The sequence below is a fragment of the Streptomyces aquilus genome (genome assembly GCF_003955715.1).
GTDB lineage: Bacteria > Actinomycetota > Actinomycetes > Streptomycetales > Streptomycetaceae > Streptomyces > Streptomyces aquilus.
In genome coordinates this window covers 2,677,729-2,734,188 of the sequence record NZ_CP034463.1, presented here as the reverse complement: position 1 = coordinate 2,734,188, position 56,460 = coordinate 2,677,729, and the positions used below count along the sequence as shown (strand labels likewise).

Below are 56,460 nucleotides of genomic sequence, written 5' to 3'. Positions count from 1 at the left end.
GTACAGCGGGGACGGGGTGGTGACCAGGTCTGTTACGAGGGGGATGCTGACCGGATCTGCCCGTTCGGGCAAGGTGCGCCCATGAGCTCGGGGAGTGCGGTGGTGCGGCGGCTGCGGGTGTGTTGTGGCTGGTCGCGCAGTTGCCCGCGCCCCTGGGCGTGGCGCTGCGCGCCACGATCCACGGCGCGGGCCGCGCCCGTATGAGCCCGCGACCGGCCCGTTCCGCGCCCGTCAGTACGGCCAGATCGGCGGGTCGCTCACGAAGTGGCCGCCCAGGTGGGCGTGGGCGATGTTGTCCGGGTCGAGGTCGCCCTGTTCGGCGATCAGTTTCTCGGCGTACGGCTCGGAGTCGTCCTGGGGGTCGTAGCCGAGGGCGCGGGCCGTGGTCAGGTCCCACCACAGGCGGGTGTTGGCAGAGGAGCCGTAGACGACGGTGTGCTTGACGTCCTCGGCGGTCAGGGCCGCGTGCAGGAGGCGGGCGCCGTCGGCGGGGCTCATCCAGACCGAGAGCATGCGCACGCTGGTGGGTTCGGCGAAGCAGGAGCCGATGCGGACCGAGACCGTCTCCAGGCCGTACTTGTCCCAGTACAGCTGCGCGAGGTCCTCGCCGAACGACTTGGACAGGCCGTAGAAGGTGTCCGGGCGGCGCGGGGTGTCGACGGGGATGAGCGGGTCGTCGCCCTGGGGGCGGGGGGTGAAGCCGACGGCGTGGTTGGAGGAGGCGAAGACGATCCGCGGGACGCCCTCCTCGCGAGCGGCCTCGTACAGGTTGTACGTGCCCTCGATGTTCGCCTTGAGGATCTTGTCGAAGGACGCTTCCAGCGAGATGCCCGCGAGGTGGATGATCGCGTCGACGCCCCGGACGGCCTCGCGGAGCGCGTCCTTGTCGGCGAGGTCCGCGACGATCGCGTCCGGTTCGCCCTCGATCGGCAGCAGGTCGAGCAGGCGCAGCTCGTAGCCGTAGGAAGGGAGCAGGTCTCGCATCAGGGTGCCGAGGCCGCCGGCGGCGCCGGTGAGCAGAACGGTGCGGGGCGCTGGCATGCTCGGCTCTCCTTGGACTGGACCCATATTCACATTCGTGGACAAGCTAAGGATCACCGGCTCGTCGCGTCAAGGGTGGTGCGGCGTGTGTTCATAAATGTAAACTTCGATCAACATCCCGCACGTTGATTTTTCCTTGCCCCGACGCCGCCGTTTCTCGTCCCAGGGAGTGCCCGTGACGCCTGCCGACCTCGCCGCTCGCCTCGGCATCCCCAGCGGGCCGCTGTTCTTCCCCGTCACCGCCTACGGCCCCGACGGCGCCGTCGACCTCGACACCTACCGCACGCATGTGCGCCGGGGCGTCGAGGCGGGGGCCGCCGCCGTGTTCGCCTGCTGCGGCACCGGGGAGTTCCACGCGCTCACGCCCGAGGAGTTCGAGGCGTGCGTACGGGCCGCGGTCGAGGCCACCGGGGGACGGGTGCCGGTCGTCGCGGGCGCCGGGTACGGCACCGCGCTCGCCGTGCGGTACGCGAGGCTCGCCGAGGCGGCCGGCGCGGACGGGCTGCTCGCCCTGCCGCCGTACCTGGTGATCGCCGGGCAGGAAGGACTGCTGCGGCACTACCGGGAGATCGCCGCCGCCACCGCGCTGCCCGTCATCGTCTACCAGCGCGACAACGCCGTCTTCACCCCGGAGAACGTCGTCGAACTGGCCCGTACCCGAGGGATCGTCGGGCTCAAGGACGGCCTCGGCGACCTCGACCTGATGCAGCGGATCGTGAGCGCCGTACGAAGTGAAGTCCCGGGCGACTTCCTCTACTTCAACGGACTGCCCACCGCCGAGCAGACCCAACTCGCCTACCGCGCCGTCGGGGTGCCGCTCTACTCCTCCGCCGTGTTCTGCTTCGCGCCCGAGATCGCCCTCGCCTTCCACGAGGCGCTGGAGAGCGGGGACCGGGCGACGGTGGACCGCCTCCTCGACGGCTTCTACCGTCCCTTCGTCGAACTGCGCGCCCAGGGCCGCGGCTACGCCGTCGCCCTCGTCAAGGCGGGGGTACGGCTGCGCGGGCTCGACGTGGGGGAGGTCAGGCCGCCGCTGCACGAGCCGGGAGAGGACCATGTGAAGCGGCTCGCGCAGATCATCGAACGCGGCTACGCGCTGCTGGAGGAGGGCAAGTGAAGGCGTCGGCATTCGTCTACCCCTGGGACGTCAACGGAGACCCCCGGGCCGCCGCGACCATCGCGGCCACCGGAGTCCAGCAGGTGACGCTCGCCTCCGCCTACCACTCCACGCGCGCGCTGACCCCCCGCCACCCGCGCCATCGCATCGTCACCGCCGAGCACGCGGCCGTGCTCTACCCCACCGACGACCGTTGGCAGGGACGGGAGTTGCGGCCCTACCCGGCCGGCGACTGGGCGCCCGGCGACGCGTTCGGCGAGGCGGCCGCGGCGCTCACCGACGCCGGCCTGGAGGTGCACACCTGGGTGGTCCTCGCGCACAACTCCCGGCTGGGCGCCGAGCATCCGGACACCTCCGTCGTCAACGCCTACGGCGACCGCTACCCCTGGGCCCCGTGCATCGCCCAGCCCGCCACGCGCGCGTACCTCGTCGACCTGGCCGCCGAGGCGGCGGTACGGCCGGGCGCCCACGGCACCGAGCTGGAGTCCCTCGGCTGGTACGGCCTCCAGCATCTGCACGCCCACGACAAGACCGGCGGCGTCGGCCTCGGCGACGCGGGCCTGTACCTGATGGCGCTCTGCTTCTGCCCCGCCTGCCGGGAGGGCTACGGCGCCCGGGGCGTCGACGCCGGCGAACTGGCGGCCGGCGTCCGCGCCGCCCTGGAGCCGGTGTGGCGCGGGGCGCCCTCCGACGGGGGCTGGGCCGGAGTCGAGAAGCTCCTGGGCGCTTCGATCGCGGCCGCCACGCGCGCGTGGCGCGACGACACCGCCCGCACGCTCCAGGAGGCGGCGGTGACGGCGGTGCGCGATGCCGCCCCCGCGGGCTTCCGGATTCTGCTGCACGCCGACCCGGTCTCGTACCACGTGGGCGCCAACGCCGGCGTGGACCCGGCGCACATCCTGTCCGTCGCGGACGGGGTGGTCGTGCCCTGCGCGGGCGGGCCGGGCCTGCTGGCCCCGTTTGCCGAGGTGTCCGGCGGGTCGGTCATCGCCGCCAACTTCACCGTCGTCTCCGGCATGGGCGGCAGCCCCGGCACCCTCGCCTCGGACGCGGCACGCGCGCGTGCGCTCGGGGCGACGGAACTGCGGCTGTATCACGCCGGATTGGCGTCGGACGCGGACCTGGAAGCGGTTGGGTCGGCGCTCGCCGGGCTGTGAAGCAGCGGCACGGCGGTCGCCAGCCACACCGCGCCCAGGATCGGCAACAGGGGGCGCAGGCCGACCAGTTCGACCAGTGCCGCGCCCGCGGCCAGCCCGAGGACGTTCGGTGCGAACACCAAGGTGTTGGCCGTGGCGACGGCACGGCCGAGCAGCGCGTCCGGGGTCTCCCGCTGTACGGCCGTGAGCACGGTGATCAGCACGCACGGCAGGCCCAGGCCGCTCGCCGCGCTGCACACCAGCGCCAGCCAGTCGGCCGGTATCGCGCGCAGGCCCGCCGCGACGGCCGTCAGGGCGATGCCGTACGCCGCGAAGCGGCGCTCGCCGAGGTGCCGCAGCGCGGGGCCGGAGAGCAGGCCGACCGTTATGGAACCGGCGCCCTGGACGGCGTACAGGACACCGGTGTACGCGGGGGAGTGACCGAGGCTGTCGACGACGGCGTAGATCATCGCGCCGTTGAGGCCGGCGAAGAGCATGGTGGTGCCGCCGGCCAGGACGAGGGGGCGGAGTCGGGGGTGCCGCCACAGGTGGCGGGCGCCCTCGGCGGTCTGTGTGCGCCAGGTGGGGGTGGGGGGTTTGGGGTTGGGGGCGCGGTGGGATTCGGGGCCGGGTTCGTGGACGCGAAGGCGGGCGTACAGGGCGGCCGCGGCCAGGAACGTGACGGCGTCGAGGAGGGCGACGGCGGGTCCGCCGTACGCCGCGTAGAGGCCCGCCCCCGCCAGGGGGGCGAGGAGTTTCATGCCCTCCGTCGCCGACATGCGCAGGCCGTTGAAGTCGCCGAGGAGGGTGTGGTCCACGGCTGAGGCGACCAGGGCGGACTCGGCGGCGTCGTGGACGACGCCGGTCGCGCCGTACACGAAGAGCACCGTGAACAGGAGCCACAGGTCGCCGGAGGCGTCCACGGTGGTGAGGGTGAGCAGGAGGGTGGCCAGGAGCAGGTTCGCTCCGACGAGGAGCGGTTTGCGGCGGGTGCGGTCGGCGAGTGTGCCGAGGGCGGGGCCGGCCAGGGTGGGGGCCCACATCGCGAGCATGCACAGGGCGGCGAGGCCGTTCGAGCCGGTGAGGTCTTTGACCCAGACGCCGGAGGCCAGCCACAGCGCGGAGGTGCCGAAGCCGGAGACGACGACCGCGGTGAGGTAGAGGCGGGCGTTGGGGTCGTGGAGGAGGCGGTGGGGACGGGTTGGCCGGGGTGTCATGCCTGTTGATCGTGGCGCTAAGGAGGGGGTGGGCGGATGGGGAAGGTGCCCTAGAAAAGCGCCGGGGAGGGGGTGGGTCCGGCGGGCGGCGATGAGTTTCGGGGGTGGGGGCGGTCTTCCTCTCAGACGACGTTCTGAGGAGAAGCGAATGACCGACGTGCCCCTGGATCTCGGACCGCAGACCCGTGTCGTGGCGCGCCTCGCGGAGGCGGTGACCGACGAGCAGCTGGCGGGCGGGACGCCGTGCCCCGAGTACGCGGTACGTAACGTCCTGGGCCACCTGCTGCATCTGTCCGTCGCGTTCCGTGATGCCGCGCGCAAGGATCTCGGCGCCACGACCGACACGCCGCCGACCGCCGCGGTCCCTGACATCGGGCCCGGCTGGCGGGAGGAGCTTCCGAAGGTGCTGGCCGAGCTCGCGGAGGCGTGGCGCGATCCGGCCGCGTGGACCGGGATGACCCGGGCCGGCGGGGTCGATCTGCCGGGGGAGGTCGGGGGAGCCGTCGCGGTCGATGAGCTGGTGATCCACGGCTGGGATCTCGCCGTCGCGACCGGGCAGCGGTACGAGCCCGATCCTGCCGCGCTTCAGGCGACGTACGGCTTTCTGCTGGCCGCCGCCGAGGACCCCAGCCGGGGCGGGGGCATCTTCGGACCGGTGGTGCCGGTCGCGGACGACGCGACGGTACTGGAGCGGGCGGTGGGGCTGAGTGGGCGGACGCCGGGGTGGTCGCCGTCCTGAGAGCGCGTTGTGTGCGGTTCGGTGCGTGGGGGCCGGGGCCGCGCCGGGGGTGTCCGTTCTCGGAACGGCGCGGAATCGGTCCTCCACAAGGGGCGGCCGCGTTGACGCGCCAACCGATGCGGGCGGACACCCCCCGACACGTCCCCTTCCCGCCGTCGCCGGGTGCCGCGCCGCGAGGGTGAGACCCACGTTGTCCGACCGGCAACCTCAACTTCCTTTGTCAGAAGCATTGACGAACTCGTTGCCCACTTCTACCTTCAACGCGTCGTACTTCGTACGTCATATATGAGACGCGATACGCGATACGCGAGATCTGATACGTGACTTCCGAGAGGCGCGCATGACCTCTGTGCCCACGCCGATCCCGTCCCGCACGCAGTTCGTGCTGGACGCGATCAAACACCGCATCCTCACCGGGCAGTTGACGCCCGGGCAGGCGCTGGTCGAGACCGACCTCGCCGCGCAGTTCGGGGTCTCCAAGACCCCGGTGCGCGAGGCGCTCAAGACCCTCGCCGGTACCGGGCTCGTCGTGATGAGCCAGTACAAGGGCGTCACGGTGCGCATGGTGGACGCGGACATGGCGCGCGAGGTCTACGACGTCCGGCTGCTCCTCGAACCCGAGGCGCTGAAGCGGGCCGTCAGGCGAGGCGCTTCCCTGGACGAGGCCCGGGACGCGCTGACCCGTGCGGACCGGGCCACCGACGCCGCCGAACGGTCGCTGGCCAACCGGGAGTTCCACCGCGCCCTGTATCTGCCGTGCGGCAACCCGCTGCTGGGCCGCATGCTCGACGAGGTCCGTGATCAGGCGGCCCTCGTCTCCGCCGTCGCCTGGGCGGCCTCGCCCTCCTGGGAGCGGGAGGCCGGTGAGCACCGCGAGATCCTGCGGCTCGCCCTCGACGGTGACGCCGACGGCGCCGCCCGCGCCCTCCACGCGCACATCGCCTCGTTCGTGCAACGGGCCTTCCCGGACGCCGGGTCCGAGGCTCAGGGAGAGGACGGTCAGGCATGACAGCGACGTTCGAGACCCAGCGGGCCGCCCTGGCCGACGTGGTCGCGATCCCGGTGACCCCCTTCGCCGAGGACGGCTCCGTCGACCAGGACGCCCACCGGGCCCTGCTGCGTCGTCTGCTCGACGGGGGGATCAGGACGCTCACCCCCAACGGGAACACCGGCGAGTTCTATGCCTTGGCCCCGGAGGAGCGGCAGCTCGTCACCGAGATGACGATCGACGAGGCCGGTGAGCGTGCCGTGATCCTCGTCGGTGTCGGGCATGACATTCCGACCGCTGTCGCCTCCGCTCGTCATGCCCGGGAGCTGGGCGCCGCCATGGTGATGGTCCACCAGCCCGTCCATCCGTACGTCTCCCAGGGCGGCTGGGTCGACTACCACCGCGCCATCGCCGAGGCCGTGCCCGAGCTGGGCGTCGTGCCGTACATCCGTAATGCCCAGCTCAGTGGGGTGCGGTTGGCCGAGCTGGCCGATTCCTGCCCGAACGTCATCGGGGTGAAGTACGCCGTTCCGGACGCGTCCAGGTTCGCCGGCTTCGCCCGGGACGCGGGGCTCGATCGATTCGTGTGGGTCGCGGGGCTCGCCGAGCCGTATGCCCCCTCCTACTTTTCGGCGGGTGCCACCGGGTTCACCTCGGGGCTGGTGAACGTCGCCCCGGCCGTCTCGCTGAACATGATCGAAGCGCTTCGATCCGGTGACTATCCGGGGGCGATGAAGGTCTGGGAGCAGATCCGGCGCTTCGAGGAACTCCGCGCCGCAAACGGCTCCGCCAACAACGTCACCGTCGTCAAGGAGGCTCTCGCCTCTCTGGGGTTGTGCCGCCGCGATGTCCGGCCGCCGAGCAGGCTGCTGCCCGAGGACGAACGGGACGAGGTCGCCGCCATCGCCGCCGGGTGGTCGATATGACCGACGGCAGAGAGCGGTTGAGCGCGGAGGAACTCCGCAGCCATCAGTGGTACGGCACCGAGGGGCAGTTGCGCACCTGGTCGCACAACGCCCGGATGCGGCAGCTCGGTTACGAGGCGGAGGAGTACCGGGGACGTCCGGTCATCGCCGTTCTCAACACCTGGTCCGACATCAACCCCTGTCATGTGCATCTGCGCGAGCGTGCCGAGGCGGTCAAGCGGGGGGTGTGGCAGGCCGGGGGCTTCCCGCTCGAATTCCCGGTCGCGACCCTGTCGGAGACCTATCAGAAGCCGACCCCGATGCTCTATCGCAACCTGCTCGCGATGGAGACCGAGGAGCTGCTGCGGTCCTATCCGATCGACTCGGCCGTGCTGCTGGGTGGTTGCGACAAGTCGACGCCGGCGCTGCTCATGGGTGCCGCCTCGGCTGACGTACCGTCCGTTTTCGTTCCCGCTGGGCCCATGCTTCCCGGGCACTGGCGCGGGGAGACGCTCGGGTCCGGCACCGACATGTGGAAGTACTGGGACGAGCACCGCGCCGGCAATCTGACCGACTGTGAACTCCGGGAACTCCAGGGCGGGTTGGCGCGGTCTCCCGGTCACTGCATGACCATGGGGACGGCGTCCACCATGACCGCGGCCGCCGAGGCGCTGGGGATGACCCTGCCCGGCGCCTCCTCGATCCCGGCCGTCGACTCCGGGCACGAGCGGATGGCCGCCGCCTCCGGGCGCCGGGCCGTCGAACTCGCCTGGACCGCGCTGAAGCCGTCCGAGATCCTCAGCCGTGCGGCCTTCGAGGACGCCGTCACCACCGTGCTCGGGCTGGGCGGCTCCACCAACGCCGTGATCCACCTCATCGCCATGGCGGGCCGGGCCGGGATCAAGCTCACCCTCGACGACTTCGACCGCATCGCCCGTACCGTCCCGGTGCTGGCCAACGTGCGGCCCGGTGGCCGGACGTACCTCATGGAGGACTTCCACTTCGCCGGCGGCCTGCCCGGCTTCCTGTCACGGATCACCGACCTGCTCCACCTGGACCGGCCGACCGTCAACGGCACGCTGGGGGAGCAGTTGGAGGGGGCGGTCGTCCACAACGACGATGTCATCCGCACCCGGGAGAACTCGGTCGCGAGCGAGGGCGGGGTCGCCGTCCTGCGCGGCAACCTCTGCCCGGACGGCGCCGTCATCAAGCACATCTCCGCCGAGCCGCACCTGCTCAAGCACACCGGTCCCGCGGTCGTCTTCGACGACTACAGGACCATGCAGCGGACGATCAACGACCCGTCGCTCGGCATCACCGCCGACAGTGTGCTCGTGCTGCGCAACTCCGGGCCCAAGGGCGGGCCCGGCATGCCCGAGTACGGCATGCTGCCCATCCCCGACCACCTGCTCAAGCAGGGCGTGCGGGACATGGTCCGGATCTCCGACGCCCGCATGAGCGGCACGAGTTACGGCGCCTGCGCGCTGCACGTCGCGCCCGAGTCGTACGTCGGCGGACCGCTCGCCCTCGTGCGCGGCGGCGACCTGATCACCCTGGACGTCGAGGCGCGCTCCCTCCATCTCCACGTGGAGGAGGGGGAGTTGGCGCGTCGGCGGGCTGAGTGGACGCCTCCGCCCGTGCGTTACGAGCGTGGCTACGGCGCCCTCTACAACGAGCAGATCACGCAGGCCGACACCGGCTGCGACTTCGAGTTCCTCGCCCGGAAGGGCACCGTGCAGGACCCCTACGCGAGCTGATCCCGAGCACCACGGGCCTTCCTCTACAAGGCCTTCGCATCACTCTGCACCTGGAGAAAGCGCTTCCCGCACCGCGTACCGAACCGATCGGAGAACAGTCATGGCCCAAGCCGCAGCCGTGGCGAAACCGCCCGCGCCACCCCGGCGGCGCCGTGCCTCCGCCACCCCGCGCAGGCTCCCCTACCTGCTGATCGCACCGGCCGCCCTGCTCATGCTGGGCTTCATCGCCTACCCGGTGATCAGCGTCTTCTACTACAGCCTGCAGAACTACAACCCGACCAAGCCGTGGCGCAACGGCTACGCGGGCTTCGACAACTTCACGAAGATCTTCACCGACGACCCGGCCTTCTGGGACACCCTGACCTTCAGCGCCAAGTGGGTCTTCGTCGAGGTCGGCCTCCAGCTGCTGTTCGGGCTCGCGCTGGCGCTCATCGTCAACCAGACCTTCGTCGGGCGGGCGCTCGGCCGTGCGATGGTCTTCTCGCCGTGGGCCGTCTCCGGCGTGCTGACCTCCGCGATCTGGGTGCTCCTCTACAACTCCCAGACCGGTATCACCCGTTACCTCGCCGACCTGGGCATCGGGTCGTACGGCACCAGCTGGCTGTCGGACACCTCGACCGTGTTCCCGGCGGCGATCGTCGCCGACCTGTGGCGCGGGGTCCCCTTCTTCGCGATCCTCATCCTCGCCGACCTCCAGTCCGTCTCGAAGGACCTGTACGAGGCCGCCGAGGTCGACGGGGCGAGCCGGCTCAAGCAGTTCTGGCACATCACGCTGCCGCACCTGAAGGACGCGATCGTGCTGTCCACGCTGCTGCGCGCGGTCTGGGAGTTCAACAACGTCGACCTGCTCTACACCCTCACGGGCGGCGGCCCCGCCGGCGAGACGACGACCCTCCCGCTCTACATCGCCAACACCAGCGTCGACGCCCACAACTTCGGCTACGCGTCCGCCCTGACCACCGTGGCGTTCGTGATTCTTCTCTTCTGCTCGATGGTCTATCTGCGCCTGAGCAAGTTCGGAGGCGAGGACAAGTGAGCATCAAGGAAGCCACCCCGGTCGTGTCCGAGGCCCGCACGTCCCCGCCGTCGCCCCGCCCCAAGGCCGGCCAGCGCGCCTGGGACGACGTGCCCCGCTGGCAGATCTACCTCCCGCTGTCGATCTACCTGCTCTTCACCCTGATCCCGTTCTACTGGATCCTGCTCTTCGCGCTCCGCCCGACCGGGTCCACCTCGCTCGTGCCCTGGCCCATGACCTTCGCCCACTTCGAGAAGGTGTGGACGGAGCGTGAGTTCGGCACCTACTTCCAGAACAGCGTCCTCGTCGGCGTCGCCACCCTGGTCATGACGACCCTGGTCGCGCTGGCCGGCGGCTACGCCCTCGCGCGGTTCGACTTCAGGATCAAGCGGGCGTTCATGCTGGGACTGCTGTGCTCCCAGTTCGTGCCGGGCGCGCTGCTGCTGGTGCCGCTGTTCGAGATCTTCGCCAAGATCCAGATGATCAACTCGCTGGGCAGCGTGATCATCGCCGAGACGGTCTTCCAGCTGCCGCTGTCGATCATCCTGATCAGCAACTTCATCAAGAACGTGCCCCCTTCCCTGGAAGAGGCGGCCTGGGTGGACGGCTGCAACCGCCTCACCGCGTTCCGGATCGTCGTGCTGCCGCTGCTGCGGCCCGGTCTGATCGCCGTCGGCTCCTTCGCCTTCGTGCACTCCTGGAACCACTTCCTGTTCGCCCTGATGTTCCTCAACAACCCCGAGAAGCAGACCATCCCGGTCGGCCTCAACACCCTGATGGGCGCGGACAGCGTCGATCTCGGCGCGCTCGCCGCGGGCGGCATCATCGCGGCCGTACCCGTGGTCCTCGTCTTCGCCTTCATCCAGAAGTGGCTGATCACCGGCTTCAGCGCGGGGGCGGTGAAGGGCTGATGAGGACTCGTCGGATCGCGGGCCGCACCCTGGGCGGCGAGCGCGACCTCACGGCCGAGGTCGGCCGGACACCTACCCTGCACACAAAGATCGACAGCGCCGACGCGGCCCACCGGCAGGTGGCGCGCGGCGCGGGCGCAGGGAGGCTCCCATGAGCACCGTAGACATCGTCCTGGCGGGCGCGCGCGGCCACGGCCGCTGGCACCTGGAGAACATCCGCCGGCTCCAGGACAAGGGGATCGTGCGGCTCGCGGGCATCTGCGAGCTGACCCCGCTCGACGCCGCGGAGATCCCGGAGGGGCTCGGCACGCCCGAGCAGTCCGGCGACTTCGGCGCCCTGCTCGACTCCACCGGCGCCCGGATCGCGGTGATCTGCACGCCGATCCCGACCCACACGGACCTGGCGCTGGAAGCGGCCCGGCGCGGTGTGCACCTCCTGCTGGAGAAGCCGCCGGCGCCGTCGTACGCGGAGTTCCGGCGGATGGCCGACGGGGTCGCCGCGGCCGGGGTCGTCTGCCAGATCGGCTTCCAGTCGCTGGGCTCGCACGCCGTGCCCGCGATCCGGCAGCTCATCGCCGAGGGGGCGATCGGGGAGATCTCCGGGATCGGGGGCGCGGGCGCCTGGGCCCGACCGGAGTCCTACTACCGGCGAGCCCCCTGGGCCGGCAAGCGGCGCCTGAACGGCGTCGACGTCATCGACGGCGCGCTCACCAACCCCCTCGCGCACGCCGTCGCCACCGGGCTCGCCCTGAACGGCTCCACGCGCGCCGAGGACGTCACCGACATCCGGACCGAGCTGCTGCGCGCCAACGACATCGAGTCCGACGACACCTCGTGCGTCCGCGTCACCACGGCACAGGGCCGCCCGGTCACCGTCGCGGCGACGCTGTGCGCCGAGCACCCGGACGACCCGTACGTCCTCGTGCACGGCGGCCGCGGCCGGATCACGTTCTGGTACAAGCAGGACCGCGTCCTGCTCCAGCGCGCGGGCCACGGCCCCGAGGAGTACGAGTACGGCAGCACCGACCTGCTGGAGAACCTCGTCGACCACCTCACCGACGGCACGGACCTGCTCGTCCCCCCGGACGAGACCGGTGCCTTCATGAAGGTCGTCGAGGCCATCCGCACCGCCCCCGACCCGGCCCCGCTGCCCCGCGGCGCCTGGCACCTCGTGGCCGACCGCCGGGTCGTCCCCGGCGTCGACGGCCTGGTCGCGGCCTCCGCCGACACCCTCGCCCTGTTCTCCGAGCTGGGCGCCCCCTGGGCGCCACCGAGAGAGGTGAGCACCTGATGACGGCCAACGACACCCCCGTCCTGCGCGTCGCGGGCCGCCCGGTCGGCCGCTATGTCACCCGGCCCGAGCTGGCCTCCCGGCTCTCCCCGCGCCCCTACCTCCACCCGGTCACCACCCTGGCCGGCACGGCTGTCACCGAGCTCAGCCCCGCCGACCATCCGCACCACCTCGGCGTCGGTGTCGCCGTTCCCGACGTCGAGGGGCACAACTTCTGGGGCGGCCGCACCTACGTCCGCGACCAGGGCCCCACCGAACTCGACAACCACGGCGCCCAGCGGCACACCGCGTTCCAGCTGCGCGACCCGGACGGCTTCGTGGAGGAGCTGCGCTGGGTCGCCGCGGGCGGCGAGCTGCTGCGCGAGCGCCGGACCGTGGCGGCCATCGAACTCGCCGACACCGCCTGGGCGTTGGACTTCACCTTCTCGCTCACCAACGTCACCGACCGCCCGCTCTCGATCGGCAGCCCGGCCACCAACGGCCGCCCCGGAGCCGCGTACGGCGGCTTCTTCTGGCGGGCCCGCAAGGAGGAGCGGGCGCCCGACGTCTTCACCGCCGACACCGAGGGGGAGCCCGAGGCGCACGGCCGGCGCGCCCCCTGGCTCGCCCTCGCCGGCTCCACCTGGACGCTGGTCTTCGCCGGGGCCACCGAGCGGACCCGCCGCGACCCGTGGTTCGTGCGCACCGCCGAATACCCGGGCGTGGGCTCGTCGTTGGCGCACACCGAGCGGGTGCCGATCGCCACCGGTGACACTCTCGTACGCCGGGTCGTCACCGTCGTCGCCGACGGCCGCCTCGACCGGCACGGCGCCGCCGCGCTCGTCCGCAAGGCGGTGAGCCGGTGACCGCGACCTACACCAACCCCGTCCTCGACGCCGACTGGTCCGACCCGGACGTCATCCGCGTCGGCGACGACTTCTACCTCACCGCCTCCAGCTTCGGCCGCGCCCCCGGTCTGCCGCTGCTGCACTCCCGTGACCTCGTCAACTGGACCCTGGTCGGCCACGCCCTCGAACGCCTGGAACCGGCGGCCGAGTTCAGGACACCACGGCACGACTGCGGCGTCTGGGCACCGTCCTTGAGGTATCACGACGAACGCTTCTGGATCTTCTGGGGCGACCCCGACCAGGGCATCTTCCAGATCAACGCCCCCGAGATCAGGGGCCCTTGGACCCGCCCGCACCTCCTGAAGGAGGGCAAGGGGCTCATCGACGCCTGCCCGCTGTGGGACGAGGACACCGGCGAGGCCTACCTCGTGCACGGCTGGGCCAAGTCCCGCTCCGGCGTCAAGAACCGCCTCACCGGCCACCGCATGCGCCCCGACGGCACCGAACTCCTCGACGAGGGCAAGGCGATCGTCGACGGCGACCGGATACCCGGCTGGTTCACCCTGGAGGGCCCCAAGCTCTACCAGCACGACGGCTGGTTCTGGATCCTCGCCCCCGCCGGGGGAGTGGAGACCGGCTGGCAGGGCGCCTTCCGCTCGCGCGGCTTCTTCGGGCCGTACGAGGAGCGCATCGTCCTGGAGCAGAAGGACACCGACGTCAACGGCCCGCACCAGGGCGGCTGGGTGCGCACGCCGTCCGGTGAGGACTGGTTCCTGCACTTCCAGCAGCGCGGCGCCTACGGCAGGGTGGTCCACCTCCAGCCGATGCGCTGGGACGCGGACTGCTGGCCGGTCCTCGGCGACGAGGGCGCCCCCGTGGCCGTACACCGCAGGCCCAAGCTGCCGCCGCAGCCGACCGCCGCGCCCGCCACCGACGACGACTTCCCCGGCGGACGCTTCGGCCGCCAGTGGAGCTGGACCGCCAACCCCGAGGCCGGCTGGGCCACCCAGCACTCCGCCGACGGCCTCCGACTGACCTGCGTCCGCTCGGCCGACGCGCACGACCTGCGCAGAGTGCCGAACGTCCTCACCCAGCGACTGCCCGGCCCGCCGTCCGCCGTCGAGGTCGAACTCCGCCTCGACAGCGAGGAGCCGGGGGCGCGGGCCGGGCTGGCGGTGCTCGGGGACGCGTTCGGCTGGATCGGCCTGGAGCGCGGCTCCGACGGCACGGTCCAGGTCGTGCACCGGTTCGCCGAGGGCGTCGCCGAGCACGAACGCGACGCCGCCCACCCGCGAGTCGCCCCCGAGGGGCGGGTACGGCTGCGGATCGAGATCGGCGCGGGCGCCCGCTGCCGCTTCTCCTACGACACCGGCGCCGGCCCGCACCCCTCGGGCCCCGTCTTCGCCGCCACCCCCTGGCGCTGGGTGGGCGCCCTGCTCGGCCTCGTCGCGCTCGCCCCCACCGGAAGCGGTCACGCGGGCTCGGCGACGTTCACGCGGTTCAGGATCACCCCTCTGTAACTCACCTCGTACGCACGCCTTTTGGGAGCCGGGCCGTACGTCCGCCACTGGCCCCCACAACCCCTGGCGCCACCACCGCACCGCTCCACCACCGCACCGCTCCACCCGGTCGAAGAAGTGTTTGATCCAGAAGAAGAGAGCCGACCCATGAAGATCAACATCCGCAGAAGCAGGCGCGCCGCCATGGCCGTCGCCCTGGGTTCCGTCCTCGCCCTGACCGCCACCGCCTGCGGTGACGACGGCAGCGGCACCGGCGGCGACAAGGGCGACGAGGGCAGCGGCAAGGGCAAGATCGTCTTCTGGGACAACAACGGCGGTGTCCGCACCGACGCCTGGAAGGCGATCATCGCCGACTTCGAGAAGGCCAACCCGGACATCGACGTCGAGTACGTCGGCATCCCCTCCGCGGACTACCAGTCCAAGGTCGAGACCGCCATCCAGGGCGGCGGTCTGCCGGACGTCGGCGGTGTCGGCGCGGCGATGATCGCCAGCTTCTCCGCGCAGAAGGTGCTGGAACCGGTCGACGACCGGCTCGCCAAGTCCTCCCTCAACGGCAAGCTCAACGAGGACATGCTCACGTCGCTGAAGGCGGCCGGCGGCGTCGACGACACGCTCTACTCGGTGCCGACCTCCGCCAACAACGGTGTCCTCTACTACCGCACCGACCTGTTCAAGAAGGCGGGCCTCGACGAGCCGACGACCTGGGACAAGTTCTACACGGCCGCGGAGAAGCTCACCGACGCCAAGAAGAACGAGTTCGGTTACACCATCCGCGGCGGCGCCGGCTCCATCGCCCAGGCGCTGGACGCGATGTACGGGCAGAGCGGCATCACGTCCTTCTGGGACGGTGACAAGACCACCGTCAACGACCCGAAGAACGTCGAGGCGCTGGAGAAGTACGCCGCGCTCTACAAGAAGGACACTCCGTCCGCCGACCTCAACAACGACTTCACCAAGATGGTCGCCCAGTGGGATTCCGGCACGATCGGAATGCTCAACCACAACCTGGGTTCGTACCAGGACCATGTGAAGTCGCTCGGCGTCGGGAAGTTCCGCGGCATTCCGCAGCCGATCGGTCCCTCCGGCAAGCGCGTGCAGGTGTCCAACCCCGTGGACGGCATCGGCCTGTTCAAGAGCTCCAAGAACAAGGAAGCGGCCTGGAAGTTCATCGAGTTCGCGGTCTCGCGCGCGGCGAACTCGAAGTTCAACGAGTCCGCGGGGCAGGTGCCGGCGAACAACGAGGCCGCCAAGGACGCGTGGATCTCGAAGGCGGAGCCCACGAAACTGGCCGCCGCCGCGCTGACCGACGGGTCGACCACCATTGTTCAGCTGCCGTACTACCTGCCCGACTGGGGAACCATCTCCAAGGCCGACAACGAGCCGAACTTCCAGAAGGTGCTGCTCGGGAAGATGAGCGCGAAGGACTTCCTGGACACGCTGGCCGATCAGCTGAACGACGCCCAGGCGGAGTGGAATTCGCAGAAGGGTTAAGAGTTCGGGGCCGTTTCGGTTCGTGGGGAGTTGCGGGTCCGCCGTCGCTGGTCGCGCCCACGCGGCGGAGCCGCATATTGATACAGCCCCGCGCCCCCAGGGTAAGAAGGGCATCGCATGTCAATCTCGCGCCGTCAGGTCACGGCAGCTGCTCTCGCCGCCGTACCTGTGGCTTTCGCGGCCACCGGTACCGCCCAGGCCGCCTCCCGTGATCGCACGCTCCACATCGCCGGTGATTCCACCGCCGCCCAGAAATACGCCGACGCCGCTCCCGAGACCGGGTGGGGCATGGCACTTCCGTTCTTTCTGCACAAGGACCGGCCCGTCGCCAATCACGCGGTGAACGGGCGGAGTTCGAAGAGTTTCGTGGACGAAGGGCGACTGGACGTCATTCTCGGCGCCCTTCAGCCCGGGGACTTCCTCCTCGTCCAGTTCGGGCACAACGACGAGAAGTCCGCCGACCCGACCCGGTACACCGAGCCCTGGACGACGTACCAGGACTACCTGCGGCTGTACATCGACGGCGCCCGTGCCCATGGTGCCCGGCCCGTCCTCGCCACCTCCGTCGAGCGCCGCAAGTTCGACGCGGCCGGCAACGCCCTGCCGACCCACGGCGACTACCCGGCGGCGATGCGGGCGCTGGCCGAGGAGGAGGGCGTGGCGCTGCTCGACATCCAGGCGCTGTCCCTCGCCCTGTGGCAGCGGCTCGGGGTCGAGGAGACCAAGACGTACTTCAACTGGACCGCGACCGAGCAGGACAACACGCATTTCAACCCGCCGGGCGCGATCGCCGTGGCGCGGCTCGTCGCCGAGGAGCTGCTGCGGACGCGGGTGCTGCGCCCGCGGGACGTGTGCCGGATCGACGACGAGATCCCCACGTCCTGGATCAGCTGGCCCGAAGCGGCCGTGTAACCCCATCCCCCGTACCGGAAGAGAGAGCCGCACCATGAACACACAGAAATGGCATGGGCATGTCACAGTGATCTCGGTGGCGCGCGCTGCCGCCGCCGTGGTCGGCTGCACCGCCCTCGTCCTCGCCGTGACCGGCCCCGGCGCCCAGGCGCAGGGAAGGGACCTCGCCCGGCAGACCCTGCCGGCCAACGACGGCTGGGCGTCGTACGGCACCGGGACCACCGGCGGCGCCAAGGCCGACGCCGACCACGTCCACACCGTCTCCACCTGGGCCGAGTTCAAGGCCGCCCTCGCCGCCGACGGTGACGCGCCGAAGATCATCAAGGTGAAGGGGACCATCGACGCCGTCTCCGAGGGCTGTGACGCCTTCGCCGCCGACGGGTACGACTTCGACGCCTATCTGGAGAAGTACTCGCCGGAGAACTGGGGACTGGACACCGACCTGTCGGCCGAACCCGCCGACAGTCCCGAGGGGCTGCGGGCGGCCTCCGCCGCGAACCAGAACAAGGTCATCAAGGCCGCCGTCCCCGCCAACACCACCATCGTCGGCATCGGCGGGAACGCCGGCTTCAAGGGCGCCAGCCTCCAGATCACCGGCGTCGACAACGTCATCGTCCGCAACCTGACCTTCGAGAGCCCGATCGACTGCTTCCCGCAGTGGGACCCGACCGACGGCGACAAGGGCAACTGGAACTCCGAGTACGACACCGCCGTCGTCTACGGCTCCACCCACGTGTGGATCGACCACAACACCTTCACCGACGGCTCCCACCCCGACAGCGCCGCGCCCACCTACTTCGGCATGCTCTACCAGCAGCACGACGGTGAGCTGGACATCGTCAAGGGCGCCGACTACGTCACCGCCTCCTGGAACGTCTTCGCCGACCACGACAAGACGATCCTCATCGGCAACAGCGACAACGCCGCCACCACGGCGATCGACCGGGGCCACCTGAAGGTGACGTTCCACCACAACCTGTTCTCGAACCTGGTCGAGCGCGCGCCGCGCGTCCGCTTCGGGCAGGTCGACTCGTACAACAACCACTTCGTGGCGGACGACGACTACGCCTACAGCTTCGGCATCGGCAAGGAGTCCCAACTCGTCGCCGAGCACAACGCGTTCACGCTGCCGGAGGGGATCAGCGCGGCCAAGGTGCTCAAGCGGTGGAACGCGGCGCCGCTGACCGCCGCCGACAACACCGTGAACGGCCAGGTCACCGACCTGATCGCCGTGCACAACGCGGAGATCCCGGCCGAGACCCTGGAGTCCGGCGCCGGCTGGACGCCCACCCTGCGCACCAAGGTCGACCCGGTCAAGGCGGTCCCGGCGATCGTCGACCACCGCGCGGGCGCCGGCAACGCCTGCTGACGCCTGCCCGGCGTACGGGCGTCGGCACCACCCGCTGACGCCCGCCGCCCGATGAACGGCCGGGGCGGACCGCGTCGTGCTCACATCCCGAGCGCGTCCGCCCCGGCACCCCCCACGCGAGGAAACCCCCTGCCGAGCCGCACTCCCAAGGAGCCCCCGCATGTCCTCGCCCCACGCCCAACTCCCCCTGCCCAGAAGGGGATTCCTGCTAGCGAGCACCGGCGCGGCCGCCGCCCTCGCCCTCGCCCCCACCCCCGCCCTGGCGAGCCCCCGCCCCTTCGGCCGCTTCGGCTCCCCGGCCAGGCGCCTGACCCCGCACACGCTCTACGTCGACACCCACGGCCGCGGCGACCACACCACCGTCCAGGCCGCTGTCGACGCCGCCACCGGCAGCGGCTGGACCCTGGTCATCGCGCCGGGCACCTACCGGGAGACCGTCAGCCTCGACGCCACCCGCACCGAGGCCACCTGGATCGGCGCCTCGGAGGACCCCCGGGACGTCGTCATCGTCTACGACAACGCGGCCGGCACCCCGAAGCCCGACGGCTCGGGAACGTACGGCACCACCGGCTCGGCCACCACCACCCTCAGGGCCGACGGCTTCACCGCCCGCTGGATCACCTTCGCCAACGACTGGCTGCGCGCCGACCACCCGGACATCAGCGGTACCCAGGCCGTCGCCCTCAAGGTCATGGGCGACCGCTCCGCCTTCCACCACTGCCGTTTCCTCGGCCACCAGGACACCCTGTACGCCGACTCCCTCGCCCTGACCGTCTTCGCCCGCCAGTACTTCTCCCACTGCTACGCCGAGGGCGACGTCGACTTCGTCTTCGGCCGGGCCACCGCGGTCTACGAGCGCTGCCACTTCCGCACCCTGGACCGCACCGACCTGGCCGCCGCCCCGTACGGCTTCGTCTTCGCGCCCTCCACGGCCGGCGCGAACCCCCGCGGCTACCTGGTCACGGGGAGCCGTGTCAGCAGCGAGGCCCCGGACGCGTACTACAAGCTGGCCCGCCCCTGGGTGCCGAGCTCCGACACCACCGCCCGGCCCAGCCTCACCGTCCGGAACACCCACCTCGGCGCCGGCATCGACGCGGCCGCGCCCTACACCAACATGTCCAACGCCTACCCGTGGCAGAACCAGCGCTTCGCCGAGTACCGCAACATCGGCCCCGGCGCCGAGATCACCGTCCCCGAGAACCGGCCCCAACTCACCGACGAGCAGGCCGAGTCGGCGACCCGCGAGGCCTGTCTCGGCGACTGGCGGCCCTGGAAGGAGGTCTGCTGACATGCGCCGACGCACCCTGCTGACGGGCCTGACGGCGGGCGCCCTGGCGGTCGGCTCGACGGACGCCCTCGCGACCGGCCGACGTGTCCTGCACGTCCGGCCCGGTGACTCCGTGCAGGCCGCCGTGGACGCGGTGACCGGCCCCGGCTGGACGATCGTCGTGCACCCGGGCACGTACCGCGAGGTCGTCAACGTACCCGCCGACAAGGCCGAGTTGACGATCCGCGGTGCCTCCCGCGACCCGCGCGACGCCGTCATCGTGTACGACAACGCCAACGGCACGAAGAAGCCCGACGGGACCACCTACGGCACCGCGGGCTCCGCCACCTTCACCTCGGCGGCCCCCGGCCTCACCGTCCGCGACCTCACCCTCGCCAACGACTGGCTGCGCGCCGACCACCCCGAGATCACCGGCACCCAGGCGGTCGCGGCTTACACCTACGGCGACCGCACCCACTTCGACAACGTCCGGCTCCTCGCCCACCAGGACACCCTGTTCGTCGAGACGACCGCGCTGACCTCCTTCGACCGGCAGTACTTCCACCACTGCCACATCGCGGGCGACGTCGACTTCGTCTTCGGCCGGGCCACCGCCGTCTTCGAGGACTGCCACTTCCACACCCTGCAACGGGACGTCACCTTCACCCCGAAGGGCATGGTCTTCGCCCCCTCCACCGCCCGGGCCAACCCCTACGGCATCCTCGCCGTCCGCTCCCGCATCACCTCCGGCGCCGAGGACGCGGCGTACAAGCTCGCGCGGCCCTGGGTGCCGTCGTACGAGACCACCGCCTGGCCGTCCCTCGTCGTCCGGGACACCCGCATCGGGCCCGGCATCGACCCGGTCACCCCGTACACCAACATGCGGGAGCAGTACCCCTGGCAGACCATGCGCTTTCGGGAGTACCGCAACTCCGGCCCGGGCGCGGTGATCACGGTCCCGGAGAACCGGCCTCAACTCTCCTCGGACGAAGCCGAGTTGCACACCAAGGCGACGTACCTCGGCGACTGGCGTCCCCGACGTCACACCCAAGCCGGCGTCGGGAAGCCGTATGGCCACTCCTGACCGTCTCTACGAGGACCTGAAGAAACACCTCGACTTCCCTCTGGCCTGGGGGACTTCACCGATCCGCGACTTCCGGGAGTGGCGGCGGACGGCCCGCGCGACGGTCGAGGCGCACCTGCTCGTGGAGCGGCAGGACGAGACACCGTACGCACCCGAGTACAGCGACCGCGCCCGAACCGACGCCTACACCCAGGAGCTGGTCACCCTCTCCCTCACCCGGCACGAACGCGTCCGTGGGGCCCTGCTCACCCCGCACGGCTCCGGACCGTTCCGCGCGGTGCTGCTCCTGCACGACCACGGGGCCAGGTTCGACATCGGCAAGGAGAAACTCGTCCGGCCCTGGTACGACGACACCCGGCTCGCCGCCGCGCGGACCTGGGCCGACCAGTACTTCAGCGGACGTTTCGTGGGCGACGAACTCGCCCGGCGCGGCTGCACGGTCCTCTGCCTCGACGCGCCGGGCTGGGGCGACCGCGGCCCGATCGCCTACCAGGACCAGCAGGCCCTCGCCTCCGCCTACTACAACCTCGGCTCCTCCCTCGCCGGCCTCATGGCCCGCGAGGACGCCCGCGCCGCCGGCTTCCTGGCGGGCCTGAACGGCGGGCGCGGTGTCGCCGCTGTCGGCTTCTCCATGGGCGCCTACCGCGCCTGGCAGACCGCCGCGCTCACCGACGCCGTCTCCGCGACGGCCGCCGTCTGCTGGATGACCGGCCTCAAGGACGTGATGGTGCCCGGCAACAACACGCTGCGCGGACAGTCGTCCTACTACATGCTCCACCCCGGGCTGCCCCGGTTCCTCGACTTCCCCGACGTGGCGAGCATCGCCGCCCCCAGGCCGATGCTGTTCTTCAACGGCGGGCTCGACCCGCTGTTCCCCGCCGACGGCGTCCGGATCGCGTACGACAGGTTGCGCGCCGTCTGGCACTCCCGCCACGCCGAGGAGCGGTTGCACCTCAAGACCTGGCCCGAGTTCGGCCATGTCTTCGTCGACCGCATGCAGGACGAGGTCTTCGACTGGCTCGACCACGTCCTGTGACCCCCCATCCCCGCAGTACGAGAAAGGACCCGCACTCCATGTCTCGTCGTACCGCTCTCCTCGCGACGGCCGCCCTCGCCCTCGGATCGGGCATCGCCGTCCTCCCCACCCAGGCACAGGCCGCGACGGTGGTCGTCGCCAACTCCACCGACCTGTCCAACGCCATCAAGAACGCCACCGCCGGCACCGTCATCCAGGTCCGCGGCGGCACCTACTACCCGACCGCGACCCTCCAGTCCACGGCCAACGGCACGTCGTCGAGCCCGATCCAGCTCACCGCGTACGGCAGCGAGACCGTGAAGATCGACGGGTCCTCGCTCCCCAGCGGCGACTGGATCTTCAAGCTGACCGCGGACTACTGGAACGTCTCCAACCTCACCTTCCAGAACTCCCCGGACAGCGCGGTCGTCTGCCAGTCCTGCACCGGGACCAACTGGAACAACATCAAGACCATCAACGGCGGCGACTCCGGCTTCACGCTCACCGGCGACGGCACCGTGAACAACACCGTCAAGAACATCGACTCCTACGGCAACTACGACGCCGCGAACCACGGCGAGAACGCCGACGGTGTCGCCGTGAAGTTCGGCTCCGGCACCGGCAACCTGATCACCGGCGCCCGCCTCTACAACAACAGCGACGACGGCATCGACTTCTGGTCCTTCTCCTCGCCCGTCACCATCGAGCACACCTGGTCCTTCGGCAACGGCGTCAACCGCTGGTCCGACTCCGCGTTCGCGGGCGACGGCAACGGCTACAAGCTGGGCGGTGACGGCGAGGTCGTCGCGCACGTCGTCAACAACTCGGCCGCCTGGGGCAACGCCGGCAACGGCTTCACCGAGAACTCCAACACCGGCGCGATCGTCATCAACCGCACCACCGCCTACGCCAACAGCAAGTGGGGCTACTACTTCGCCACCAGCTCCGCGAAGCTCGGCAAGAACCTCGCGGTCGGCAACGGCAGCGGCCCGGTGAACAAGGGCTCCTCGGTGACCTCGGCCGGCAACAACTGGGACTCCGGGATCGCCACCCCGTCCTTCATCTCGACGGACGCGTCGACGACGTACAACGCCCGCAGCTCCAGCGGCACCCTGCCCGCGACGACGTTCCTCACGACCGGCTCGACGACCATCGGCGCCACGATGAACTGACGGCCCTTACCCACGACCGGGGCGCTTGACCCGTTTTTTGCCTGGGGACGAGGTATCGATCAGGCAACGGGTCTCGCGCCCGCCGTGGTGACGCGCGTAGAACTCTGTCATGCATAAGCCATTGCGTATCGCGGCCATCGCCGCCGCGTGTGCCGTCGCCGGCGCCGGCCTCTACGGCGCCGGTGCGGCCACCGCCGGTCAGTCGACGGCGAACAGCACCCACGAGCCCTACAACATCGGGCTCCTGGTCAAGGACATCGACACGTACTACGGCACCACGCCCGACGCGAACGGTGTCTACCAGGCGTCCCCGGACAGCCAGTACGCCCAGGACCTCGCGGCCCTCGACAAGGCCGCCCGCAAGTACATCGACCAGGCGGCCCGCAAGGCCCACCACAAGGGCGAGAAGCCCGCGGTCGTCTTCGACATCGACGACACGCTGCTGCTCAGCCTCGACTACGAGAAGCGCTACAACTACACGTACAACTCGACCACGTGGGCCGACTACGTGAACAAGGCCGACCGCCCCGGTGTCTTCGGCAGCGCGGAACTGGTCCAGTACGCCGAGTCCAAGGGCGTCGAGGTCTTCTACAACTCCGGTCTCTCCGAGGCGCAGCGCACCGCGGCCGTGGCGAACCTGAAGAAGATCGGTGCCGATGTGAACCTCGACACCGACCACATGTTCCTCAAGGACAAGGCGAACCCGCCGGCCTACCTGAGCGCGTGCGCCACGCCGGGCACCTGGACCTGCACGACCGTGCAGTACAAGGGCGGCACCCGCAAGCACATCGAGGACGACCTCGGGTACGAGATCATCGCCAACTTCGGCGACCAGTACTCGGACCTGGACGGCGGCTACGCCGACCGCACCTACAAGCTGCCGAACCCGACGTACTTCGTCAGCTGATCCTCGGGTCGAAAACGCCCCCGTCAGTCGTCACTGACGGGGGCGTTCTCGTCGCCGGCCGAGGGGGGCTCTGCCGGCGGCTGCTGACCGAGGGGGGCTCAGGTCAGCAGGTCTGTGTACTGTTTTTGACGTTGAAAGCGACCGAATGGTTGTTCCCGAGCACGAAACCAGATCGTCCTTGTCTCTCCTGGTCGCCACCGGTGGAGAAAAGGTTGCCGCGTCTCCGGGATTTTTTGCGATCCCCCCGCGCGGGGCCTACGAGTCGCCGTCGGGCGACGTGAAGTCGCCCTTCACCGCGAGCTGTTCGCCGCCCGCCGTAGCGGTCGCCGTGTAGCGGTCGCCGGCCGCGTTCCGGCCGCCGCGCTGGTGGTTGTACTGACCCGCGAACACCCACTCGCCCGCGGGGACCTTGCGGCCCTCCTTGAGCGTCCAGGTGTAGACGAGGAACCCGTCCTTCTCCTCGGTGGTGAGGGTGAAGTCGTCCTCCGGCAGCGCGCGCCAGGCGCCCGTCGAGGCCACCCCGCCGGTCTGGGCGATCTTCAACCGCACGGTGAGCGCGGTCAGTTCCTCGGAGGTCCTCAGGGTGAGGTTGCTCTGCGCCCAGAAGTCGTTGCTGTGCGGGTCGACCGCACCGGCCGACCACAGGGGGCCGTCCTCCGCGCCGGGGGCGGTGACCGGCGGCTGCGCGGTGGCGGTCGCGGAGGGCGCCTTCGCGGTGGGGGTGGTGCGCGGCTTCTCGGTCCTCGGCGTCTCGCCCGGCTGCGGGGCCGACGGATGGATCGGCGCCCGGGTCGTCGCGTCCGGGGACGGCTCGGGCGTCGCCGTGGTCGCGACCGTCTGCTCCGGGGCGTCGTCCCTCACGGCCGAGGCGACCGCGTAGCCGCCGAGGCCGAGCACACAGGCGACCGCGGCCGTCGCGGAGACCACCCGCACCCAGCCGAGCGCCGGCGGCCGGGTGGCCCGGTGGTCGGGGCGGGTCTGCTCGGCCATGCCGCGCTCGATCCGTGCCAGGATGCGCGCCCGGTCCGGCTCGTGCTGCCCGGCCGCCTCATGCAGTCGGGCGCGCAGTTCGTCGTGCGCGTCCTGCTGCCTCATCGGTTCCGTCCTAGGGTCTCGCCGCCGCGTGCCATCGGCACGGGCACCTTTCGGGGTACGCCCGCGGAGCCGAGCAACCGCTGGAGTTCGGCCATGCCCTTGGACGTCTGGGACTTAACCGTACCCACGGAAACACCGAGGGCGAGAGCGGTCTCCTTCTCCGACAGGTCGAACGCGTGCCGGAGCACCACACAGGCCCGTTTGCGGAACGGGAGCCGGCGCAAAGCGTCCTGGACGTCCACTACTCCCGGTATGTCCGGGTTCTCGGTTCTTTCCTCGCGCTGCGACCAGAACAGGGCGATCCGCCGCCGCTCCCGCACGGTGCTGCGGATCCGGGTGCGGGCCAGATTGGCGACGACGCCACGGGCGTAGGCCACCGGCTGGTCGGCGGCGCGCACCCGGTCCCAGCGGTGCCACAGCGCGAGCAGCGCGTCCGCCGCCAGGTCGTCGGCGGCGTCCGACTCCCCGGTCAACAGATGGGCGAGACGCGACAGTTCGGCGTAGTGGCGTTCGAAGAAGGCATGGAACTCCGCGGAGGCTGCGTCGTCGACGACCGTGCCCACGGGCGAAACCTCCCTGTGTCTGCCCTGTGAATGACATGTGATCATCCGGAGGTGCCCGGACGAGAGCCGGAAGCGTAGCAGTGGTCAACAGCGTGTTTCGTACGGGGCGTCGAACACGGTCTGGCGGGCCGACCCCGATTCCGTAACACGCTGAAAACCTGAAACGGGTTCAACGCGGGAACAATCCAGCCAGCATCCGCGCACCGATCATTCAGGCAACAAGGAGCACAGCCATGTCCGAGACGAAGCAGGCGGCCGACCGGCCAACCGCCCCACCACAGGCGGCGAACGGGGTCGACCGGTACTTCAGGATCTCCGAGCGGGGGTCCACCTTCGGCCGGGAGATACGCGGCGGCTTCGCCACGTTCTTCACGATGGCCTACATCCTTGTCCTGAACCCCATCATCCTGGGCAGCGCCAAGGACAAGTTCGGCCACCACCTCGACGCCGTCCAGCTCACCACCGCCACCGCCCTGGTGGCCGCGGTGATGACGATCATCATGGGCGTCGGCGGCAACCTGCCGCTCGCACTCGCCGCCGGCCTCGGGCTGAACGCGGTCGTCGCCTTCCAGATCGCCCCGCTGATGAGCTGGGACGACGCGATGGGCCTGGTCGTCCTGGAGGGCCTGCTCATCTGCGTGCTGGTGGTCACGGGGCTGCGCGAGGCCGTGATGCACGCGATCCCGCAGCCGCTCAAGCAGGCGATCAGCGTCGGCATCGGCCTCTTCATCGCGTTCATCGGCTTCGTCGACGCCGGTTTCGTCAGCCGCATCCCGGACGCCGCCAACACCACGGTTCCGGTGCAGCTGGGCGGTACCGGCTCGCTCGCCGGGTGGCCGATCCTGGTCTTCTGCCTCGGCGTGCTGCTGACCATCGGCCTGCTCGCCCGCAAGGTCAAGGGCGCGATCCTCATCAGCATCGTGACGATGACGGTCCTCGCGATGATCATCAACTCGGCCGCGGACGTGAAGAGCTGGGGGCTGACCACGCCGGAGTGGCCCGACAAGCTGGTCGACACCCCCGACTTCGGCCTGATCGGCCACTTCAGCCTGTTCGGCGCGTTCGACGCGGCGGGAGTCGGCATCGTCACCGTCGTCCTGCTGATCTTCACGCTCGTGCTGTCCGACTTCTTCGACACCATGGGCACGGTCGTCGGCATCAGCGCGGAGGCGGGCCTGCTCGACGAGGAGGGCAAGGTCCCGAACCTCGGCCGCGTGCTGCTCATCGACGGGGCGGCGGCGGTCGCGGGCGGCGCGGCGTCCTCGTCCTCCGCGACGTCCTACATCGAGTCGGCGGCGGGCGTGGGCGAAGGCTCACGCACCGGCTTCTCGAACCTGATCACCGGCGGGCTGTTCGGGCTCGCGCTGTTCCTGACCCCGCTGCTGACCATCGTGCCGCTCCAGGCCGCCGCGCCCGCGCTGGTCGCCGTCGGGTTCCTGATGATGACGCAGGTCAAGAACATCGACTGGGACAAGTACGACATCGCGATCCCGGCGTTCCTGACGATCGCGGTGATGCCGTTCACGTACTCGATCACCAACGGGATCGGCGCCGGGTTCCTGGCGTACGTGGTGATCAAGGTGGTGCTCGGGAAGGCGAAGGAGATCCACTGGCTGCTGTGGGGTGTGTCGGCCCTGTTCCTGGTCTACTTCGCCATCGACCCGATCGAGCAGGTTCTCGGCGCCAAGTAACGAGCCGAGTAGCGCACGGGACGTCTCAGTTCCCGAGGGCCGCCTCCATCATGGCCTTGGCCACGGGGGCGGCCAGCCCGTTGCCGCTCACCTCCGAGCGAGCCGCGTTCGACTGCTCCACCAGCACCGCCACCGCGACCTCCTTGCCCCCGCTCTTGGCGTACGACGTGAACCAGGCGTACGGCGTCTCGCTGTTGTTCTCGCCGTGCTGGGCCGTGCCCGTCTTGCCGCCCACCGTCACGCCGTCGATCCGCGCGTTCGTGCCGGTGCCGTCCTCGACCACCGTCTGCATCGCCGACTGGAGCTGCTCGGCGGTGTCGGAACTGATGATCCGCTCGGTGGACGTGTCGTCGTCGTAGTCCTTGAGCACGTCGCCGCCGCTGTTGGTGAGCTGCGAGACCATGTGCGGCGAGACCAGCTTGCCGTCGTTGGCGATGGCCGCGGAGACCATGGCCATCTGGAGCGGGGTCGCGGTGACGTCGAACTGGCCGATGCCGGTGAGGGCCGTGGACGACTCGTTCATGTCCGAGGGGTAGACGCTGGTGTAGGCGCGGACGGGTACGTCCTGCTCCTTGTCGTTGAAGCCGAACTTCTCCGCCATCGCCCGCAGCTTGTCCTGCCCGAGGTCGTGTGCCATCTTCGCGAACACGTTGTTGCAGGAGTAGCGCAGCGCCGTGCGGATCGAGGCGTTCTCGCAGGGCGCCGACCTGTTCTCGTTCTCCAGCTTGGTGACCGTGCCCGGCAGGGTGTACGGGTCGGGGCTGTCGGTGTGCTCGTCCACCGACGAGTACAGGCCGTCCTCCAGCGCCGCCGCCGCGACGACCAGCTTGAACGTCGAACCCGGCGCCACCGGCTGGCGCAGCGCGCGGTTGGTGAGCGGTTTGTCGGAGTCCTTGGTCAGCTTCTTCCACGCCGATCCGGCGGTGTTGGCGTCGGTCAGCGAGGACGGGTCGTACGACGGCGTGGACACGACCGCGAGGATCTGGCCGGTCTTCGGGTCGATCGCGACGGCCGCGCCCTTCTTGTCGCCGAGCGCGTCATAGGCGGCCTTCTGCACGGCCGGGTCGATCGTGGTGACCACGTTGCCCGGCTCGGCGCGCTGGTTGGTGATCGTGTCCATGACGCTCTTCAGCCGGCTGTCCGTGCCGTTGAGGAGGTCGGCGTAGATGCCCTCCAGCTGGGTCGGCGCGTACGCCTGCGAGGCATAGCCGGTCACCGCGGCGTACAGCTCGCCGTCCTTGTACGTGCGCTTGTACTTGAGGTCGCTCCCTGTCGTCCTCGCGGAACCGGTGATCGACTTACCGGCCACGATGATGTTCCCCAGCGGAGACGAGTACGTCTCGATCGCGTTCCGCCGGTTGTCGCTGTCGTCCGCCAGCGCCTGGCCCTCGTAGAACTGCACCCAGGTCGCCCGCAGCAGCAGAGCGAACACCAGCAGCAGCGCGAAGACCGACGCGCGCCTGATCGTCTTGTTCATCCCGCACTGGTAGACGAGCGGGTCGGAGCGAATCGTTCCCTTGCGTCCGGGTTTCTCATCGGACGTTCATCTGCGGTGCCCTCTCAGGCGTCCAGCCTCAGCACGACCTCGTCGATCTCCTCGCCGCGCGCGTGCGCATAGCCCCGGTCGTGCGCCGACAGCCGGAACCCGCACTTCTCCAGCACCCGCCGCGACCCGGCGTTGTCCGCCGCCGCACGGGCGTACAGCGGGCGTTCGGTGATCTCGGCGAGCAGCGCCCCGAGGGCGGCCGTGGCGATCCCGCGTCCCCAGTACGCGCGGTCGACCCAGTAGGTGACCTCACGCTCACCGGGCTCCCCGTACACCGCCGCGCTGCCCACCACGTCACCGTCGACGAGGATGGTGCGGTTGACGGCGTCGGAGGCGAGGACCCGTTTCCAGTGGGCGTCGAACGCCTCGCGGTCGGCCGGGTCCCTGGGGACGAAGGCGGCCAAGTGCAGGGACTCGGGATCGTTCATCTGCCGGAAGAAGACCGGCAGATCACTGTCGTGGACCTCTCGGAGCGCGATCTGCATGCCCCACAGCTTAGGGGCGCCTCAGAGCCTGCGGGTGGCCAGTGTCAGCCGGTCCCGGGCGTCGAACAACGCGTCCTTCACCATCTGCTCATGGGCCGGCGTCAGCCGGGCCACCGGCACCGAGCAGCTGATCGCGTCCCGGGCCGGGGTGCGGTAGGGGATGGCCACGCCGAAGCAGCGCAGGCCCAGGGTGTTCTCCTCGCGGTCCACGGCGAAGCCCTGCTCACGGACCTGGTGCAGCTCCTCGATGAGCTTCTCCCGGTCGGTGATGGTGTTCTCGGTGAGCGCCGGGAGGGTCTCCGGGAGCATCTTGCGGACCTGTTCGTCCGAGTACGTGCTCAGCAGTGCCTTGCCGAGCGACGTGGAGTGCGCGGGGAGGCGGCGGCCGACCCGGGTGAACGGGCGCAGGTAGTGCTGGGACTGGCGGGTGGCGAGGTAGACGACGTTGGTGCCGTCGAGCCGCGCGAGGTGGATGGTCTCGGTGGTGTCGTCCGACAGCCGGTCCAGCGTGGGCCGCGCCGCGGCCACCACCTCGTCGCCGTCGATGTACGAGGTGCCGACCAGCAGGGCGCGTACGCCGATGCCGTACCGCGTGCCCGTCGCGTCGGTCTCCACCCAGCCCAGCTCGACCAGGGTGCGCAGCAGCATGTAGAGGCTGGACTTCGGATATCCGACGGCCTCCTGGACCGCCGCGAGGGAGTGCATACCGGGGCGTCCGGCGAAGTACTCGAGCAGTTCAACCGTCCGTACGGCGGACTTGACCTGCGCGCCGCCCCCCGTCTCGCCAGCCGACATCGCCCTTGACCCCTTCGTTCGACGGGAAATAGTCTCCAACAGCATATTCACCATCAGAGACAGCGTTCAGTATATCGAACAACCCTGGTGGATGACCAAGGAAATCTGTGGAGGGACCCGCGGTGGCAGCAGCACCAGTCTGGAGTGTCGACCCCCGAACCGGGAAGCAGCGTGAACAGGTTGCGGTGGAGGCCACAGCCCAGGAGGTGGACGCCACCGTCCGCGCCGCGCACGACGCCCGCGCCTCCCTGGCCGACCGCACGGTCCGTGCGGCCTTCCTGCGGACCGCCGCCGACAAGCTGGAGGCCGCCAAGGACCAGCTCGTCGAGGCCGCGGACGCCGAGACCGCGCTCGGCCCGGTCCGCCTGACCGGCGAACTCGCCCGCACCTGCTACCAGTTGCGCGCCTTCGCGGGCATCGTCGACGAGGGCGCCTTCCTCGACGTCGTGATCAACCACCCCGACGACACCGCGACCCCGCCGATCCCGGACCTGCGCCGCTACAAGGTGCCCCTCGGCGTCGTCGCCGTGTACTCGGCCTCCAACTTCCCCTTCGCCTTCTCGGTCGCCGGCGGCGACACCGCGAGCGCGCTCGGCGCCGGCTGCCCGGTCGTCGTCAAGGCGCACCCCGACCACCCCGGCCTGTCCGAGCTGGTCGCGGCGGTGCTGCGCGCGGCGGCCGCCGAGCACGGCATCCCGGCCGGCGTCGTCGGTCTCGTCCACGGCTTCGAGGCGGGCGTCGAGCTGGTCAAGCACCCGCTGGTCGCGGCGGCCGGCTTCACCGGTTCCATCCGCGGTGGCCGCGCGCTGTTCGACGCGGCGGCGGCCCGTCCGGTCCCGATCCCGTTCCACGGCGAGCTGGGCTCCCTGAACCCCGTCGTCATCACCGAGGCCGCCGCCGCCGAGCGCGCGGAGGCCATCGGTGCCGGCCTCGCCGGCTCGATGACGCTGGGCGTCGGCCAGTTCTGCGTCAAGCCGGGCCTGGTGCTGGTGCCGGCCGGCGCCGCGGGCGACGGCCTGGTCAAGTCCCTGACCGACGCCGTCAGCGACACCGACGCCGGGGTCCTGCTCGACCACCGCATGCGGGACAACTTCATCGCGGGCGTCGCCGAGCGCGTCGAGCTGCCCGACGTCGAGTCGCCGGTGACGCCGGGCGCGGGCGGCGAGCACACCGTCAGCGCGGGCTTCCTCACGGTCGCCGCCGACAAGCTGACCGAGGAGGGCGCCTACGACCTGCTCCTGGAGGAGTGCTTCGGTCCGGTGACGGTCGTCGCCCGCTACGAGGACGACGACCAGGCCCGTGCCGTGCTGTCCCGGCTGCCGGGCAACCTCACGGCGACGGTTCATCTGTCGACCGAGGAGGCCGCCGGTGAGGGGCGCGGCGCGGAGATCCTGGCGGAGCTGACGCCGCTGGCCGGTCGCGTGCTGGTCAACGGCTGGCCGACCGGTGTCGCCGTGGCGCCGGCCCAGCATCACGGTGGGCCCTACCCGGCCACGACCTCCACGTCGACTTCTGTGGGCGGTACGGCCATTGAGCGGTGGATGCGGCCGGTCGCCTACCAGGGTGCGCCGGAGGCGCTGCTGCCGCCGGAGCTGCGGGACGACAACCCGCTGGGGCTGCCCCGTCGTTTCAACAACCACCTCGAACGCTGAACCCCCGGGGCCGCACGGAGAAGGGGAAGCTGGGAAACTCTGAGCATGGACGTGGAACTTCCTGAACTTCCTTTCTCTCTCCGGACCTACGGCCCCGACGGCCACTGGTCGTACGAGGACGGAGTCCTCACCGGTTGGGCGGGCGCGCGGCAGGACCGCTTCGTCCCGCCCACCGACGAGGCGCTCGACCCCGCCTCCGACGCTCCGCGTCTTCTCGGCGCGCCGGAAGGGGACTTCCAGCTCATAGCCCGGGTCACCGTCGGGTTCGGCGCGTCCTTCGACGCCGGGGTGCTCTACGTCCATGTCGGGGACCGGGCCTGGGCCAAGCTGTGCCTGGAGTACTCCCCGGACGTGCCCACCGTCTGCACGGTGGTCACCCGGGGGCACTCCGACGACGCCAACTCCTTCACGGTGGAGGGCAGTTCGGTCTGGCTGAGAGTGAGCCGGACCGGGCGGGCGTTCGCCTTCCACGCCTCCCGGGACGGCAAGCGGTGGACCTTCGTCCGGCTCTTCACCCTCGGCGAGGAGAAGGAGACCGGCGCCGCCCTCGTCGGCTTCATGACCCAGTCGCCGATGGGGGAGGGGTGCGTGGTGACGTACGACCACCTGGAGTTCCGCCCCAACTGGATGCAGGACCTGCGAGACGGAAGCTGAACAGCCAGGTCACCGCGAACAGCGCGGCGCCGATCCCCAGGCTCACCCGCATCCCCGCGACGAACCCGCCCGACACCAGCGCCCCGAACACGGCGATCCCCAGCCCGCCGCCCACCTGCCGCGCCGAGTTGAGGACCCCGGCCGCGAGGCCGGCCCGCTCGGCCGGCACCGCCTCCATCATCACGGCGGTCAGCGGCGGGACCGTCAGAGCGCAGCCGAGGGCCATCGGTACGAGGAGCAGGGCCACCAGCGCCGGAGGGGTGCCCGCCCCGACCGACAGCAGAAGCAGCAGCCCGGCGAGCGCCACGCCCTGCCCGATCAGCATCGGCAGCCGTGGCCCGTAGCGGCCCGCCAGCTTGCCGGAGACCACGTTCGTCGCCCCGATCAGCGCGCTCATCGGCAGGAACAGCAGCCCGGCGTAGAGCGCGGAGCGGCCCTGGACCTGCTGGAAGAAGAGCGAGAAGACGAACACCATGCCGTAGAAGGCCACGCTGCACGCCGTTCCCGCCGCGACCGCCACGGAGATGTTCCGGCTGCGGAAGAGCCCGAGCGGGACGACGGGATGGGGCTGGCGGCGCTCGATCCGCAGGAAGAGCAGACCGGCCACCGCGGCGACCGCCAGCGCGGCGAGCCCTGTGGGGCCTCCCTCGATCACCGCGAAGGTGAGCGCGGTCAGCGTCACCACCGCCGCCACCTGCCCCGGCAGATCGAGGGGCGCGGGCCGCGGCCGTGAGCGGGGCGCCCGCACCAGCAGCGCCAACGCCACCGCGCCCAGCGGCAGGTTGACGAAGAAGATGCCCCGCCAGTCCCAGGCCGTCGTCAGCGCACCGCCCGCCACCGGGCCGAGGGCCACGGCGACCGAGCCGCCCGCGGCCCAGACGGCCACCGCCCGGGCCCGCCGCGCGGGGTCGTCGTACGCCTGCCGTACGAGAGCCAGTGAGGCCGGCAGGATGACGGCGGCCGCGACGCCCTGCACCACGCGCGCGCCGATCAGGGCCGGCAGGTTGGAGGCCAGCCCGCAGGCCGCCGAGGCGAGGGTGAAGACGGTGATGCCGAGCGTGTACGCCCGGCTCGCCCCGACGCGGTCCGCGAAGGCGCCCGTGGAGAGCATCAGGGCGGCGAAGGCGAGGGTGTAGGCGTCCACGACCCACTGGAGACCGGTCATCCCGCCGCCCAGCGAGGAGCCGACGGCGGGGAGGGCCACGTTCACCACGGACGCGTCCAGGGTGATCAGCGCGAAGCCGAGGAGCGCGGCGGTGAGGGCGAGGGTGGGCGCGGGCTTCATGGGAGGCGGGTCCCCCGGCCGCACGGGGAGGTGATGTTCCTTGGCCGGATGATTGCTCGACTGTTGACTCGGCATGACCTCATGCTGCGGATCTTCGCCGTCGTACAGTAGTGGCCTGAATGCCATGCACCCGGAGGTTCTGGCCATGCCGCTGCCGCAGTCGTGGGCACCGCACCGCGTCGTCGTCATCGCGCCGTCGCCGGTCTCGATGTTCAACCTGGCCATCCCGGAGTTGCTGTTCGCGAAGGTGGAGATCGACGGGGCGGCCGGCTACGAGGTCACCGTCTGTACCCCGGACCCCGGCCCCGTCACCACCACCGGCGGTCTCGACCTGCACGTCGCCCGTGGCCTCGACGCCGTCGAGTCCGCCGACACCGTGCTGGTCGCCGGTACCGGGGAGCAGTACGCCCCGGACGCCCGCACGGTCGCCGCCGTCCGTGCCGCTGCCGCCGCCGGCCGGCGGGTCACCTCCATCTGCAGCGGCGCCTTCGTGCTGGCCGAGGCGGGCCTGCTGGAGGGCCGCAGCGCGACGACGTACTGGCAGCTGGCGGGCGAGATGCGGGACCGCTACCCGGCGCTCGACCTCAAGGGCGACGTCCTGTACGTGCAGGACGGCCAGATCCTCACCTCCTCCGGCTACGCGGCCGGCATCGACATGTGTCTGCACATGATCCGCACCGACTACGGCGCGGCCGTCGCCAACGAGGTGGCCCGCCTGGCGCTGGTGGCCCCCGTACGCCCCGGCGGCCAGACCCAGTTCACCCAGACCCCTCTCCCACCGGAGCGCGGCACGGCCTGTGCCGACACCCGGGGCTGGGCCATGCGCAACCTCGACAAGCCCCTCACCTTGACCGACCTGGCCCGTCACGCGGGCGTGTCGGTGCGCACCCTCACCCGCCGCTTCCACGCCGAGAGCGGGGTGAGCCCTCTCCAGTGGCTGCTCCACCAGCGCATCGAGCGGGCCAAGGAACTCCTGGAGACCACGACCCTCCCCATGGACCGGGTGGCCACCGCCAGCGGCCTGGGCACCGCGGACTCCCTCCGCACCCACCTGGTCCGCCGCACGGGCCTGACCCCGACGGCGTACCGGGCCCAGTTCAGCCGCCTGGGAGCCGACGCGGTCGCCCAGGGTGCCCGGGAATGAACCCCGCTGCTTGAATGTTCACCCACTAACCGGAGGAAGTCTCCGCAGCCGCCCCCCGACCTGGAGAGAGCCGAGAACATGCGCGTCGAGATCTGGAGCGACATCGCCTGCCCCTGGTGCTATGTGGGCAAGGCCCGCTTCGAGAAGGCGCTGGAGGCCTTCCCGCACCGTGACGGCGTCGAGGTGGTGCACCGCTCCTTCGAGCTGGACCCCGGGCGCGCCAAGGGCGACGTCCAGCCCGTGATCAAGATGCTCACCAAGAAGTACGGCATGAGCGAGGCCCAGGCCCAGGCCGGCGAGGAGAACCTCGGTGCCCAGGCCGCCGCCGAGGGCCTTGACTACCGCACCCGCGACCGCGACCACGGCAACACCTTCGACATGCACCGCCTGCTCCACCTCGCCAAGGAGCACGGCAAGCAGAACGAGCTCATCCAGGCCTTCTACCGGGCCAACTTCGCCGAGGAGCGCTCCGTCTTCACCGAGGGCGACGAGCGGCTCGTGGAGCTGGCCGTCGGCGCCGGTCTGGACGAGGCCGACGTGCGCAAGGTCCTCGCCGACCCCTCCGCCTACGCCGACGACGTCCGCGCCGACGAGCGCGAGGCCGCCGAGCTCGGCGCGAACGGCGTGCCCTTCTTCGTCCTCGACCGCAAGTACGGCGTCTCCGGCGCCCAGCCCGCCGAGGTCTTCGCCCAGGCACTGACCCAGGCCTGGGGCGAGCGCTCCCCGCTCCAGCTCCTCGACCAGGGCGACCAGGGCCACGCTGACGCCTGCGGCCCCGACGGGTGCGCGGTCCCGCAGCGGTAGAGAGCCGCAGGTCAGGGCGGATATATAAGCGATGCTTAGGAAAACCACGTAAAAATCGGCAATGGACGGGGAGTTCCCGGGGTCCCACAGTGGATCCATGGAGACCTTCGAGAGCCTCGTCCGTGCCGAGTTCGCCCCGAAGAACACCTACCTCAACACCGCGAGCACCGGCCTGCTCCCGGCCCGCACCGTGACCGCGATGCGCGTCGCCGTGGAGTCGGCCGCCGCCGGCGACCCCACCGACATGTTCGGGGACGTCGAGGCGAGCCGCACCGCGTACGCGCGCCTCGTCGGCGTGCCCGACGGCCGTGTCGCGGCCGGTGCCTCCGCCGCCGTCTACAGCGGCCTGATCGCGGCCTCCCTCCCCGAGGGCGCCGAGGTCCTCACCGCCGAGGGCGACTTCAGCTCACTCGTGAACCCCTTCCACGTCCGCCCCGACCTCAAGGTCCGCGGCGTCCCCCTGGAACGGCTCGCCGAGTCCGTCCGCCCCGGCACCGCCCTGGTCGCGGTCAGCGCCGCGCAGTCCGCCGACGGCCGGGTGGCCGACCTGCCCGCGATCCGCGAGGCGGCCCGGCGGCACGGCGCACGCACCTACGTCGACGCCTCCCAGGCCACCGGCTGGCTGGACTTCGACGCGGACGCCCACGACTACTCCGTCTCCGTCGGCTTCAAGTGGCTCCTCTGCCCGCGGGGCGTGGCCTTCCTCGTCGTCCCGCAGGACTTCGGCGGACTCACCCCGCTGTTCGCCGGCTGGGTGGCGGGGGAGCGGCCCTGGGACGCGTGTTACGGCCCCATCGACGAACTCGCCCACTCCGCACGCCGGTTCGACGAGAGTCCGGCCCTGTTCTCCTACGCGGGCGCCCGGCACTCCCTCGAACTCCTGGCGGAACTCGGCGTGGACACCGTCCGCGCCCACGACCTCGCCCTCGCCGACCGCTTCCGCACCGGCCTCGCCGCACTGGGCCACGCCCCCGTCCCGTCCCCGGGCTCACCGATCGTCTCCGTGCCCGGACTCGGCCACCGCCAAGGTGAGTTGAGCGCGGCCGGGATCGAACTCTCCGACCGGGCGGGCAACCTGCGGGCGGCGTTCCACCTGTACAACACGACCGACGACGTCGACCGACTGCTGGACGCCCTGTCGTCCTGAAACGCCGACGACGCGGCCGCCGTACGCAACGTACTGAGGCGGACCGCGTCGTCCCCCGGCCGGGCTCGGCTCACCGGACGGGAGTGAAATCCCTCGACCCGATGAACGTCGGCCGCCGCACCGGTGCCGCGAACGGCTCCACCGCCGCGTTCTCCACGCTGTTGAACACGATGAAGACGTTGCTGCGCGGGAACGGCGTGATGTTGTCGCCGGAGCCGTGCATGCAGTTGCAGTCGAACCAGGTCGCCGAACCGGCCTTGCCCGTGAAGAGCTTGATGCCGTACTCGCTCGCCATCTTGGTCAGCGCCTCGTCCGACGGCGTGCCCGCGTCCTGCATCTGGAGCGACTTCTTGTAGTTGTCCGTCGGCGTGGCCCCCGCGCACCCGAGGAAGGTCCGGTGCGAACCGGGCATGATCATGAGCCCGCCGTTGGTGTCGTAGTTCTCGGTCAGCGCGATCGAGACGGACACCGTCCGCATGTTCGGCAGCCCGTCCTCGGCGTGCCAGGTCTCGAAGTCGGAGTGCCAGTAGAAGCCGCTGGCCCCGAAGCCCGGCTTGACGTTGATCCGCGACTGGTGGACGTAGACGTCCGAGCCGAGGATCTGCCGGGCCCGGCCGACGACCCGCTCGTCGCGCACCAGCTTCGCGAACACCTCGCTGATCTTGTGCACTTCGAAGACCGAGCGGATCTCCTTGGACTTCGGCTCGACGATGGAGCGTTCGTCCTCCCGGATCGCCGGGTCGTTGACGAGCCGCTCCAGCTCCTGCCGGTAGACGGCGACCTCGTCCCCGGTGATCAGTTCCTCGATGGCGAGGAAGCCGTCCCGTTCGTACGACTGGAGGTCGAGGGAGGAGATCGGGCCGGGGGTGTCGGGGGCGCCCCAGACGACGGGGTCCTGGCGCGGGACGGTGACCTCGGCGGCGCCTCGGCTCGGGTACAGATCGGTGATGGTGGTCATCGGGCTCAGCCCTCCTCGGTCAGCAACGGGTACACCCCGTTCTCGTCGTGGTCCTCCCGGCCGGTCACGGGCGGGTTGAACACACAGATGCAGCGGAAGTCCTCCTTGATCCGCATCGTGTGCCGCTCGTGACCGTCGAGGAGGTACATGGTCCCGGGCGTGATCGTGTACGTCCGCCCGGTCTCGTCGTCGGTCAGCTCGGCCTCGCCCTCGACGCAGACGACGGCCTCGATGTGGTTCGCGTACCACATCGACGTCTCCGTACCCGCGTAGAGGATCGTCTCGTGGAGGGAGAACCCGACCCTCTCCTTGGCGAGGACGATCCGTTTGCTCTCCCAGGTGCCGGACGCCGACCTCACATGGCGGTCGGTGCCTTCGATGTCCTTGAACGATCGGACGATCACGTGCTGAACAGCTCCTCTTCTCGGGCGGTTTCGGGCAGTGCTTCTCAGGCGGTCTCGCGTACGGCGCGAGCGAGGACGCTCAGGCCCTCGTCCAGCTCGTCCGGGGTGATGGTGAGCGCCGGGAGCAGCTTCACGACCTCGCTCTCCGGCCCCGACGTCTCGATGAGCAGCCCGAGTTCGAAGGCGCGCGCGGCGACCCGTCCGGCCCGCGCCTTGTCATGGAACTCCAGGCCCCACACCAGACCCCGGCCCCGGTACTCCCGCACATCGGCGAGGTTCTCCTCCGTGATGGAGATGAGCCCCTGCTCGACCTGTTCGCCGCGGGCCCGGGTCTGCTTCTCCATCGCCGACCCGTCGGCCCAGTACGACTCCAGGGCCGCGGTCGCGGTGACGAACGCGGGGTTGTTGCCGCGGAACGTGCCGTTGTGCTCGCCGGGCTCCCAGATGTCCAGCTCGGGCGTGAACAGGCACAGCGACATCGGCAGCCCGTAGCCGCTGATGGACTTGGAGACGGTGACGATGTCGGGCGTGATGCCGGCCTCCTCGAAGGAGAAGAACGCGCCGGTGCGTCCGCAGCCCATCTGGATGTCGTCGACGATGAGCAGCATGTCCTGCCGCTCGCACAACTCCTTGAGCGCGCGCAGCCATTCGGGCCGGGCGACGTTGATGCCGCCCTCGCCCTGCACGGTCTCGACGATCACCGCGGCGGGCTTGTTGAGCCCGGAGCCCTGGTCCTCCAGAAGCCGCTCGAACCACAGGAAGTCGGGCACGGTCCCGTCGAAGTAATTGTCGAACGGCATGGGCGTGCCGTGCACCAGCGGTATCCCGGCCCCGGCCCGCTTGAAGGCGTTGCCGGTCACGGCGAGGGACCCGAGGGACATCCCGTGGAAGGCGTTGGTGAACGACACGATCGCCTCGCGCCCCTTCACCTTCCGCGCCAGCTTGAGCGCGGCCTCCACGGCGTTGGTGCCCGTCGGCCCCGGGAACATGACCTTGTACGGCAGATCGCGCGGCCGCAGCACCAGGTCCTGGAAGGTCTGGAGGAAGGAACGCTTGGCGGTGGTCGACATGTCGAGCCCGTGCGTGACGCCGTCCCGCTCCAGGTAGTCGATCAACGCCCGTTTCAGGACGGGGTTGTTGTGGCCGTAGTTCAGCGAGCCGGCGCCGGCGAAGAAGTCCAGGTACTCGTGGCCGTCCTCGTCGTACATACGGCTGCCGTGCGCGCGGTCGAAGACGGTGGGCCAGCCGCGGCAGTAGCTGCGCACCTCGGACTCGAGGGTCTCGAAGACGCTGAGGTCGGGCTGGGTGATGGTCACGACGAATCGCTCCTCGATAGGCGTGGGGGAAGTGGGGGGATCGGCAACGGTGTGGTCAGGGGGTGAGGGGACCGATGCGGTAGAGGACTTCGGGGTCGTGCGGCCCGTCGGGGAACAGCCGGGTGTCGAAGAGGACCTCGCGCTCCACCGTCGCGCCGTGCCGCTCGGCGAACGCGGCGAAGAGCCGCTCGGAGGCGGTGTTGCCCGGTGTGATGGTGGTCTCGACGGAGGTGATCCGGTGCTCGGCGGCGGTCCGCGCGACCAGCCCGTCGAGCAGCGTGCCCGCGAGCCCGCGTCCGCGGTGCGACGCGTCCACGGCCACCTGCCAGACGAGCAGGGTGTGCGGGCGGTCGGGCCGCACATAGCCGGTGACGAACCCGACCGGCTCCCCGCGCCCGTCCCGGGCGACGGCCGAGGTGGCGGCGAAGTCACGGCACCACAGCAGATAGCTGTACGACGAGTTCAGGTCGAGGGCCTTCGAGTCCCTCGCTATCCGCCACAATGCGGCACCGTCCGTCACGGACGGGCGGTCGATTTGCAGTTCGGTTTGCGGGTCGGCTTGCAGGTCTGCTGGTGAGGCAGTCATGCGAATTGAATTTACCGAGGGAAATTAAAAAATGCATGGCCGGGAGGGGTTACATGGCGCGCCCTGATGTGTTATCGCGCGGGCGCGTGCGGTTGCGCGAGTAGGGTGCTGTATGCCCCGATATGACCGGCATGAAATGCGCAAAGCGGGCGGGTTGTGTAACGCGTCACACCCATGTAACCCCCACGAGATCTGCCCGAATTACCCCGCTTGGCGTTCGCGAAATCTTTGCGTTTAGGCCGGGGGAAAGCGGGCAGAAGAATACGGGAAGCTGCTCTGAAAAGAATTCCTGAATTAGCGAGGAATTATGCGCCGGTTACCCCGTCGATACGTTCCCGCAAAAGGTCCGCGTGCCCGTTGTGCCGGGCGTACTCCTCGATCATGTGGATGAGCACCCACCGCAGACTGACCTCGGTGCCGGTGAAGGGCGCCTCCACCATCCGCCCGGTGTCGTCGAGCGACCACCCGGCGTACAGCTCCCGCCCGCGCTCGACCTCCCGCCGCCAGATCGCGAGCGCCTGGTCGAGGCCGCGAGCGGGATCGAGGACGTACCCGCTCTCGTCGCCGTCGAAGACGGGCGGCAGGTCGAGCCCCCCGATCACCCGCTGGAACCAGTTCCGCTCCACCTCGGCGAGATGCTGCACCAGCCCGAGGAGCGTGAGCGAGGAGGGCTCGACGGAGGCGACCCGGGCCTGCACGTCGTCCAGCCCCGCGCACTTCAGCGCGAGCGTGGCCCGGTGAAAGTCCAACCAGCTTTCCAGCATGGGCAGTTCGGGCCCGGTCAGGAGGGGGACGGGCCGACCGTCGGGAAGGGTGTGGGGTGTGTCGGTGGTCATGCGGGCAGCATTGCATGCGCGTCTGACAACCCAGCCCGTCCGGCGTTCGAGGACGAGGCCCGTTCAGGGCCGACGGGGGCGAAAAGCCCTACCGCCACCACCCCCTACCGCCACTCACCCTCCACCGCCCGCAACGCCCCCTCCACATCCACACCCAGCCCCCGCTCGGCCAGCGCGGCGCCAAGCGCCGCCAGGCTCGCCCGCACCGCACCCGGCGTGGCGTCCACCCCGTAGTGGTTCACCCGGATCATCTCCTTGGCCAGCGCACCCCCGCCCGCGGCCAGCGGCAACGCCGGATCCGAGGCCAGCGCACGGGCCACCAGCTCCGACGCCACCACCCCGGCAGGCGCCCGCAGCGTCGTGGCGACCGGCGCGGCGTCCCGGGCCTCGTACACGTACGGCTCAAGCCCGCCGCCCAGCGCCACGGCCCCCGCCCGAGTCGCCGCCGCGGCCGAGGCGTGCCGGGCCATCACCGCGTCCAGCCCGACCTCCTCGATCCGCTCGACACACGCCTCAAGGGCGAGCATCTCCAGCTGCGCGGGCGCGTGCAGGAGCGCCTTGCGGCCGCCGTCGACCCAGCGCTCCTTCCAGTCGAGCAGCGACAGGTACGAACGCCGCGGCGCCCGCGGGTTCGCCGCCATCCGCGCCCACGCCCGCTCGCTCACCGACACCGCCGACACGCCGGCCGGCCCGCCCATCGCCTTCTGTGCCCCGATCACGCACAGGTCCACACCCCACGCGTCCGGCAGCACCGGCTCCGCGCCGATCGAGGCGACCGCGTCCAGGTAGAACAGCGCGCCGTGCTCCCGTACGACCTCCCCGATCTCCGCGACCGGGTTGGTGTTGCCGGTCGCCGCCTCCGCGTGCACCAGCGACACGAAGTCGATCGACGGGTGCTCGGCGAAGGCCTCCCGGACCTGCTCGGCCGTGACGGCGGTGTGGAACGGCACCGCGAGGTCGATGACCGTCGCCCCGCAGTCCCGCAGCCAGTCCCCGAAGGTCTGCCCGTAGGGGCCGGTGATGACGTTCAGCGCGACGGTCCCCGGGCCCGCCGTCGCCCGGATCGCCCCCTCCAGCGGCAGCAGCGCCTCGCCCTGCATGATCACGACGTCCTGCTCGGTGCTCAGCAGCCGCGCCACACGGTCCTCGATCGACGCGAAGTGCGCGGCGCTCAGCGGGGCCAGGTCAAGGAACGGGTGCGTCACTGCGGTGCTCTCTTCGCTCACTGGGGTAGACGTGATCGAGGGTAACCGCCCCACGACCACCACCCCCGACCGGTGCCGCACGGACCGCCGACCATCGTCCCGACCCCACCGCCCCCGTGCTTCTTAGGCTGAACGGCCTCCGGACCATCGCTTTGGTTTGAGAGGCCCAAACGTTTCCTTATAATCGGAACCCACAGTTCCCCCACAGGAGGCTCCCCCGTGAAGACGATCCTCGGGCGCCGGACCCGCATCCTGGCCGCCACCACCGCGACGGCCGGGCTCCTGCTCGTGGCCGGCTGCTCCTCGGACGACGACGGCGGCAGCGGCACCAAGACCGCCGCCGGTGGCGTCGAGCTCGTCAAGGCGGGCCAGCTCACCACCTGCACCCACCTGCCCTACCCGCCCTTCCAGTCGGAGATCGACGGCAAGGTGCAGGGCTTCGACGTCTCGCTGATCGACCTGGTCGCCGACGACCTCGGCGTGAAGCAGGAGATCCTCGACACCCCCTTCGAGAACTTCAAGACGGGCGCCTTCCTCAACTCCGGCGAGTGCGACGTCGCCGCGGCCGGCATGACCATCACCGAGGAGCGCAAGAAGAACGTCGACTTCTCGGACCCGTACTTCGACGCCACCCAGGCCCTGCTCGTCGACAAGGACAGCGGGATCACCTCCCTCGCCGACGCCAAGGCCAAGAAGGTCGAGCTCGGCGCCCAGGCGCAGACCACCGGCGAGGACTACGCCAAGGGCCAGGGCTTCGACCCGGTCTCCTTCGAGTCCTCCGACGCCGTCCTCAACGGCCTGCGCTCCGGCCAGGTCAAGGCCGTCATCATCGACTACCCGGTGGTCCAGGGCTGGCTGAAGGACAAGGCCAACTCCGCCGCCTTCAAGGTCGCCGAGCAGCTCAACACCGGTGAGCAGTACGGCTTCACGGTGAGGAAGGGCAACACCAAGCTCCTCGCCGCCATCAACAAGGCCCTCGCCGACGCCAAGGCCGACGGCACGTACAAGAAGCTGTACGAGAAGTGGATCGGCCCGTACGACGCCTCGGCGGCCTCCGCCTCCCCGTCCGCGTCGGCATCCTGACCCCATGGCTGATACGGACGTACCACTCCAGCCCAGGAAGAAGGGCCTGACCCGGCGTCAGAAGCGCAGCCTGTCGCGCGGCGCGCAGTACGTGGTGTTCGTCGGCGCCGTGATCGCCTTCGCGGTGTCGGCGGACTGGGACCGGCTGAAGAACCAGTTCGCCCAGTGGGACATCGCGCAGCAGATGTTCCCGGACGTCATCACGCTGGCGCTCAAGAACACCGTGCTGTACACGCTGTCCGGCTTCGCCTTCGGACTCGTGCTCGGCATGGTCATCGCGCTGATGCGGCTGTCGTCGGTGGGCCCGTACCGCTGGTTCGCCGGCGTCTACATCGAGATCTTCCGCGGCCTGCCCGCCCTGCTGATCTTCATCTTCATCGGCGTGGCCGTGCCGCTCGCCTTCCCGGGGACCGAGATCCCCGGTGGCACCTACGGCAAGGTCGCGCTCGCGCTCGGTCTGGTCGCGGCGGCCTACATGGCCGAGACGATCCGCGCGGGCATCCAGGCGGTGCCCAAGGGGCAGATGGAGGCGGCCCGTTCGCTGGGCTTCTCGCCCGCGCGGGCCATGGTCTCGATCATCATCCCGCAGGCGTTCCGCATCATCCTGCCGCCGCTCACCAACGAACTCGTCCTGCTCTTCAAGGACTCCTCGCTGGTGCTGTTCCTCGGCGTCACCCTGGAGGAGCGCGAACTGTCCAAGTACGGCCGCGATCTGGCCAGCCAGACCGCCAACTCCACGCCGATCCTCGTCGCCGGCCTGTGCTATCTGCTGGTGACGATCCCGCTCGGCTTCGTCGTCCGCCGTATGGAGGCCAAGGCCCAGGAGGCGGTCAAGTGACCAGCACGGCAGAGATCCAAGTCCGGGGCCTGCACAAGTCGTTCGGTGACAACGAGGTCCTCAAGGGCATCGACCTGGAGATCGGGCGCGGCGAGGTCGTCTGTGTCATCGGCCCGTCCGGCTCCGGCAAGTCCACGCTGCTGCGCTGCGTGAACCTCCTCGAAGAGCCCACCAAGGGCCGGGTCTTCGTCGGCGGCACCGAACTCACCGACCCGGACGTCGACATCGACGCCGTACGCCGCCGGATCGGCATGGTCTTCCAGCAGTTCAACCTCTTCCCGCACCTCACCGTCACCGAGAACCTCACGCTCCCGCAGCGCCGGGTCCTCAGGCGCGGCAAGGCGGAGGCGGCGAAGGTGGCCGCCGAGAACCTGGAACGCGTCGGCCTGTCGGAGAAGGCGAACGCCTACCCGGCGTCCCTCTCCGGCGGCCAGCAGCAGCGCGTCGCCATCGCGCGGTCGCTGTCCATGGGCCCCGAGGTGATGCTCTTCGACGAGCCGACCTCGGCGCTCGACCCCGAACTCGTCGGCGACGTCCTCGCGGTGATGCGGATGCTCGCCGACGAGGGCATGACGATGATGGTCGTCACCCACGAGATGACCTTCGCCCGCGAGGTCGCCGACCGGGTCGTCTTCATGGACGGCGGAGTGATCGTCGAGGACGGCGTCCCCGCCCAGGTCATCGGCAACCCGAGTCACGAACGCACCCGCCACTTCCTGTCCCGCCTCCTCGACCCGGCGATGGCCGACGTGGAGGAGGAGACGTCCGACCAGGTGGGCGGCAAGACGGACTGAGGAGGGCCGCCGCTAAGGTGCGAGGCATGAGCGATCACGCGGTGCTGCACGTCAAGGGACGGATCCTGGTCGGACCCGAGGAGGTCCGCGACGACCTGTGGATCGTCGACGGCCGGATCTCCTACGACCGTCCCGCCGGCGCCCGTGACATCCGCACCGTCGTCGGCTGGGCCCTGCCGGGCCTGGTCGACGCGCACTGCCATGTCGGCCTCGGCCCGCACGGCCCGGTCCCGCAGGACGTCGCCGAGAAGCAGGCGCTCACCGACCGCGAGGCCGGCACCCTGCTGATCCGCGACGCCGGTTCCCCCTCGGACACCCGCTGGATCGACGACCGCGAGGACCTCCCGAAGATCATCCGCGCGGGCCGGCACATCGCCCGCACCCGCCGCTACATCCGCGGCTACGCCCACGAGATCGAGCCGGACGACCTGGTCGCGTACGTCGCCCAGGAGGCCCGGCGCGGCGACGGCTGGGTCAAGCTGGTCGGCGACTGGATCGACCGCGAGCTCGGCGACCTGTCCGCGGTCTGGCCGCGGGACGCCCTGGACGCGGCCATCGCCGAGGCCCACCGCCTGGGTGCCCGGGTCACCGCCCACTGCTTCTCCGCGGACTCCCTCCCGGACCTGGTCGGCGCCGGCATCGACTGCGTCGAGCACGCCACCGGGCTGACCGAGGAACTCATCCCGCTCTTCGTCGAGCACGGCGTGGCGATCGTCCCCACCCTGGTCAACATCGCCACCTTCCCGCAGCTCGCGGCGGGCGGCGAGGGCAAGTTCCCGCGCTGGTCGGCACACATGCGTCGGCTGCACGAGCGGCGCTACGACACCGTGCGCTCCGCCTACGACGCCGGCATCCCGGTGTACGTCGGCACCGACGCCGGCGGCACCCTGCCGCACGGCCTGGTCGCGGCCGAGGTCGCGGAACTGGTCACCGCCGGCATCCCGCCGGTCGAGGCCCTCGCGGCGACCACCTGGAAGGCCCGGACCTGGCTCGGCCGCCCCGGCCTGGAGGAGGGCGCCCCGGCCGACCTCGTGGTCTACGCGTCCGATCCGCGCGCCGACGTACGCGTGCTGGCGGACCCGCAGCGGGTCGTCCTCAACGGCCGGGTCACCGCCTGAGCCGCGTTGACGGAGCGTAACCGGGGAGCGGCCTGGCTCGTTCTGCACTCCCGCTCGCACGCCGCCCCGTCAACGGACGCGCTCGCACAGAAGGGGGTACGGGGGTGACTTCGAGGAACACCCGTGCCGCATGAATCGAAAAGGTTCACGGGAGCACCACGTTGGGGTGAACTCCCGTCGGACCGCTGACTGTTCACTCTCAGTGCGTAATTCTTGCCGAGTCCCGAGCAAGTCTCCTCTGAGGGGTCCCCACCTTGAACGGCAAGAACTTCCGTATGCCCGCACGCCGTCTCGCGACCGTCGCGACGGCCACCGCCCTGGCCGCCGGTCCCGCGGTCCTGGCGGGCGCGGGTTCCGCACACGCCACCGGCGACGAGGGCCGCGCGAGCGCCGTCGTCCTGCGCACCGGGCTCGACGTGTCCCTGCTCAACAAGACCGTGAACGTCCCGCTCGCGGTCTCCCTGAACGAAGTGCGGGCGCCGCAGAGCGCCGAGAAGACCGCCCTGACCGCCGAGTTGAACGGCGTGAACAACGGCCAGGCCTTCAGCGTGCTGAACGCCGAGGTGGCGTCGGCGAAGGCGGACGTCACCGCGACCAAGGCCGAGGCCTCGACCCACCTCGCCCACGCCGAGCTGCACGTCCCCGGCCTGCCGCTGCTCTCGGTCGTCGAGCTCGGCACCGTCAGGTCCGAGGCGGTCTGCGAGGCCGGGAAGCCGCCGGTCGCCCAGTCCAACGTGCTCGGTGACGTCACCGTCCTCGGCAAGAAGGTCACGCTGAGCGCGGGCGGCCCGACCGAGGTGAAGGTCCCGGGCGTGGGCGAGGTCCGCCTCGACCTGTCGAAGCGCGAGACCACGTCCCGCACGGCCGCCGCCACCGCCCTCGAACTCACCGTCTCCGTCAACCCGTTGAAGCTCAACGTGGCCGAGGTCGAGGGCACCCTGACCCTGGCGAAGGCCACCTGCGAGGCCCCGGCGGCACCCGCCTCCGCGGCACCCTCCGCGACCCCGGCCGGCGACGTGAAGCCCCAAGGCGCCCCCGCCGAGGCCGGGTTGGCCGAGACCGGCGGCAACTCCATGACCCCGTACATCGCGGGCGGCGCGATCGCCCTGCTCGTCGCGGGCGGGGGAGCGGCCGCGGTGGCGCGGCGCGGCCGGAACTGACCGACGGGTGCGCGGCGCCGGCGCGTCTCACCCGCGTCGGCGCCGCCGCTCAGTGCTGTGACAGGACCATCGCCTGATCCAGCGCCTGGAGGAACGAGTTGACCGTCGTCCGGTCCCGCACCGCGAGCCGCAGCCACTCCTCGTCCAGACCGGGGAACGTGTCCCCGCGCCGCACCGCGAAACCGAGGTCGCGCAGATGCCGGCGCACGGCGTCGGCCCGGGGCAGGCGTACGAGGACGAAGGGGCCCTCCGCCGGTTCGGCCACCCTGAGTCCGTCCGGGGCGAACTCCCGCAGCCCGGCGACGAGATGGGCCCGGTCGGCGGCGATCCGGTGGGCCGCGTGAGCCGCCTCGGCCAGTGCCTGCGGCTGCACGCAGGCCCGCGCCGCCGCGAGCGCCGGGGTGGACACCGGCCACAGCGGCTGGGCCCGCTCCAGGTCCTCGATGGTCTCCGGCGCGGCGAGCACGTACCCGATGCGCAGCCCGGCCAGCCCCCAGGTCTTGGTCAGGCTGCGCAGGACGACGAGCCCGGGGACGTCGGTGCGTCCCGCCAGCGCCTCCCGTTCGCCCGGCACCGCGTCCATGAACGCCTCGTCCACCACCAACGTCCGCCCGGGACGGGCGAGTCGGGCGATCGTGTCCGCCGGGTGCAGGACCGAGGTCGGGTTCGTCGGGTTGCCGATCACCACCAGGTCGGCGTCCTCGGGGACGGCCGCCGGGTCGAGCCGGAAGCCGTCCTCCGCGCGCAGCAGCAGCCGGTCGACGGTGTGCCCCGCGTCCCGCAGCGCCGCCTCCGGCTCCGTGAACTGCGGGTGCACCACCAGGGGACGGCGGGTCTCCAGGGCGCGGGCGAGCAGCACGAAGGCCTCCGCCGCACCGGCGGTGAGCAGCACCCGCTCCGCGGGCAGACCGTGCCGGGCCGCGACCGCCTCCCGCGCCTCACGGCCGTCCGGGTAGGCGGCCAGCCCGGTGAGCGACTCGGCGATCCGCTCCCGCAGCCATCTCGGGGGCGTGTCCGCGCGGACGTTCACGGCGAGGTCGGTGAGCCGCGCCCCGTCGTCCCGTACCTCCGCGTCACCGTGGTGCCGCAGGTCGTGGCTGCCGGTGCCCTGTCTGTCAGTGTGCATGGGAGTGGGAGCCGTGGTGGTGGTGTCCGTGGCCGTGGTGATGGTGGCCGTCGTCGTCGGGGTGGAAGTGCGGCTGCTGCGGCAGGCCCACCTTGTCCTCGAAGCCGGGCAGCGCGATGCGGTACACGCACGAGTCGCAGTTCATCCGCAGATCGCCCTTGACCGCCTCCTCGTACCGCTCCATCACCAGGTCGAGCAGCTCCGGCTCCGGCCCGATGACGTCCGCCGAGCGCACCTCGACCTCCGGGTGCGCGGCGGCCCAGCCCTCGGTCTGCTGCCGGACCCGGTCCGGGAGGATACCGGTGAACAGGAAGTACGGCAGGACGACGATCCGCCGCGCGCCCAGCTTCACGCACCGGTCCAGGCCGCTCGGCACGTCCGGCGCGGCCAGTGACACGAACGCCGTCTCCACGCCCGCGTATCCGCGCCCCTCCCACAGCAGCCGGGCCGCCTTGTGCACCTCGGCGTTGGCGTCCGGGTCGGTGGAACCGCGCCCGACGAGCAGCACGGTCACGTCGGCGAGGTCGCCGGGCGCGCGCCCCTCGGTGCCGAGCGCCTCCTCCAGACGCCGCTCCAGGACGTTCAGCAGCGACGGGTGCGGGCCCAGCGGACGCCCGTAGGTGTACGAGATCCCCGGGTGCCGTTCCTTCTCGCGGGCCAGCGCCGCCGGGATGTCGCCCTTGGCGTGACCGGCGGAGACCAGCATCAGCGGCACGGCGGCGAAGCGTCGTACGCCTCTGTCCACCAGCTCGGTGACGGCCTCGCCCAGCGGAGGCGGGGACAGTTCGATGAAGCCGCCCGCGACGGGCAGTTCGGGGTGGCGGCGCCCCAACTCCCGTACGAAGGCGCGGAACGCCTCGGCCCCGGCCTCGTCCCGGGTGCCGTGGCCGGCGATGAGCAGAGCGGGCTGGGGGGTGGTCACGATTTCTCCTCGGAATGCGAAACAGGGTGGTACAGCAGGGCGTTGAGCGCGGCCGAGGCGACGGCCGACCCGCCCTTCTCGGACACGTTGCTCACGGCGGGCAGCCCGCTCTCGCGCAGCGCGGCCTTGGACTCGACCGCGCCGACGAAGCCGACGGGCAGACCGATGACGAGCGCCGGGGCGGCGTCCAGGGTGAGCAGTTCCTCCAGCGCGGTCGGCGCGTTGCCGATCACCCAGAGGGCGCCGGGGCCGACCTGCTCGTAGGCGAGCCGGATCGCGTGCGCGGAGCGGGTCAGCCCCGGCCCGGCCACGGCGTCGCGCAGCCGGCAGACGGTCTCGCGCCGGGTGATGCCGGCCGCGACCATCTCGACGTCCACGACGACCGGCGCCCCGCCGTGCAGCGCGGCGTGTGCCTTCTCCAGCTCGCCCTCGTCCATGACGAGGTCGTCGGCGTACTCCAGGTCGGCGGCCGAGTGGATGACCCGCTCGACCACCGCCCGGGTCAGTGGCGGGAAGTGCGAGGTGTCCAGGCGGGCCCGCAGCCGCCGGTAGGACTCCTCCTCGATGGGGTGGACCTCACGGATCACTTGGCGCCCTCCTCGGCGGTCTGCCAGCGGTAGCCGCGCGGCGTCACCATGCGCCCCGCGATGTCCCGGGTCGCCGTGTTGCCGACGGTCACGACCGTCATCATGTCGACCGTCGCCGGATCCAGGGACCCCAGTGTCGTGAGCCGACTGGACTCGTCCGGCCGCGACGCGTTCCGCACGACCCCGACCGGCGTGGCCGGCTCCCGGTGCTCGGCGAGGATCGCCAGTGCCTTCGGCAGCTGCCAGTCGCGGCCCCGGGAACGCGGGTTGTAGAAGGTGACCACGATGTCCGCCTCGGCCGCCGCCCGCACCCGCCGCTCGATGACCTCCCACGGAGTGTGCAGGTCGGACAGGCTGATGGACACATGGTCGTGGCCCAGCGGCGCGCCCAGGATCGCGGCGGCGGCGAGCGCGGCGGTCACCCCGGGCACACCGACGACCTCGATGTCGTCGGAGGCCTCGGCGAGCGCGGGGGAGGCCATGGCGTACACGCCCGCGTCGCCGCTGCCGATGAGCGCGACGGCCCGCCCCTTCCGCGCCTCCGCAACGGCCGTCCGGGCCCGCTCCTCCTCGGCCCCGAGCCCCGACTCCAGGATCACGGTGCCCGGCCGCAGCAGATCGCGGATCTGGTCGACGTACTGGTCGAGGCCGACCAGCACGGCGGCGTTCCGGAGTTCGGCCTTCGCGCGGGGTGTGAGCAGGTCCCGGGCGCCGGGCCCGAGCCCGACCACCGCGAGCCGGCCGCGCCTGGGACGCCGTACGACGGCACAGGTCGCCATCGCGGCGTGCCCGTCCGCCCGCGAGGACTTCCGCTTGGGGACGAGGAGTTCACCGCCGCCGACGAGCGCGGCGGCCTCGGCGACCGACGGCGTGCCCACGGCGGCCAGCGGCGCGTCGGAGGGGTTGGGCACCACGACGGCCGAAAGGGCCGTGGCGGTGTGGGTGACCAGCGGGACACCCAGCGCGCGGGCGGCCTCGACGATGCCCGGCTCCTCCGCCTTGGCGTCCACGGTGGCGAGTTCCGCGAGGGACGCCTCCGCCAGCCCGGCGTCCCGCAGAGCGTCCCGCACCAGCCCGAGCACCTCGTCGACCGGAGCGCCCTTGGAGGCCCCGACGCCGACGACGAGGGACGGCGGCCGCAGGACGACCTCCCGCTCGGCGGCGCCGACGAGCCGGTCGGTGACCCGCACGACATGGGAGCCGTCCTCGGTGACCTTCAGTGCGGGCAGCGGCCACGCCAACTCCGCCTTCAGGGCGACCGGTTCACCATCGAGGAGCGCCCGCGAGACGGCGGCGACATCGCCCTCGACAGGGAAGCCGAGCGTGTCGAGCCCCGGTAGCCCCACCGCGTCCGTCGCCGTCGTGACGACCGGCTCCGCGCCCAGCAACTCCCCGACCTCACGGGCCAGTTCATTGGCGCCGCCGCCGTGCCCGCCGACCAGCGACACGGCGAACCGCCCCGCCTCGTCGACGCACACCACACCCGGGTCGGACGTCTTGTCGGCGAGCAGCGGCGCGATGAGCCGCACCACGGCCCCGGTCGCGAGGAAGCACACCAGCTGCTCGCACTCCGCGAACGCGGCCCGTACGGCGTCCCCGACGGGACCTTCGTACACGCGCGTCCGCTCCGGCCACGCCGCGGCCAGCCGGTCGCGCGCAGCCGCGCCCGCCGAGGTGGCGGAAATGAGGCCGATCACAGGGCAACTCCCTCATGAGACACGGGGGTTCGGTACCCCCACAGCAGAAAAACAGGGTTGGTCGCCGCGAGCCGGGTCACGTCCCCGGGCAGCGGCGCCAGCCGCGACGACTGCAACAGCACGCCGTCGCAGGAGAACCCGGCGCCGGTGAGCGCCTCGCGCACGGCCGGCACCCGGTCGAGCGCGGCCATCGCCACGACGACCGTCCGCCGGGCGCGCCGCGCGCACGCGGTGACGATCGCGGGCAGCTCACGCCCGCCGCCGCCGACGAACACGGCGTCGGGGTCGTCGAGATCGGACAGCACCGTCGGCGCGGCCCCGTGCACGGCCCGTACGTCGACCCCGTGGGCCACCGCGTTGGCGCGCACCCGCTCGACGCCGTCCCGGGTCTTCTCGACGGCGGTGACGGCGGCACCGAGCCGCGCGCACTCCACGGCGACGGAACCGGAGCCCGCCCCGATGTCCCAGACATGGTCGCCGAGCCGTGGGCCGAGCCGGGCCAGCGCGAGGGCCCGTACCTCGAACTTGGTGATCATCGAGTCGCGGTGCGTGAACTCGTCCTCGTCCAGCGCCCATCGACCGGGGCCGACATCCGACCCGGCGACCGTCCGCGCGGCGGCGCCCAGCAGCCGCGTCTCGTCCAGGCACAGCACCACGCTGACCGACGTCCCCCAGTCACGGGCGGCGGCCTCGGCCGGCGTCACCCGCTCCACGCGCTCCTCGGCGGAGCCCAGCGCGGAGGCGACGACCAGGACCCGGGCGTCGGCCCGCAGCGCGGCCCCCAGCTCGGCCGGCCCGGCCCCCGGCCCGGTCAGCACGGCGACCTTGGGCCGCGCCCGGCACACGTGGACGGCCGTCCGCAGCTCCCGCCCGTGCGCGCTGACCACGACCGCGTCGTCCCACGTCAGCCCGAGCCGCGCGAACGCGGCGGCGACGGACGGGACTCCCGGCCGTACGTCCAGCCGCTCGGCCCCGAAGCGCTCGGCCAGCGCCCGTACGATCCCGAAGAACCCGGGATCACCGGAGGCGAGCACGACGACCGGGCTCTCCACCTTCAGATGCCGCTCGATGACGTCCAGCGCGGGCGCGAGCGGCCCGAGGACGACCCGCTCGGCGTCGTCGGGCACGGGCGCGGACGCCAGATGACGCCGGCCGCCCACCACCAGCCGGGCCCCGGCCAGCACATCGGCGGGAACCGGCGCCCCCGTGCCCGTACCGAAGACCGTGATCACGTACTCGCACCCCGCGCGCGCAGGGCCCGGCGGGCCTCCGGGTCGGCCTTGCGGTAGCCGTGGAAGTGACCGGGGTGGTACAGGTGCGAGCGGGTGCCCTCGGCGTCGAGCGCGGGCCCGACCAGGAAGAGGGTGTGCTTCCAGAGCTTGTGCTCCTTCACCGTCTCCTCCAGCGTCTCGATCGTGCACCGCACGACCAGTTCCTCGGGCCAGGTGGCCTGGTAGGCGACGACCACCGGGGTGGAGGTCGGATAGCCGCCCTCCAGCAGCTCCCGCACCAGCTGACCGCTGCGCGCAGCCGACAGGAAGATCGCCATGGTGGTGCCGTGCTTGGCGAACTCCCGCACCTCCTCGCCGGGCGGCATCGGCGTCTTGCCGCCGCCGAGCCGGGTGAGCACCACGGACTGCGCGACCTCGGGAATGGTCAGCTCGCGCTGCGCGAGCGCGGCGACGGCGGAGAACGCGGAGACACCGGGGACCACTTCGGTCGCGATGCCGATCCGCGCACACCGGTCGAGCTGCTCCTGCGTACCGCCCCACAGGGCGGGGTCGCCGGAGTGGATACGGGCGACCTTCAACGCGTGCTGATGTGCCCGCTCGTACACGGCCACCACGTCCTCCAGCGACATCGTCGCCGAGTCGAGGATCTCCGCGCCCTCCCGGGCATGCTCCAGGACCTCGGCCTGGACCAGGCTCGCCGCCCAGATCACGACGTCGGCCTCGGCGATGGCACGCGCGGCACGGAACGTCAGCAGGTCGGCGGCGCCGGGTCCGGCACCGACGAAGGTCACCTTGCCGGTGGGGGCGTCGGCCATGGGTTGGGGTCCTCTCGTACGAAGAATCACTGGGGGAGCTGGTGGCACCGGTGGTGCCGGATGTGCGCGAACGGGCCTTCATCGGATACGAAGGGCCCATGGCGGTGTTCGTCGCGCTCGGCGCGTTCCTGATGACACTGGCCGGCGGCTGGACGGCACAGCGGGTGACCGACCGCCGTCACCTGGTCCTCGGCCTGGCCGGCGGCCTGATGCTGGGCGTGGTCGGCCTGGACCTGCTGCCGGAGGCGCTGGAGGCGGCGGGCACCGAGGTCTTCGGCGTACCGGCCGCGCTGCTGCTGTTCGTGGCCGGCTTCCTGCTGGCCCATTTGGTGGAACGTCTCCTCGCCGGCCGCCAGGCCGCGCACGGCGGTGAGGAGCGGGACGCCCGGGTCCCCGAGGTGGGCCTGACGGCCGCCGCGGCGATGGTCGGCCACAGCGCCATGGACGGCGTGGCGATCGGCGCGGCCTTCCAGGTGGGCGGCGGCATGGGCACCGCGGTGGCGCTCGCGGTCATCGCCCATGACTTCGCGGACGGCTTCAACACGTACACGATCACGAGCCTGTACGGCAACGCCCGCCGCCGGGCGATGGCGATGCTGGTCGCGGACGCGGCGGCACCGGTCGTGGGCGCCGCGTCGACCCTCTTCTTCACCATCCCGGAGAAGCTGCTCGGCGCGTATCTCGGCTTCTTCGGCGGCGCGCTCCTCTATCTGGCGGCCGCCGAGATCCTCCCCGAGGCCCACCACGAACACCCCGCCCGCTCGACCCTGCTGTGCACGGTCGCGGGCGTGGCGTTCATCTGGCTGGTGGTGGGCATCGCCGACTGACGCCCCGAAGGGCGAGGTCACAGCTTGCCGCCCCGCCCGCCGTCACGCCGGGCGGGCGCGATGAGCGTGGAGAGGTAGGGGAGCGGGGCGCCGTCGAGCTCGGCGGCCGGCCGCACGGACTCCTCCGGCAGCCCGAGTGCCGACCCCCACACGGCGTCGTCGAGCCGCCCGGTCTCCCGCAGCGCCTCGGCGACCTCCTGGGCCTGCCGCCCGAACTTGTAGGCGACGACGGTCCCCGGCCCGGCGAGGGCGTCCTTGAGCGCCTGGGCACCGGCGGTGACGGGCACGAGCGTCAGCGGCTCGGTGCCCTCGGTGAGGACGGCCCCGGAACGCGCGGCGAGATCCTGCATAGCGGTGATGCCCGGCACGGTCTCCACCACGGTCCCCGGCACCAGCTCGGCGATGGTCTGCGCGAGATAGGTGAACGTGGAGTAGACGTTCGGATCGCCGATGGTGGCGAAGGCGACGGTGCCGTGCTCGCCGAGCAGCCGCGCGACCCGCTCCCCGGCGGCGTCCCAGGCGGCCTCGCGGCGCCCCCGGTCGGTCCGCTCGTTCAGCGCGAACACCACCCGGACGACCTTCTCCTGCCCGACGTAGTGCAGCACGGTGGCCTCGGCCCGCCCGCGCTCGCCGGTGTCCATCACGGGGACGACGACCACATCGGCGGCACGCAGCGCGTTGACGCCCTTGACGGTCACCAGCTCCGGATCGCCGGGACCGACCCCGACTCCGATCAACCTGCTGCTCATGACGTCCGGCACCTCTCCACGAACCGATGGGCCACACCGGGCTGCGACGCCCAGTGCGTGTGCAGATAACTCGCGTGCACACCTTGTTGTACGAAACCTTCGACGCGCCGGGCAGGGGCGCGTACCCCCCATGCGGGAGCCGCCCCGGCACCGGGCTCCACGACGGTCCGATGGAACTCGTGCCCCCGCATCCGCGTCCCGGCGACGGCGAGGGAACTGTCTCCGACGGCCACCGCGTCCCGGTAGCCGAGCGTGAGCCGCTCGCTCATCCGCGCGGTCGCGTCGAGCACACCGCACATGGGGAGCCCGTCGAGCTCACGACAGAGGTAGAGCAGGCCGGCACATTCGGCGGCGACGGGGGCGCCACTGAGAGCGAGCTCACTGACGGCCTTGCGCAGGGGTTCGTTGGCGGACAGCTCTGCGGCGTACACCTCGGGGAAGCCACCGCCGATGACCAAGCCGCGGGTGCCGGGGGGCAGTTCCTCGTCACGCAGTGGATCGAAGGTGACGACGTCCGCTCCGGCGGCGGTGAGCAGCTCGGTGTGCTCGGCGTAGGAGAAGGTGAAGGCGGGACCACCGGCGACGGCGACGACGGGACTTGGCCTTTCGGCCAACCGAGTCGGGCGGTGGGTGGGCATAGGCCCGGGGGTCCAGGGGGCGGAGCCTCCTGGTACGGGGCCGGCAGTGCGGGCGAGCGCCTCCAACGCGTCCAGATCGCACCCTTGAGCAACCTGCGCCCCCATAGCCGCCACAGCCTCAAGCGCCGCCCCCCGCCGCTCGGCAACGGGCACCAACCCCAGATGCCGGGACGGCGTATCCACCTGGGCCGCCCGCCGCAGCACCCCCAGCACCGGCACCCCGGCCGACTCCAACGCCTCCCGCAGCAGCTCCTCATGCCGGTCGGACGCGACCTTGTTGAGGATCACACCCCCGACCCGCACCTCCGGATCCCACGAGACGAACCCGTGCACCAGCGCGGCCACCGACCGCGACTGCGAAGAGGCGTCGACGACAAGAACCACCGGCGCCCGCAACAGCTTCGCGACATGAGCGGTGGACGCCAGTTCACCCTCCCCCGCGGCCCCGTCGTACATCCCCATCACACCCTCGACGACGGCGATGTCACACCCGCGCGCCCCGTGCGCGAACAACGGCCCGACCAACTCCGGCCCGCACAGGTACGCGTCGAGGTTCCGCCCCACCCGCCCGGTGGCGAGCGAGTGATACCCGGGGTCGATGTAGTCCGGCCCGACCTTGTGCGGAGACACGGCGAGCCCCCGCGCGGCGAACGCGGCCATCAACCCCGTGGCGACGGTGGTCTTCCCGCTGCCCGAGGAGGGCGCGGCGATGACCAGCCGGGGGACGGAAACGGAGGAGGACATCACCACTCGATACCCCGCTGCCCCTTCTGCCCGGCGTCCATCGGATGCTTGACCTTGGACATGTCGGTGACGAGATCGGCGAAGTCGACGAGCTTCTCGGGAGCGTTCCGCCCGGTGATGACGACGTGCTGCGTGCCCGGCCGATCCCGCAGCACGGAGATCACCTCATCGGTGTCCACCCACCCCCAGTGCATGGGGTAAGCGAACTCATCGAGCACATAGAGCCGGTACGTCTCGGCGGCGAGGTCCCGCTTGACCTGCTCCCAGCCCTCCCGGGCCTTCT

At 71.1% G+C, this 56,460-nt stretch carries 55 protein-coding genes (1 of these 55 only partly in view); 32 read left to right on the top strand and 23 right to left on the bottom strand.

The genetic code is table 11. The features are described 5' to 3' along the window. Positions 1-231: 231 nt before the first annotated feature. Positions 232-1,041, bottom strand: a complete 810-nt coding sequence (locus EJC51_RS12645; RefSeq protein ID WP_126271165.1) for an NAD-dependent epimerase/dehydratase family protein — start codon at positions 1,039-1,041, stop codon at positions 232-234. Between the two features lie 175 nt (positions 1,042-1,216). Here EJC51_RS12645 and EJC51_RS12640 point away from each other — a divergent pair, with 175 nt between their 5' ends. Then, on the top strand, positions 1,217-2,158 hold the full coding sequence (locus tag EJC51_RS12640; protein WP_126271164.1) for a 5-dehydro-4-deoxyglucarate dehydratase: 942 nt from the start codon (positions 1,217-1,219) through the stop codon (positions 2,156-2,158). Next, entirely contained in the window at positions 2,155-3,315 is a 1,161-nt protein-coding gene (locus EJC51_RS12635) for a hypothetical protein (RefSeq protein ID WP_126271163.1), read from the top strand. Before EJC51_RS12640 ends, EJC51_RS12635 begins: the two co-directional genes overlap by 4 nt. On the opposite strand, the gene EJC51_RS12630 is transcribed toward EJC51_RS12635, so the two are convergent. Further along, positions 3,252-4,511, bottom strand: coding sequence for an MFS transporter (locus tag EJC51_RS12630; RefSeq protein WP_126271162.1), 1,260 nt, complete (start codon positions 4,509-4,511; stop codon positions 3,252-3,254). The genes EJC51_RS12635 and EJC51_RS12630 overlap by 64 nt on opposite strands. Positions 4,512-4,659: 148 nt before the next feature. Between EJC51_RS12630 and EJC51_RS12625 the strand changes: the two genes are divergently transcribed. From EJC51_RS12625 to EJC51_RS12545, 18 genes are all read left to right on the top strand, one after another. Further along, positions 4,660-5,250 (top strand): TIGR03086 family metal-binding protein, encoded by a 591-nt coding sequence (locus EJC51_RS12625; RefSeq protein WP_126271161.1) that lies wholly within the window; start codon positions 4,660-4,662, stop codon positions 5,248-5,250. Between the two features lie 340 nt (positions 5,251-5,590). Next, entirely contained in the window at positions 5,591-6,259 is a 669-nt protein-coding gene (locus EJC51_RS12620) for a GntR family transcriptional regulator (protein WP_126271160.1), read from the top strand. Continuing rightward, positions 6,256-7,164: a dihydrodipicolinate synthase family protein gene (locus EJC51_RS12615; protein WP_126271159.1), complete on the top strand. Its 909-nt coding sequence runs from the start codon at positions 6,256-6,258 to the stop codon at positions 7,162-7,164. The genes EJC51_RS12620 and EJC51_RS12615 overlap by 4 nt, the downstream gene beginning before the upstream one ends. Further along, the gene (gene araD / locus EJC51_RS12610; protein ID WP_126271158.1) at positions 7,161-8,900 is read left to right on the top strand and encodes an L-arabinonate dehydratase; all 1,740 of its coding nucleotides are present in this window, start codon (positions 7,161-7,163) and stop codon (positions 8,898-8,900) included. The genes EJC51_RS12615 and araD overlap by 4 nt, the downstream gene beginning before the upstream one ends. Before the next feature lie 100 nt (positions 8,901-9,000). Continuing rightward, positions 9,001-9,936, top strand: coding sequence for a carbohydrate ABC transporter permease (locus tag EJC51_RS12605; RefSeq protein WP_126271157.1), 936 nt, complete (start codon positions 9,001-9,003; stop codon positions 9,934-9,936). Between the two features lie 23 nt (positions 9,937-9,959). Then, entirely contained in the window at positions 9,960-10,826 is an 867-nt protein-coding gene (locus EJC51_RS12600; RefSeq protein WP_244363378.1) for a carbohydrate ABC transporter permease, read from the top strand. Continuing rightward, positions 10,826-10,981, top strand: coding sequence for a hypothetical protein (locus EJC51_RS47685; protein WP_166682776.1), 156 nt, complete (start codon positions 10,826-10,828; stop codon positions 10,979-10,981). The genes EJC51_RS12600 and EJC51_RS47685 overlap by 1 nt, the downstream gene beginning before the upstream one ends. After that, positions 10,978-12,117 (top strand): Gfo/Idh/MocA family protein, encoded by a 1,140-nt coding sequence (locus EJC51_RS12595; protein WP_126271155.1) that lies wholly within the window; start codon positions 10,978-10,980, stop codon positions 12,115-12,117. Before EJC51_RS47685 ends, EJC51_RS12595 begins: the two co-directional genes overlap by 4 nt. Beyond that, the gene (locus EJC51_RS12590) at positions 12,117-12,962 is read left to right on the top strand and encodes a DUF6807 domain-containing protein (protein ID WP_126271154.1); all 846 of its coding nucleotides are present in this window, start codon (positions 12,117-12,119) and stop codon (positions 12,960-12,962) included. The genes EJC51_RS12595 and EJC51_RS12590 overlap by 1 nt, the downstream gene beginning before the upstream one ends. After that, entirely contained in the window at positions 12,959-14,464 is a 1,506-nt protein-coding gene (locus EJC51_RS12585; RefSeq protein ID WP_126271153.1) for a glycoside hydrolase family 43 protein, read from the top strand. Before EJC51_RS12590 ends, EJC51_RS12585 begins: the two co-directional genes overlap by 4 nt. 147 nt (positions 14,465-14,611) lie before the next feature. Beyond that, positions 14,612-15,955, top strand: coding sequence for an ABC transporter substrate-binding protein (locus EJC51_RS12580; protein WP_126271152.1), 1,344 nt, complete (start codon positions 14,612-14,614; stop codon positions 15,953-15,955). A gap of 117 nt (positions 15,956-16,072) precedes the next feature. Beyond that, on the top strand, positions 16,073-16,867 hold the full coding sequence (locus EJC51_RS12575; RefSeq protein ID WP_126271151.1) for a rhamnogalacturonan acetylesterase: 795 nt from the start codon (positions 16,073-16,075) through the stop codon (positions 16,865-16,867). A 34-nt stretch (positions 16,868-16,901) separates the two neighbouring features. Next, entirely contained in the window at positions 16,902-18,236 is a 1,335-nt protein-coding gene (locus tag EJC51_RS12570) for a pectate lyase family protein (protein ID WP_126271150.1), read from the top strand. A gap of 160 nt (positions 18,237-18,396) precedes the next feature. Beyond that, positions 18,397-19,524, top strand: coding sequence for a pectinesterase family protein (locus EJC51_RS12565; RefSeq protein WP_126271149.1), 1,128 nt, complete (start codon positions 18,397-18,399; stop codon positions 19,522-19,524). A gap of 1 nt (position 19,525) precedes the next feature. Next, positions 19,526-20,587: a pectinesterase family protein gene (locus tag EJC51_RS12560; protein WP_126271148.1), complete on the top strand. Its 1,062-nt coding sequence runs from the start codon at positions 19,526-19,528 to the stop codon at positions 20,585-20,587. Further along, the gene (locus EJC51_RS12555) at positions 20,574-21,623 is read left to right on the top strand and encodes a dienelactone hydrolase family protein (RefSeq protein ID WP_126271147.1); all 1,050 of its coding nucleotides are present in this window, start codon (positions 20,574-20,576) and stop codon (positions 21,621-21,623) included. Before EJC51_RS12560 ends, EJC51_RS12555 begins: the two co-directional genes overlap by 14 nt. 38 nt (positions 21,624-21,661) lie before the next feature. Continuing rightward, the gene (locus EJC51_RS12550; protein WP_126271146.1) at positions 21,662-22,774 is read left to right on the top strand and encodes a right-handed parallel beta-helix repeat-containing protein; all 1,113 of its coding nucleotides are present in this window, start codon (positions 21,662-21,664) and stop codon (positions 22,772-22,774) included. A gap of 109 nt (positions 22,775-22,883) precedes the next feature. After that, a complete protein-coding gene (locus tag EJC51_RS12545) occupies positions 22,884-23,681 on the top strand; it encodes an HAD family acid phosphatase (protein WP_126271145.1) in 798 nt (265 codons plus the stop codon). 255 nt (positions 23,682-23,936) lie between these two features. Here the strand turns inward: EJC51_RS12545 and EJC51_RS12540 are convergent, their stop codons facing one another. Together EJC51_RS12540 and EJC51_RS12535 are read right to left on the bottom strand one after the other, a co-directional pair. Next, positions 23,937-24,776, bottom strand: coding sequence for a hypothetical protein (locus EJC51_RS12540; protein ID WP_126271144.1), 840 nt, complete (start codon positions 24,774-24,776; stop codon positions 23,937-23,939). Beyond that, a complete protein-coding gene (locus EJC51_RS12535) occupies positions 24,773-25,339 on the bottom strand; it encodes a SigE family RNA polymerase sigma factor (protein ID WP_126271143.1) in 567 nt (188 codons plus the stop codon). Before EJC51_RS12535 ends, EJC51_RS12540 begins: the two co-directional genes overlap by 4 nt. Before the next feature lie 233 nt (positions 25,340-25,572). Between EJC51_RS12535 and EJC51_RS12530 the strand changes: the two genes are divergently transcribed. Next, positions 25,573-27,030: an NCS2 family permease gene (locus EJC51_RS12530; RefSeq protein ID WP_126271142.1), complete on the top strand. Its 1,458-nt coding sequence runs from the start codon at positions 25,573-25,575 to the stop codon at positions 27,028-27,030. Between the two features lie 25 nt (positions 27,031-27,055). Here EJC51_RS12530 and EJC51_RS12525 read toward each other — a convergent pair whose 3' ends face one another. The 3 genes from EJC51_RS12525 to EJC51_RS12515 all read right to left on the bottom strand — a co-directional run bounded on the left by EJC51_RS12525 (position 27,056) and on the right by EJC51_RS12515 (position 29,856). Beyond that, a complete protein-coding gene (locus tag EJC51_RS12525) occupies positions 27,056-28,507 on the bottom strand; it encodes a peptidoglycan D,D-transpeptidase FtsI family protein (RefSeq protein WP_126271141.1) in 1,452 nt (483 codons plus the stop codon). A gap of 83 nt (positions 28,508-28,590) precedes the next feature. Next, positions 28,591-29,061: a GNAT family N-acetyltransferase gene (locus EJC51_RS12520; RefSeq protein ID WP_126271140.1), complete on the bottom strand. Its 471-nt coding sequence runs from the start codon at positions 29,059-29,061 to the stop codon at positions 28,591-28,593. Between the two features lie 21 nt (positions 29,062-29,082). Then, positions 29,083-29,856, bottom strand: coding sequence for an IclR family transcriptional regulator (locus tag EJC51_RS12515; RefSeq protein ID WP_030956770.1), 774 nt, complete (start codon positions 29,854-29,856; stop codon positions 29,083-29,085). Positions 29,857-29,978: 122 nt separating this feature from the next. Here EJC51_RS12515 and EJC51_RS12510 point away from each other — a divergent pair, with 122 nt between their 5' ends. Together EJC51_RS12510 and EJC51_RS12505 are read left to right on the top strand one after the other, a co-directional pair. After that, the gene (locus tag EJC51_RS12510; protein ID WP_126271139.1) at positions 29,979-31,508 is read left to right on the top strand and encodes an aldehyde dehydrogenase (NADP(+)); all 1,530 of its coding nucleotides are present in this window, start codon (positions 29,979-29,981) and stop codon (positions 31,506-31,508) included. A 45-nt stretch (positions 31,509-31,553) separates the two neighbouring features. Further along, on the top strand, positions 31,554-32,162 hold the full coding sequence (locus EJC51_RS12505; RefSeq protein ID WP_126271138.1) for a DUF1349 domain-containing protein: 609 nt from the start codon (positions 31,554-31,556) through the stop codon (positions 32,160-32,162). Here EJC51_RS12505 and EJC51_RS12500 read toward each other — a convergent pair. Then, on the bottom strand, positions 32,065-33,522 hold the full coding sequence (locus tag EJC51_RS12500) for an MFS transporter (protein WP_126271137.1): 1,458 nt from the start codon (positions 33,520-33,522) through the stop codon (positions 32,065-32,067). The two genes, EJC51_RS12505 and EJC51_RS12500, sit on opposite strands and share 98 nt — an antisense overlap. 49 nt (positions 33,523-33,571) lie before the next feature. Between EJC51_RS12500 and EJC51_RS12495 the strand changes: the two genes are divergently transcribed. From EJC51_RS12495 to EJC51_RS12485, 3 genes are all read left to right on the top strand, one after another. Then, positions 33,572-34,591, top strand: a complete 1,020-nt coding sequence (locus EJC51_RS12495; RefSeq protein ID WP_126271136.1) for a GlxA family transcriptional regulator — start codon at positions 33,572-33,574, stop codon at positions 34,589-34,591. 78 nt (positions 34,592-34,669) lie between these two features. Next, positions 34,670-35,395 carry a DsbA family oxidoreductase gene (locus EJC51_RS12490; protein WP_126271135.1) on the top strand — a complete coding sequence of 242 codons (726 nt, stop codon included), beginning with the start codon at positions 34,670-34,672 and terminating at the stop codon, positions 35,393-35,395. 97 nt (positions 35,396-35,492) lie between these two features. Continuing rightward, the gene (locus EJC51_RS12485) at positions 35,493-36,542 is read left to right on the top strand and encodes an aminotransferase class V-fold PLP-dependent enzyme (protein ID WP_126271134.1); all 1,050 of its coding nucleotides are present in this window, start codon (positions 35,493-35,495) and stop codon (positions 36,540-36,542) included. A gap of 70 nt (positions 36,543-36,612) precedes the next feature. Here the strand turns inward: EJC51_RS12485 and thpD are convergent, their stop codons facing one another. From thpD to EJC51_RS12455, 6 genes are all read right to left on the bottom strand, one after another. After that, a complete protein-coding gene (gene thpD, locus EJC51_RS12480) occupies positions 36,613-37,500 on the bottom strand; it encodes an ectoine hydroxylase (RefSeq protein WP_126271133.1) in 888 nt (295 codons plus the stop codon). A 5-nt stretch (positions 37,501-37,505) separates the two neighbouring features. After that, positions 37,506-37,904: an ectoine synthase gene (locus tag EJC51_RS12475; RefSeq protein ID WP_059197275.1), complete on the bottom strand. Its 399-nt coding sequence runs from the start codon at positions 37,902-37,904 to the stop codon at positions 37,506-37,508. Positions 37,905-37,948: 44 nt separating this feature from the next. After that, the gene (ectB, locus tag EJC51_RS12470; RefSeq protein ID WP_126271132.1) at positions 37,949-39,220 is read right to left on the bottom strand and encodes a diaminobutyrate--2-oxoglutarate transaminase; all 1,272 of its coding nucleotides are present in this window, start codon (positions 39,218-39,220) and stop codon (positions 37,949-37,951) included. A gap of 55 nt (positions 39,221-39,275) precedes the next feature. Beyond that, positions 39,276-39,806 (bottom strand): diaminobutyrate acetyltransferase, encoded by a 531-nt coding sequence (gene ectA, locus EJC51_RS12465; RefSeq protein WP_126271131.1) that lies wholly within the window; start codon positions 39,804-39,806, stop codon positions 39,276-39,278. 305 nt (positions 39,807-40,111) lie between these two features. Then, positions 40,112-40,642, bottom strand: coding sequence for a DinB family protein (locus EJC51_RS12460; RefSeq protein ID WP_126271130.1), 531 nt, complete (start codon positions 40,640-40,642; stop codon positions 40,112-40,114). Between the two features lie 104 nt (positions 40,643-40,746). Next, a complete protein-coding gene (locus EJC51_RS12455; protein WP_126271129.1) occupies positions 40,747-41,847 on the bottom strand; it encodes a pyridoxal-phosphate-dependent aminotransferase family protein in 1,101 nt (366 codons plus the stop codon). A gap of 219 nt (positions 41,848-42,066) precedes the next feature. Here EJC51_RS12455 and EJC51_RS12450 point away from each other — a divergent pair, with 219 nt between their 5' ends. From EJC51_RS12450 to EJC51_RS12430, 5 genes are all read left to right on the top strand, one after another. Further along, entirely contained in the window at positions 42,067-42,930 is an 864-nt protein-coding gene (locus EJC51_RS12450) for a transporter substrate-binding domain-containing protein (RefSeq protein WP_126271128.1), read from the top strand. A 4-nt stretch (positions 42,931-42,934) separates the two neighbouring features. Beyond that, entirely contained in the window at positions 42,935-43,768 is an 834-nt protein-coding gene (locus EJC51_RS12445) for an amino acid ABC transporter permease (protein WP_126271127.1), read from the top strand. After that, a complete protein-coding gene (locus EJC51_RS12440) occupies positions 43,765-44,562 on the top strand; it encodes an amino acid ABC transporter ATP-binding protein (RefSeq protein WP_126271126.1) in 798 nt (265 codons plus the stop codon). Before EJC51_RS12445 ends, EJC51_RS12440 begins: the two co-directional genes overlap by 4 nt. Positions 44,563-44,588: 26 nt before the next feature. Further along, positions 44,589-45,680: an amidohydrolase family protein gene (locus EJC51_RS12435; protein WP_126271125.1), complete on the top strand. Its 1,092-nt coding sequence runs from the start codon at positions 44,589-44,591 to the stop codon at positions 45,678-45,680. A gap of 254 nt (positions 45,681-45,934) precedes the next feature. Continuing rightward, entirely contained in the window at positions 45,935-46,840 is a 906-nt protein-coding gene (locus tag EJC51_RS12430; protein WP_126271124.1) for an SCO1860 family LAETG-anchored protein, read from the top strand. Between the two features lie 49 nt (positions 46,841-46,889). On the opposite strand, the gene cobC is transcribed toward EJC51_RS12430, so the two are convergent. From cobC to cobM, 6 genes are read right to left on the bottom strand one after another with little or no spacing between them, the layout of a single operon-like run. After that, the gene (cobC, locus tag EJC51_RS12425; protein WP_126271123.1) at positions 46,890-47,966 is read right to left on the bottom strand and encodes an Rv2231c family histidinol phosphate aminotransferase CobC; all 1,077 of its coding nucleotides are present in this window, start codon (positions 47,964-47,966) and stop codon (positions 46,890-46,892) included. After that, complete coding sequence (locus EJC51_RS12420; protein WP_126271122.1) at positions 47,956-48,888, bottom strand: sirohydrochlorin chelatase; 933 nt, start codon at positions 48,886-48,888, stop codon at positions 47,956-47,958. The genes cobC and EJC51_RS12420 overlap by 11 nt, the downstream gene beginning before the upstream one ends. Then, complete coding sequence (locus EJC51_RS12415) at positions 48,885-49,475, bottom strand: precorrin-8X methylmutase (RefSeq protein WP_126271121.1); 591 nt, start codon at positions 49,473-49,475, stop codon at positions 48,885-48,887. Before EJC51_RS12415 ends, EJC51_RS12420 begins: the two co-directional genes overlap by 4 nt. Next, on the bottom strand, positions 49,472-51,172 hold the full coding sequence (cobJ, locus tag EJC51_RS12410) for a precorrin-3B C(17)-methyltransferase (RefSeq protein ID WP_126271120.1): 1,701 nt from the start codon (positions 51,170-51,172) through the stop codon (positions 49,472-49,474). The genes EJC51_RS12415 and cobJ overlap by 4 nt, the downstream gene beginning before the upstream one ends. Beyond that, positions 51,169-52,404, bottom strand: a complete 1,236-nt coding sequence (gene cbiE / locus EJC51_RS12405; RefSeq protein ID WP_126271119.1) for a precorrin-6y C5,15-methyltransferase (decarboxylating) subunit CbiE — start codon at positions 52,402-52,404, stop codon at positions 51,169-51,171. Before cbiE ends, cobJ begins: the two co-directional genes overlap by 4 nt. Then, positions 52,401-53,219 (bottom strand): precorrin-4 C(11)-methyltransferase, encoded by an 819-nt coding sequence (gene cobM / locus EJC51_RS12400; RefSeq protein WP_079308229.1) that lies wholly within the window; start codon positions 53,217-53,219, stop codon positions 52,401-52,403. Before cobM ends, cbiE begins: the two co-directional genes overlap by 4 nt. A gap of 98 nt (positions 53,220-53,317) precedes the next feature. On the opposite strand from cobM, the gene EJC51_RS12395 reads away from it, so the two are divergent. Further along, on the top strand, positions 53,318-54,046 hold the full coding sequence (locus EJC51_RS12395) for a ZIP family metal transporter (protein ID WP_126271118.1): 729 nt from the start codon (positions 53,318-53,320) through the stop codon (positions 54,044-54,046). A 17-nt stretch (positions 54,047-54,063) separates the two neighbouring features. Here EJC51_RS12395 and cobI read toward each other — a convergent pair whose 3' ends face one another. The 3 genes in view from cobI to cobO are tightly spaced (each overlapping or abutting the next) and all read right to left on the bottom strand, a layout consistent with a single transcriptional unit that may run on beyond the window. Further along, on the bottom strand, positions 54,064-54,795 hold the full coding sequence (gene cobI / locus EJC51_RS12390; protein WP_126271117.1) for a precorrin-2 C(20)-methyltransferase: 732 nt from the start codon (positions 54,793-54,795) through the stop codon (positions 54,064-54,066). Then, complete coding sequence (locus tag EJC51_RS12385) at positions 54,792-56,177, bottom strand: cobyrinic acid a,c-diamide synthase CobB (protein WP_126271116.1); 1,386 nt, start codon at positions 56,175-56,177, stop codon at positions 54,792-54,794. The genes cobI and EJC51_RS12385 overlap by 4 nt, the downstream gene beginning before the upstream one ends. Next, positions 56,177-56,460, bottom strand: partial view of a cob(I)yrinic acid a,c-diamide adenosyltransferase gene (gene cobO / locus EJC51_RS12380; RefSeq protein WP_126271115.1) — the final stretch only. 316 nt of this gene lie beyond the right edge of the window; the window shows 284 of its 600 coding nt (coding positions 317-600); its start codon lies off the right edge, out of view — the gene reads right to left on this strand; its stop codon occupies positions 56,177-56,179. Before cobO ends, EJC51_RS12385 begins: the two co-directional genes overlap by 1 nt.

What these genes read in the sequence shown, in the direction of transcription:
- EJC51_RS12645 (WP_126271165.1), bottom strand. Translation starts at nt 1,041, where the DNA reads ATGCCAGCGCCCCGCACCGTTCTGCTCACCGGCGCCGCCGGCGGCCTC.
- EJC51_RS12630 (WP_126271162.1), bottom strand. Translation starts at nt 4,511, where the DNA reads ATGACACCCCGGCCAACCCGTCCCCACCGCCTCCTCCACGACCCCAAC.
- EJC51_RS12625 (WP_126271161.1), top strand. Translation starts at nt 4,660, where the DNA reads ATGACCGACGTGCCCCTGGATCTCGGACCGCAGACCCGTGTCGTGGCG.
- EJC51_RS12620 (WP_126271160.1), top strand. Translation starts at nt 5,591, where the DNA reads ATGACCTCTGTGCCCACGCCGATCCCGTCCCGCACGCAGTTCGTGCTG.
- EJC51_RS12615 (WP_126271159.1), top strand. Translation starts at nt 6,256, where the DNA reads ATGACAGCGACGTTCGAGACCCAGCGGGCCGCCCTGGCCGACGTGGTC.
- araD (WP_126271158.1), top strand. Translation starts at nt 7,161, where the DNA reads ATGACCGACGGCAGAGAGCGGTTGAGCGCGGAGGAACTCCGCAGCCAT.
- EJC51_RS12605 (WP_126271157.1), top strand. Translation starts at nt 9,001, where the DNA reads ATGGCCCAAGCCGCAGCCGTGGCGAAACCGCCCGCGCCACCCCGGCGG.
- EJC51_RS47685 (WP_166682776.1), top strand. Translation starts at nt 10,826, where the DNA reads ATGAGGACTCGTCGGATCGCGGGCCGCACCCTGGGCGGCGAGCGCGAC.
- EJC51_RS12595 (WP_126271155.1), top strand. Translation starts at nt 10,978, where the DNA reads ATGAGCACCGTAGACATCGTCCTGGCGGGCGCGCGCGGCCACGGCCGC.
- EJC51_RS12590 (WP_126271154.1), top strand. Translation starts at nt 12,117, where the DNA reads ATGACGGCCAACGACACCCCCGTCCTGCGCGTCGCGGGCCGCCCGGTC.
- EJC51_RS12580 (WP_126271152.1), top strand. Translation starts at nt 14,612, where the DNA reads ATGAAGATCAACATCCGCAGAAGCAGGCGCGCCGCCATGGCCGTCGCC.
- EJC51_RS12575 (WP_126271151.1), top strand. Translation starts at nt 16,073, where the DNA reads ATGTCAATCTCGCGCCGTCAGGTCACGGCAGCTGCTCTCGCCGCCGTA.
- EJC51_RS12570 (WP_126271150.1), top strand. Translation starts at nt 16,902, where the DNA reads ATGAACACACAGAAATGGCATGGGCATGTCACAGTGATCTCGGTGGCG.
- EJC51_RS12565 (WP_126271149.1), top strand. Translation starts at nt 18,397, where the DNA reads ATGTCCTCGCCCCACGCCCAACTCCCCCTGCCCAGAAGGGGATTCCTG.
- EJC51_RS12560 (WP_126271148.1), top strand. Translation starts at nt 19,526, where the DNA reads ATGCGCCGACGCACCCTGCTGACGGGCCTGACGGCGGGCGCCCTGGCG.
- EJC51_RS12555 (WP_126271147.1), top strand. Translation starts at nt 20,574, where the DNA reads ATGGCCACTCCTGACCGTCTCTACGAGGACCTGAAGAAACACCTCGAC.
- EJC51_RS12550 (WP_126271146.1), top strand. Translation starts at nt 21,662, where the DNA reads ATGTCTCGTCGTACCGCTCTCCTCGCGACGGCCGCCCTCGCCCTCGGA.
- EJC51_RS12545 (WP_126271145.1), top strand. Translation starts at nt 22,884, where the DNA reads ATGCATAAGCCATTGCGTATCGCGGCCATCGCCGCCGCGTGTGCCGTC.
- EJC51_RS12540 (WP_126271144.1), bottom strand. Translation starts at nt 24,776, where the DNA reads ATGAGGCAGCAGGACGCGCACGACGAACTGCGCGCCCGACTGCATGAG.
- EJC51_RS12530 (WP_126271142.1), top strand. Translation starts at nt 25,573, where the DNA reads ATGTCCGAGACGAAGCAGGCGGCCGACCGGCCAACCGCCCCACCACAG.
- EJC51_RS12525 (WP_126271141.1), bottom strand. Translation starts at nt 28,507, where the DNA reads ATGAACAAGACGATCAGGCGCGCGTCGGTCTTCGCGCTGCTGCTGGTG.
- EJC51_RS12520 (WP_126271140.1), bottom strand. Translation starts at nt 29,061, where the DNA reads ATGCAGATCGCGCTCCGAGAGGTCCACGACAGTGATCTGCCGGTCTTC.
- EJC51_RS12515 (WP_030956770.1), bottom strand. Translation starts at nt 29,856, where the DNA reads ATGTCGGCTGGCGAGACGGGGGGCGGCGCGCAGGTCAAGTCCGCCGTA.
- EJC51_RS12505 (WP_126271138.1), top strand. Translation starts at nt 31,554, where the DNA reads ATGGACGTGGAACTTCCTGAACTTCCTTTCTCTCTCCGGACCTACGGC.
- EJC51_RS12500 (WP_126271137.1), bottom strand. Translation starts at nt 33,522, where the DNA reads ATGCCGAGTCAACAGTCGAGCAATCATCCGGCCAAGGAACATCACCTC.
- EJC51_RS12495 (WP_126271136.1), top strand. Translation starts at nt 33,572, where the DNA reads ATGCACCCGGAGGTTCTGGCCATGCCGCTGCCGCAGTCGTGGGCACCG.
- EJC51_RS12490 (WP_126271135.1), top strand. Translation starts at nt 34,670, where the DNA reads ATGCGCGTCGAGATCTGGAGCGACATCGCCTGCCCCTGGTGCTATGTG.
- EJC51_RS12485 (WP_126271134.1), top strand. Translation starts at nt 35,493, where the DNA reads ATGGAGACCTTCGAGAGCCTCGTCCGTGCCGAGTTCGCCCCGAAGAAC.
- thpD (WP_126271133.1), bottom strand. Translation starts at nt 37,500, where the DNA reads ATGACCACCATCACCGATCTGTACCCGAGCCGAGGCGCCGCCGAGGTC.
- ectA (WP_126271131.1), bottom strand. Translation starts at nt 39,806, where the DNA reads ATGACTGCCTCACCAGCAGACCTGCAAGCCGACCCGCAAACCGAACTG.
- EJC51_RS12460 (WP_126271130.1), bottom strand. Translation starts at nt 40,642, where the DNA reads ATGACCACCGACACACCCCACACCCTTCCCGACGGTCGGCCCGTCCCC.
- EJC51_RS12445 (WP_126271127.1), top strand. Translation starts at nt 42,935, where the DNA reads ATGGCTGATACGGACGTACCACTCCAGCCCAGGAAGAAGGGCCTGACC.
- EJC51_RS12435 (WP_126271125.1), top strand. Translation starts at nt 44,589, where the DNA reads ATGAGCGATCACGCGGTGCTGCACGTCAAGGGACGGATCCTGGTCGGA.
- cobC (WP_126271123.1), bottom strand. Translation starts at nt 47,966, where the DNA reads ATGCACACTGACAGACAGGGCACCGGCAGCCACGACCTGCGGCACCAC.
- cobM (WP_079308229.1), bottom strand. Translation starts at nt 53,219, where the DNA reads ATGGCCGACGCCCCCACCGGCAAGGTGACCTTCGTCGGTGCCGGACCC.
- EJC51_RS12395 (WP_126271118.1), top strand. Translation starts at nt 53,318, where the DNA reads ATGGCGGTGTTCGTCGCGCTCGGCGCGTTCCTGATGACACTGGCCGGC.
- cobI (WP_126271117.1), bottom strand. Translation starts at nt 54,795, where the DNA reads ATGAGCAGCAGGTTGATCGGAGTCGGGGTCGGTCCCGGCGATCCGGAG.
- EJC51_RS12385 (WP_126271116.1), bottom strand. Translation starts at nt 56,177, where the DNA reads ATGTCCTCCTCCGTTTCCGTCCCCCGGCTGGTCATCGCCGCGCCCTCC.